55 protein-coding genes (2 of these 55 running past the window's edge) are annotated in these 55756 nt (G+C 59.7%); 30 read left to right on the top strand and 25 right to left on the bottom strand.

Going from position 1 to position 55756, the window contains the following annotated elements; translation table 11 throughout:
- Window positions 1-810: the 5' portion of an SGNH/GDSL hydrolase family protein gene (locus tag ACTG2W_RS16310; RefSeq protein ID WP_069526899.1), read on the bottom strand. It extends 228 nt beyond the left edge of the window; 810 of the gene's 1038 nt are visible here — the first part of the coding sequence; its start codon is at window positions 808-810; the stop codon falls past the left edge of the window.
- 254 nt (window positions 811-1064) lie between these two features.
- Here ACTG2W_RS16310 and ACTG2W_RS16305 point away from each other — a divergent pair, with 254 nt between their 5' ends.
- Window positions 1065-1451, top strand: a complete 387-nt coding sequence (locus ACTG2W_RS16305; RefSeq protein ID WP_005335826.1) for a YgiW/YdeI family stress tolerance OB fold protein — start codon at window positions 1065-1067, stop codon at window positions 1449-1451.
- Window positions 1452-1536: 85 nt separating this feature from the next.
- Here the strand turns inward: ACTG2W_RS16305 and mltC are convergent, their stop codons facing one another.
- The 3 genes from mltC to mutY form a co-directional block, all read right to left on the bottom strand.
- Entirely contained in the window at window positions 1537-2640 is a 1104-nt protein-coding gene (gene mltC / locus ACTG2W_RS16300) for a membrane-bound lytic murein transglycosylase MltC (RefSeq protein WP_106844107.1), read from the bottom strand.
- Between the two features lie 115 nt (window positions 2641-2755).
- A complete protein-coding gene (locus ACTG2W_RS16295) occupies window positions 2756-3028 on the bottom strand; it encodes an oxidative damage protection protein (protein WP_041209221.1) in 273 nt (90 codons plus the stop codon).
- 8 nt (window positions 3029-3036) lie between these two features.
- A complete protein-coding gene (mutY, locus tag ACTG2W_RS16290) occupies window positions 3037-4089 on the bottom strand; it encodes an A/G-specific adenine glycosylase (RefSeq protein ID WP_106844081.1) in 1053 nt (350 codons plus the stop codon).
- Between the two features lie 248 nt (window positions 4090-4337).
- Between mutY and ACTG2W_RS16285 the strand changes: the two genes are divergently transcribed.
- The gene (locus ACTG2W_RS16285; protein WP_106844080.1) at window positions 4338-5576 is read left to right on the top strand and encodes a multifunctional CCA addition/repair protein; all 1239 of its coding nucleotides are present in this window, start codon (window positions 4338-4340) and stop codon (window positions 5574-5576) included.
- A gap of 101 nt (window positions 5577-5677) precedes the next feature.
- Here ACTG2W_RS16285 and ACTG2W_RS16280 read toward each other — a convergent pair whose 3' ends face one another.
- Entirely contained in the window at window positions 5678-7276 is a 1599-nt protein-coding gene (locus tag ACTG2W_RS16280) for a BCCT family transporter (RefSeq protein WP_106844079.1), read from the bottom strand.
- Window positions 7277-7285: 9 nt separating this feature from the next.
- The gene (locus ACTG2W_RS16275; RefSeq protein ID WP_106844078.1) at window positions 7286-7813 is read right to left on the bottom strand and encodes a hypothetical protein; all 528 of its coding nucleotides are present in this window, start codon (window positions 7811-7813) and stop codon (window positions 7286-7288) included.
- A 163-nt stretch (window positions 7814-7976) separates the two neighbouring features.
- On the opposite strand from ACTG2W_RS16275, the gene ACTG2W_RS16270 reads away from it, so the two are divergent.
- The gene (locus ACTG2W_RS16270) at window positions 7977-8456 is read left to right on the top strand and encodes a MarR family winged helix-turn-helix transcriptional regulator (RefSeq protein WP_013723454.1); all 480 of its coding nucleotides are present in this window, start codon (window positions 7977-7979) and stop codon (window positions 8454-8456) included.
- A 71-nt stretch (window positions 8457-8527) separates the two neighbouring features.
- Here ACTG2W_RS16270 and ACTG2W_RS16265 read toward each other — a convergent pair whose 3' ends face one another.
- Complete coding sequence (locus ACTG2W_RS16265) at window positions 8528-9109, bottom strand: YjaG family protein (protein WP_021231718.1); 582 nt, start codon at window positions 9107-9109, stop codon at window positions 8528-8530.
- Window positions 9110-9271: 162 nt separating this feature from the next.
- Between ACTG2W_RS16265 and ACTG2W_RS16260 the strand changes: the two genes are divergently transcribed.
- Window positions 9272-10216, top strand: coding sequence for a D-2-hydroxyacid dehydrogenase (locus tag ACTG2W_RS16260; protein ID WP_005363043.1), 945 nt, complete (start codon window positions 9272-9274; stop codon window positions 10214-10216).
- A gap of 71 nt (window positions 10217-10287) precedes the next feature.
- Here ACTG2W_RS16260 and mepM read toward each other — a convergent pair whose 3' ends face one another.
- Window positions 10288-11625 (bottom strand): murein DD-endopeptidase MepM, encoded by a 1338-nt coding sequence (gene mepM, locus ACTG2W_RS16255; protein ID WP_042081590.1) that lies wholly within the window; start codon window positions 11623-11625, stop codon window positions 10288-10290.
- A gap of 260 nt (window positions 11626-11885) precedes the next feature.
- Here mepM and ACTG2W_RS16250 point away from each other — a divergent pair, with 260 nt between their 5' ends.
- Together ACTG2W_RS16250 and ACTG2W_RS16245 are read left to right on the top strand one after the other, a co-directional pair.
- Entirely contained in the window at window positions 11886-13184 is a 1299-nt protein-coding gene (locus ACTG2W_RS16250; RefSeq protein WP_106844077.1) for a LapD/MoxY N-terminal periplasmic domain-containing protein, read from the top strand.
- Window positions 13181-14122 carry a TAXI family TRAP transporter solute-binding subunit gene (locus tag ACTG2W_RS16245; protein ID WP_106844076.1) on the top strand — a complete coding sequence of 314 codons (942 nt, stop codon included), beginning with the start codon at window positions 13181-13183 and terminating at the stop codon, window positions 14120-14122. The genes ACTG2W_RS16250 and ACTG2W_RS16245 overlap by 4 nt, the downstream gene beginning before the upstream one ends.
- Here ACTG2W_RS16245 and ACTG2W_RS16240 read toward each other — a convergent pair.
- The gene (locus ACTG2W_RS16240) at window positions 14117-14791 is read right to left on the bottom strand and encodes a transglutaminase-like cysteine peptidase (RefSeq protein ID WP_005335848.1); all 675 of its coding nucleotides are present in this window, start codon (window positions 14789-14791) and stop codon (window positions 14117-14119) included. The genes ACTG2W_RS16245 and ACTG2W_RS16240 overlap by 6 nt on opposite strands.
- Window positions 14792-14858: 67 nt before the next feature.
- Window positions 14859-15797: a zinc ABC transporter substrate-binding protein ZnuA gene (znuA, locus tag ACTG2W_RS16235; RefSeq protein WP_106844075.1), complete on the bottom strand. Its 939-nt coding sequence runs from the start codon at window positions 15795-15797 to the stop codon at window positions 14859-14861.
- Between the two features lie 93 nt (window positions 15798-15890).
- On the opposite strand from znuA, the gene znuC reads away from it, so the two are divergent.
- Both znuC and znuB read left to right on the top strand, forming a co-directional pair.
- Window positions 15891-16667 carry a zinc ABC transporter ATP-binding protein ZnuC gene (gene znuC, locus ACTG2W_RS16230; protein ID WP_106844074.1) on the top strand — a complete coding sequence of 259 codons (777 nt, stop codon included), beginning with the start codon at window positions 15891-15893 and terminating at the stop codon, window positions 16665-16667.
- Between the two features lie 21 nt (window positions 16668-16688).
- The gene (znuB, locus tag ACTG2W_RS16225) at window positions 16689-17468 is read left to right on the top strand and encodes a zinc ABC transporter permease subunit ZnuB (protein ID WP_440016388.1); all 780 of its coding nucleotides are present in this window, start codon (window positions 16689-16691) and stop codon (window positions 17466-17468) included.
- A gap of 9 nt (window positions 17469-17477) precedes the next feature.
- Here znuB and ACTG2W_RS16220 read toward each other — a convergent pair whose 3' ends face one another.
- Complete coding sequence (locus tag ACTG2W_RS16220; RefSeq protein ID WP_042052463.1) at window positions 17478-18368, bottom strand: LysR substrate-binding domain-containing protein; 891 nt, start codon at window positions 18366-18368, stop codon at window positions 17478-17480.
- Between the two features lie 91 nt (window positions 18369-18459).
- Here ACTG2W_RS16220 and ACTG2W_RS16215 point away from each other — a divergent pair, with 91 nt between their 5' ends.
- Complete coding sequence (locus ACTG2W_RS16215) at window positions 18460-19317, top strand: DMT family transporter (RefSeq protein ID WP_106844073.1); 858 nt, start codon at window positions 18460-18462, stop codon at window positions 19315-19317.
- 4 nt (window positions 19318-19321) lie between these two features.
- Here ACTG2W_RS16215 and ACTG2W_RS16210 read toward each other — a convergent pair whose 3' ends face one another.
- Entirely contained in the window at window positions 19322-19909 is a 588-nt protein-coding gene (locus tag ACTG2W_RS16210; protein ID WP_106844072.1) for a uracil-DNA glycosylase family protein, read from the bottom strand.
- Between the two features lie 99 nt (window positions 19910-20008).
- Between ACTG2W_RS16210 and rarD the strand changes: the two genes are divergently transcribed.
- Entirely contained in the window at window positions 20009-20899 is an 891-nt protein-coding gene (rarD, locus tag ACTG2W_RS16205; protein ID WP_106844071.1) for an EamA family transporter RarD, read from the top strand.
- Here the strand turns inward: rarD and ACTG2W_RS16200 are convergent.
- A complete protein-coding gene (locus tag ACTG2W_RS16200) occupies window positions 20881-21615 on the bottom strand; it encodes a substrate-binding periplasmic protein (RefSeq protein ID WP_106844070.1) in 735 nt (244 codons plus the stop codon). The two genes, rarD and ACTG2W_RS16200, sit on opposite strands and share 19 nt — an antisense overlap.
- A 44-nt stretch (window positions 21616-21659) precedes the next feature.
- On the opposite strand from ACTG2W_RS16200, the gene ACTG2W_RS16195 reads away from it, so the two are divergent.
- Complete coding sequence (locus tag ACTG2W_RS16195) at window positions 21660-22004, top strand: GIY-YIG nuclease family protein (protein WP_106844069.1); 345 nt, start codon at window positions 21660-21662, stop codon at window positions 22002-22004.
- 90 nt (window positions 22005-22094) lie between these two features.
- Here the strand turns inward: ACTG2W_RS16195 and pspG are convergent, their stop codons facing one another.
- The 4 genes from pspG to ACTG2W_RS16175 form a co-directional block, all read right to left on the bottom strand.
- Complete coding sequence (gene pspG / locus ACTG2W_RS16190; RefSeq protein WP_440016384.1) at window positions 22095-22313, bottom strand: envelope stress response protein PspG; 219 nt, start codon at window positions 22311-22313, stop codon at window positions 22095-22097.
- Window positions 22314-22361: 48 nt separating this feature from the next.
- Window positions 22362-22568: a PspC domain-containing protein gene (locus ACTG2W_RS16185; protein ID WP_005335873.1), complete on the bottom strand. Its 207-nt coding sequence runs from the start codon at window positions 22566-22568 to the stop codon at window positions 22362-22364.
- A gap of 2 nt (window positions 22569-22570) precedes the next feature.
- Window positions 22571-23233, bottom strand: a complete 663-nt coding sequence (pspA, locus tag ACTG2W_RS16180) for a phage shock protein PspA (protein WP_106844068.1) — start codon at window positions 23231-23233, stop codon at window positions 22571-22573.
- A 209-nt stretch (window positions 23234-23442) separates the two neighbouring features.
- Entirely contained in the window at window positions 23443-24171 is a 729-nt protein-coding gene (locus ACTG2W_RS16175; protein WP_106844067.1) for a 1-acylglycerol-3-phosphate O-acyltransferase, read from the bottom strand.
- 185 nt (window positions 24172-24356) lie between these two features.
- On the opposite strand from ACTG2W_RS16175, the gene ACTG2W_RS16170 reads away from it, so the two are divergent.
- Genes ACTG2W_RS16170 through ACTG2W_RS16155 form a run of 4 tightly spaced genes read left to right on the top strand, consistent with a single transcriptional unit; the run spans window position 24357 to window position 28102 of the window.
- Complete coding sequence (locus ACTG2W_RS16170) at window positions 24357-24734, top strand: hypothetical protein (RefSeq protein WP_005354882.1); 378 nt, start codon at window positions 24357-24359, stop codon at window positions 24732-24734.
- A 53-nt stretch (window positions 24735-24787) separates the two neighbouring features.
- Window positions 24788-26830 (top strand): protein-disulfide reductase DsbD family protein, encoded by a 2043-nt coding sequence (locus ACTG2W_RS16165; protein WP_440016382.1) that lies wholly within the window; start codon window positions 24788-24790, stop codon window positions 26828-26830.
- A gap of 9 nt (window positions 26831-26839) precedes the next feature.
- The gene (locus tag ACTG2W_RS16160; protein ID WP_005354886.1) at window positions 26840-27583 is read left to right on the top strand and encodes a DsbA family protein; all 744 of its coding nucleotides are present in this window, start codon (window positions 26840-26842) and stop codon (window positions 27581-27583) included.
- 3 nt (window positions 27584-27586) lie between these two features.
- A complete protein-coding gene (locus ACTG2W_RS16155) occupies window positions 27587-28102 on the top strand; it encodes a protein disulfide oxidoreductase (RefSeq protein WP_106844065.1) in 516 nt (171 codons plus the stop codon).
- Between the two features lie 75 nt (window positions 28103-28177).
- Here the strand turns inward: ACTG2W_RS16155 and ACTG2W_RS16150 are convergent, their stop codons facing one another.
- On the bottom strand, window positions 28178-29002 hold the full coding sequence (locus tag ACTG2W_RS16150) for a LysR family transcriptional regulator (RefSeq protein WP_106844064.1): 825 nt from the start codon (window positions 29000-29002) through the stop codon (window positions 28178-28180).
- A gap of 130 nt (window positions 29003-29132) precedes the next feature.
- Between ACTG2W_RS16150 and ACTG2W_RS16145 the strand changes: the two genes are divergently transcribed.
- From ACTG2W_RS16145 to ACTG2W_RS16110, 8 genes are all read left to right on the top strand, one after another.
- Window positions 29133-30011 carry an NAD(P)-dependent oxidoreductase gene (locus tag ACTG2W_RS16145; protein WP_106844063.1) on the top strand — a complete coding sequence of 293 codons (879 nt, stop codon included), beginning with the start codon at window positions 29133-29135 and terminating at the stop codon, window positions 30009-30011.
- On the top strand, window positions 30008-30760 hold the full coding sequence (locus ACTG2W_RS16140) for an SDR family NAD(P)-dependent oxidoreductase (RefSeq protein WP_106844062.1): 753 nt from the start codon (window positions 30008-30010) through the stop codon (window positions 30758-30760). The genes ACTG2W_RS16145 and ACTG2W_RS16140 overlap by 4 nt, the downstream gene beginning before the upstream one ends.
- A 280-nt stretch (window positions 30761-31040) precedes the next feature.
- The gene (gene atcJ, locus ACTG2W_RS16135) at window positions 31041-31325 is read left to right on the top strand and encodes a cold adaptation protein ActJcold adaptation protein ActJ (RefSeq protein WP_005343121.1); all 285 of its coding nucleotides are present in this window, start codon (window positions 31041-31043) and stop codon (window positions 31323-31325) included.
- A gap of 23 nt (window positions 31326-31348) precedes the next feature.
- The gene (gene atcA, locus ACTG2W_RS16130; RefSeq protein WP_106844061.1) at window positions 31349-31891 is read left to right on the top strand and encodes a cold adaptation protein AtcA; all 543 of its coding nucleotides are present in this window, start codon (window positions 31349-31351) and stop codon (window positions 31889-31891) included.
- Between the two features lie 12 nt (window positions 31892-31903).
- Window positions 31904-32671 (top strand): cold adaptation protein AtcB, encoded by a 768-nt coding sequence (gene atcB, locus ACTG2W_RS16125; RefSeq protein WP_005335887.1) that lies wholly within the window; start codon window positions 31904-31906, stop codon window positions 32669-32671.
- 11 nt (window positions 32672-32682) lie between these two features.
- On the top strand, window positions 32683-33585 hold the full coding sequence (gene atcC / locus ACTG2W_RS16120; protein WP_204382557.1) for a cold adaptation protein AtcC: 903 nt from the start codon (window positions 32683-32685) through the stop codon (window positions 33583-33585).
- 525 nt (window positions 33586-34110) lie between these two features.
- Window positions 34111-35598, top strand: a complete 1488-nt coding sequence (locus ACTG2W_RS16115; RefSeq protein ID WP_440016379.1) for a peptide MFS transporter — start codon at window positions 34111-34113, stop codon at window positions 35596-35598.
- Window positions 35599-36260: 662 nt separating this feature from the next.
- Window positions 36261-37907, top strand: coding sequence for an ATP-dependent nuclease (locus ACTG2W_RS16110; RefSeq protein ID WP_106844058.1), 1647 nt, complete (start codon window positions 36261-36263; stop codon window positions 37905-37907).
- 83 nt (window positions 37908-37990) lie between these two features.
- Here ACTG2W_RS16110 and parC read toward each other — a convergent pair whose 3' ends face one another.
- From parC to nudF, 6 genes are all read right to left on the bottom strand, one after another.
- Entirely contained in the window at window positions 37991-40285 is a 2295-nt protein-coding gene (gene parC / locus ACTG2W_RS16105; RefSeq protein ID WP_368215485.1) for a DNA topoisomerase IV subunit A, read from the bottom strand.
- Between the two features lie 83 nt (window positions 40286-40368).
- The gene (gene parE / locus ACTG2W_RS16100) at window positions 40369-42279 is read right to left on the bottom strand and encodes a DNA topoisomerase IV subunit B (RefSeq protein ID WP_106844056.1); all 1911 of its coding nucleotides are present in this window, start codon (window positions 42277-42279) and stop codon (window positions 40369-40371) included.
- A 132-nt stretch (window positions 42280-42411) separates the two neighbouring features.
- Window positions 42412-42999, bottom strand: a complete 588-nt coding sequence (locus tag ACTG2W_RS16095; protein WP_213389264.1) for a YqiA/YcfP family alpha/beta fold hydrolase — start codon at window positions 42997-42999, stop codon at window positions 42412-42414.
- Between the two features lie 12 nt (window positions 43000-43011).
- Window positions 43012-43830: a 3',5'-cyclic-AMP phosphodiesterase gene (gene cpdA, locus ACTG2W_RS16090; protein ID WP_041202814.1), complete on the bottom strand. Its 819-nt coding sequence runs from the start codon at window positions 43828-43830 to the stop codon at window positions 43012-43014.
- A 22-nt stretch (window positions 43831-43852) separates the two neighbouring features.
- A complete protein-coding gene (locus ACTG2W_RS16085) occupies window positions 43853-44302 on the bottom strand; it encodes a DUF1249 domain-containing protein (protein ID WP_042052480.1) in 450 nt (149 codons plus the stop codon).
- 108 nt (window positions 44303-44410) lie between these two features.
- A complete protein-coding gene (gene nudF / locus ACTG2W_RS16080; RefSeq protein ID WP_005335901.1) occupies window positions 44411-45052 on the bottom strand; it encodes an ADP-ribose diphosphatase in 642 nt (213 codons plus the stop codon).
- 304 nt (window positions 45053-45356) lie between these two features.
- Here nudF and tolC point away from each other — a divergent pair, with 304 nt between their 5' ends.
- Entirely contained in the window at window positions 45357-46676 is a 1320-nt protein-coding gene (gene tolC / locus ACTG2W_RS16075) for an outer membrane channel protein TolC (protein WP_088868419.1), read from the top strand.
- 116 nt (window positions 46677-46792) lie between these two features.
- On the opposite strand, the gene hldE is transcribed toward tolC, so the two are convergent.
- Window positions 46793-48220: a bifunctional D-glycero-beta-D-manno-heptose-7-phosphate kinase/D-glycero-beta-D-manno-heptose 1-phosphate adenylyltransferase HldE gene (gene hldE / locus ACTG2W_RS16070; protein ID WP_005335903.1), complete on the bottom strand. Its 1428-nt coding sequence runs from the start codon at window positions 48218-48220 to the stop codon at window positions 46793-46795.
- A gap of 204 nt (window positions 48221-48424) precedes the next feature.
- Here hldE and lpxL point away from each other — a divergent pair, with 204 nt between their 5' ends.
- The 6 genes from lpxL to ACTG2W_RS16040 all read left to right on the top strand — a co-directional run.
- On the top strand, window positions 48425-49348 hold the full coding sequence (gene lpxL, locus ACTG2W_RS16065) for an LpxL/LpxP family Kdo(2)-lipid IV(A) lauroyl/palmitoleoyl acyltransferase (RefSeq protein ID WP_106844054.1): 924 nt from the start codon (window positions 48425-48427) through the stop codon (window positions 49346-49348).
- A gap of 627 nt (window positions 49349-49975) precedes the next feature.
- Window positions 49976-51898, top strand: coding sequence for a PTS mannitol transporter subunit IICBA (locus tag ACTG2W_RS16060; protein WP_236289862.1), 1923 nt, complete (start codon window positions 49976-49978; stop codon window positions 51896-51898).
- A gap of 37 nt (window positions 51899-51935) precedes the next feature.
- A complete protein-coding gene (locus ACTG2W_RS16055) occupies window positions 51936-53081 on the top strand; it encodes a mannitol-1-phosphate 5-dehydrogenase (protein ID WP_005363105.1) in 1146 nt (381 codons plus the stop codon).
- Between the two features lie 133 nt (window positions 53082-53214).
- Window positions 53215-53736: an MltR family transcriptional regulator gene (locus tag ACTG2W_RS16050; protein ID WP_005335907.1), complete on the top strand. Its 522-nt coding sequence runs from the start codon at window positions 53215-53217 to the stop codon at window positions 53734-53736.
- A gap of 190 nt (window positions 53737-53926) precedes the next feature.
- Complete coding sequence (locus ACTG2W_RS16045; RefSeq protein ID WP_106844051.1) at window positions 53927-55714, top strand: cation:proton antiporter; 1788 nt, start codon at window positions 53927-53929, stop codon at window positions 55712-55714.
- Window positions 55711-55756, top strand: partial view of a DNA-J related domain-containing protein gene (locus ACTG2W_RS16040; protein WP_106844050.1) — the beginning only. The gene runs 527 nt beyond the window's last position; only the first 46 of its 573 coding nucleotides appear in the window; the start codon lies at window positions 55711-55713; its stop codon lies beyond the right edge, outside the window. Before ACTG2W_RS16045 ends, ACTG2W_RS16040 begins: the two co-directional genes overlap by 4 nt.

The following is a 55756-nucleotide window of genomic DNA, read 5'->3' as shown; positions in this document are numbered from 1 at the left end:
CTCGGCGGCGCTGCCGGAGAATGGCTTCCACGTATAGCCGCCACCGTAGCAGGCGTGTTCTGTGTCACTCAGCCCGAACTGCTGAGGATCGCGCATCATCTCGTCAAACTGCTTGTCCACTTCGAATAGCTTCACGATGCCAAGGGGAGCCAGCTCGCGAGTGAGGTTCTGCAACTTCTGGTTGTGGTAGCTGGCCACATGGCGCACCTTCTCCACCACCTTCATGCTGCGGGCTGACGGGGTCTGCCCCAGATCAGGAATGTTGAACAGCAGGATCTGCTGCGCGCCGTTGAGCACCAACCGGTTGGATGCCAGCCGGATGGTATCGATCACCCGATCCGCATCCCGCTCGGTGTTCCAGCCATAGGCCAGATAGTCGTTGGCACCGACCCAGATCACCACCAGATCATCGGGGCGGAACTTGTCCTTTTTCAGGAACTGATCGATCTCGTAATCGAGATTGTTGATCACCTGATATTTGGGATCCCAGGACCAGAAACCGAGCCAGCCGTTCAGGGCGCCCAGATGGTTATAGGCCACCGCGGTTGCACCGCCTTCCGCCTCGTTGGCCACGACCAGACCGGGGAAACGCTCGTCACCCAACTGCTCCAGCCACACCGGGCCGTTGCTGAAGCGCCCGTTGAAGTAGGGTGGGCTGGAGGGGAGATACCCCCGCATCTTCTTGTACATCTTGCCGGTGTCGGAGAGGCTGTCACCAAACATCACAACCCGGGAAAAAGGTTGGCGTCCCTCTGCCGCTTGCGCGGTCAATGCCATTAACCCCAATAAACAAACAAGCCATTTTTTCATATTGTTATGCTCTTCGATTAAGCAGGTGAGACCTGCGGACTTCTCCTCGAGTGGCGACAGGCATGGGAAGAGTCTGCTGCCACTGACTTCTGGTGAAGGCGACAGATTACAGTTCCAGATGAAATCACACATGTTCCGCCACCGATGAAATCGCTTGCGCTCACAAAACAGACAATCACACCAGCCTATTTCTTTCACGCTTGTTTCACATCCCCCCCGGCACAATGCCCCCATACCAACGACAGGAGTATGAAATGAACAAGGCAAGCGCAAGCGTAATCGGACTGTTGACCCTGATGTCTGTCTCCTCTTTTGCCATGGCGGCCTACACAGGCCCGCAAGAGCAGAACAAGGTTTCCGTTGCTCAGCTGAAAGATCTGGCCGATGACAGCTGGGCCACCCTGGAAGGGAAACTGGTCAAGCACCTGGGCGGCGAGAACTATCTGTTCCGCGACGCCAGCGGTGAAGTGGAGGTCGAAGTGGATCAGGATGTGTGGCGTGGCACCGAAGTGGGCCCGGATGATCAGATCCGTATCCGTGGTGAAGTGGACCACAGCTGGAACAAGACCGAAGTGGAAGTGAAAACCCTGGAGAAAGTGGGCGCGGCCCCGCAGACCAAGGGCGGCTTTATTGCCAAATAAGGCCACTTCAACGACGAACTGGCCAGACGTTAAAAGGGCGCTTGAGATCAAGCGCCCTTTTGCATGGTTAACCCAGCGTCACCGCTTAACCGGCCCGACTGGCAAAGGCTCTCTTGAACCCCTTCTCGGCCTGATTGACCTTGTAGAGGTAACGGCGCGCCTCCTCTTTGGGATGCTGCTCGGTCAACACCTGATAGACCGCCTCGGGGGAGAGCCGGTTGATCCGGCCCGGCGCCGCCTTGCGATCGCTGGAGAAGGTATTGAGCACCCCGCCCGCACCACCGTTATAGGCGGAGATCACCGCATAGCGACGGGAGCGCGGATCCTCGATATCCGCCAGATAGACGGTCTGCAACAGGTGCAGATAAGCGGTACCGACATCGATGTTGTAGGCCGGGTTGAACAGCTCCTCCCGGGTCGGCTGGCCGTTCTTTCCCTTGACCCGCACATAGACGTCACGACCGGCAGTGGCCGGGATCACCTGCATCAGGCCATAAGCGTTGGCATGGCTCACCGCATAGGGGTTGAAGCTGCTCTCGGTCTTGATCACCGCATAGATCAGGCTTTCAGAGACCCCGTATTTGCGGGAGGCTTCACGGATCAGGCTGGCGTACTTGTAGCCCCGTCTGTCTTCGTGGTTGGCCACCATGGGGATATCGACGAAGAAGATGGTGCGAATACCAAGGGTACGCTTCTTCATCGCCGTGTTGAGCAGGTAGTCGGCGTAACGTTCGGCACGCCAGGATGCCCGAATGGGCTGACGCTGATTGTCCACCACCTGACCATAGAGGAAAGGCTCGCCGCCGGGCATGATCTCCCGGTCGGAGTAAAGATCCACTTCGGCCGGATCGTCTGGTGTCAGCAGGGTCTCGACAATGGCACGACGCAGGTGAGCGCGGGGATCTATGCCAGATACCGTCTCGACCATGATATGGCCGCTGGAGAAATCGATGTGGGCACGGCTCTTGTACTGATCCGTGTATTTGACGTAGTCATACTTGCCCGCAAACAGCGCCTCTCGCCCCCATATTTCGTTCACGTTATGGGAGAGCGCACTGATCATGTGTTCAAAGCCGCGGATGTCCTTGCCGTTGACGAGATCATCATCCTCATTCCCGCTGGGCTTGGGAGAAGATGAACAGGCAGAGAGAAACAGCAGGGTGCACAGCAGCCAGAAAATTCGGCCCATAGGATCCTCAAACAGGGCGGCAGTGCCGCCCATCATTCATATGCCGCGAGTAAACAAGGGGAGACTGACCACCTTTGGCTCCACTCCCCGCTCACAGGTACTACAGCTCGATTGCTTACTGGCTGGGAGGGGTATAACCCTCGATCTGCACTTCACCCGCTTCAAACAGGTAGCTGACCATCTCTTTTTCCAGCAACTGACGATGCTCAAGATTCATCATATTGAGCTTTTTTTCGTTGATCAGCATCACCTGCTTCTTCTGCCACTCGGCCCAGGCTTCCTTGCTGATGTTGTCAAAAATCCGCTTGCCGAGTTCGCCCGGGTAGAGTTGAAAATCCAGGCCCGGGCCCTCTTTTTTCAGGCGTTGGCAAAATACAGTACGGCTCATGTTGACCTCTATGGTTGTAGCTCCGGATAGGCGAGCAGACGGGCCGTGGCGGCCGCCAGCCCCACCTCGGCAGGATGGCGTAAGTTATACCAGAGTCGGTTATCTGCTTCCATGAGGCGCAGCGCTGGCGCTGCCTCAATCTCGATCAGCAGCGGCTGGATATCGAGGTGGAAGTGACTGAATGTATGGCGAAAACCAGCCAGCTCCCGATAACCGTGATGACTCAGGCCAAGGGACGCCAGCAGACCATCCACCTCCGCCGGCGAGGCGACCTGCGGGAAGCAGTAGAGCCCACCCCAGATCCCCTGCGGCGGCCGCTTCTCCAGCAGCAGTTCGTCGCCATGGCGGATCAGCAGCATGATGCCATCCCGCGCCGGAATGCTCTTCTTCGGCTTGCTGTTGGGGTAGGCAGTCGGGTTGCCTTGCGACAGCCCCTGGCAATCGGCCCGCACCGGGCAACGTTCACAGGCAGGCTTGCTGCGGGTGCAGATCGTTGCCCCGATATCCATCATCGCCTGATTGTATTGCGCCACACCCAGCTTGGGAGTGAGCCGGATGGCGATCTCCCACAGCTCGTTCTCAACCAGCTTCTGGCCGGGCCAGCCCGGCAGCGCCAGCCAGCGGGTGAGTACCCGCTTCACATTGCCGTCAAGGATGGCGTGAGGCTGACCGAGGGAGAGCGACAACACGGCCCCGGCGGTTGAGCGACCAATGCCCGGCAGCGCCATCACCTCGTCAAAGCGCTCGGGAAAGAGGCCGTGGTGATGATCGCGGATCTGCTGGGCCGCCTTGTGCAGATTGCGGGCCCGGGCGTAGTAGCCAAGCCCGGTCCAGTGGTGCAGCACTTCGTCCACTGGGGCATCGGCCAGCGCCACCACATCGGGGAAGCGCGCCATAAAACGCTGGTAATAGGGGATCACGGTAGCGACCTGGGTCTGCTGCAGCATGATCTCCGAGACCCATACCCGGTAAGGAGTCTTCTCCTGTTGCCAGGGCAGGCTCTTGCGGCCATGAAGCTCATACCACTCCAGAACCCGGCTTGCGAAGGTTGATTGATTCACGTTGTTCTCATGTCGTTGATATATAGGGAACTCTGCGGTTCCTTCGGCTTATTTTGGCTGTTCGGTAGTAAAGCCATTGCGCAATACAGAGCCAGCCGTCTGGTGCGGCAGGGTACGGCCTCGTCACGCCCAAGTCAAAGCCCTGCTGACACACTCGATTACCCCACATTTTCCCGGTCACGGTCGGGCAGCAATGCAGTAACAAAGACGATATACTCGGCCCCACGATTGTTGACGGGAGAGATGGTTTGCAGACTTATCTGGTTGGGGGCGCAGTGCGGGATCGCCTGCTGGGATTGCCGCAGGGCGACAGGGATTATCTGGTGGTCGGCGCCACCGTGGAGCAGATGCTGGCGCTGGGCTTTACCCAGGTCGGTCGCGATTTTCCCGTGTTTCTTCACCCCAAAACCCAGCAGGAGTATGCCCTCGCCCGTACCGAACGCAAGCAGGGTCAGGGCTACACCGGCTTTGTCTGCCACGCCGCCCCCGATGTGACGCTGGAGCAGGATCTGCTGCGCCGGGATATCACCATCAACGCCATCGCCGAAGATGAACAGGGAGAGCTCCATGATCCCTACGGCGGCATCAAGGATTTGGAGAAACGGCTGCTGCGCCACGTCTCCCCCGCCTTTGCCGAAGACCCACTGCGCATCCTGCGGGTCGCCCGCTTCGCCGCCCGCTTCCACGCTCAGGGCTTTACCATAGCGCCGGAAACTCTGGCCCTGATGAGCGAGATGACGGCCGCTGGCGAGCTGTCCCACCTCACGCCGGAGCGAGTCTGGAAGGAGTTGGAGAAGGTGCTGCAGGGGCCAACCCCGCAGATCTTTATCGAGGTGCTGCGCCAATGCGGCGCCCTCAAGGCGCTCTTCCCCGAGATCGATGCCCTGTTCGGCGTGCCCGCCCCGGCCAAGTGGCATCCGGAGATCGACACCGGCATCCACACCCTGATGGTGCTGGAGCAGGCGTGCCGGATCTCCCCCGAGCTGACCGTCCGCTTTGCCGCCCTCTGCCACGACCTTGGCAAGGGAGTGACCCCCAAGGAGTTCTGGCCCAGCCATCATGGTCACGGCCAGAAGGGGCTGCCGCTTATTCGCGCCCTGTGCGAGCGGTTCCGGGTACCCAACGAGTGCCGGGATCTGGCGCTGCTGGTGAGCGATCTGCACACCCACATCCACATCGCCTTTGAGCTCAAGCCCGCTACCCTGCTCAAGGTGTTCGACAAGGCTGATGCCTGGCGCCGCCCCGAGCGCTTTGTCCAGCTGCTGGATGCCTGCCGCGCCGACTTCCACGGCCGCACCGGCTTCGAGGAGCGGGTCTACGCCGAGCCAGACTACGTGGCCGAAGCGTTGGCAGCCGCCCAGGCGGTGCCGGTCAAAGAGATAGTGGCGGCCGGTTACAAGGGGGAAGAGATCAAGGAGCAGCTCGCCAAGAAGCGGACCGATGCCATCAGCCGTATCAAGGATGAGTGGACCTTTATCGAGGAGTAACCGTCCCCCGCACAAGAACAGACGGCCGTACTGGCGAGGCTCCCGCAGGAGACCTCACCAGTACGGCCGTTTTGTCATTTAGCAGAGTTCAGACTGGCGGTTTACGCCGGGCCGATGCGCTCCAGTAAGCTCATATGGGATGAGCCATCGTGGCGCTTGAGGTTCTGACGATACTCGAACTGGCGCTGGCTCTCCTGTTTGAGCCCCAGCATCAGCGAATAGCACATCGCCAGCATGATCACCGAGAAGGGCAGCGCGGCTATGATGCTGGCCGCCTGCAGGGCGGCAAGACCGCCGGAGACCAGTAAAATCGCAGCGACCAGCCCCTGACCCAGCCCCCAGACCGCGCGGTGCGGCACCGGAGGGTCCTGATCACCGATGGAGAGCAGGGTCGTAATCACCAGCGTGCCCGAGTCACTGGAGGTAATGAAGTAGGTGCAGATAAGCAGGGTCAGCACACCCTTGGCAATCCAGCCGAAGGTCTCCCAGTGCAGCAGCTCGACCGTCTTGTAGAGCGCCAGCGTCACATCCTGATTGACCGCCTCGACCACACCGCCGCCGCCAAACAGTTCCAGATTCATCGCCGTACCGCCAAACACGGTGAGCCAAAACATGCCGAGCAGCGAAGGCACCAGCAGCACGCCGAGCACAAATTCACGGATGGTACGCCCCTTGGAGATGCGGGCGATAAACATGCCGACAAACGGCGCCCAGGCAATCCACCAGCCCCAGTAAAACGCTGTCCAGCTCGACTGCCAAGCCGAGGTGCCATTGGCTTCGGTGTTGGTCCAGAAGCTCAGTTTGACGATGTTCTGCAGGTAATCACCGATGTTCTGCACATAGGCGTTGAGGATATAGGTGGTCGGCCCCAGCACCAGAAAGAGCACGAGCACGAAGACGCTCAGCCAGATATTGAGTTCGGAGAGGATCTTCACCCCGCGCCCGACCCCGGAGACCGCCGAGAGGGTGGCGATCAGGCTGATGCCACCAATCAGCCAGAGCTGATTCGTTTGCGATACTTCCATGCCAAACATCTGGTTGAGGCCGGTATTCATCTGGGAGACACCTAGGCCAAGGGAGGTCGCCACCCCGAACACGGTACCGAACACCGCCAGCACGTCAGCGGCGTGGCCCCAGAAGCCGTAGATACGATCGCCGAGCAGCGGATAGAGCACGGAACGAATGGCCAGTGGCAGCTTGCGCCGGTAGCTGAAGAAGGCAAGCGACAGGCCGACGATCACATAGATTGCCCATGGATGGAGGCCCCAGTGGAAAAAGGTGAGGCGCATGGCGATCTGGGCCGCCTCCGGGGTCATCCCTTCGGTAATAAAAGGGTTGCCCTGCAGGTGGTTCATCGGCTCGGCAATGCTCCAGAACACCAGCCCGATCCCCATGCCCGCGCTAAACAGCATGGAGAACCAGGCGAAGTAGCCGAACTCCGGTACCTGGTCGTCGTCGCCCAGCCGGATGTTGCCGAAACGGCTGAACATCAGGTAGACGGCGAAGAACAGGAACAGGGCGACCACCAGAATGTAGTACCACTTGAACCCGGCAATAATCTGATCCTTGGCCCCGACAAACCAGCTGGCGGCCGTCTCGGGGACAAAGACCCCGAACAGCAGAAACAGGGTGATGACGGTCAACGCCGTCATGGCCATGGTGGGGTTGAGGCCTTTCAATAGCCCTTTGCTTGCTCGCATCCAGCCTCCTTAGTCGTTGTTGAAAAAGTCTTCGCCCACATGATCACCGGCACCGCCGATGGCGCGATAGACCAGCTTGCCGGCTGCCTGTTCGCGGTGATCCACCAGCGACACCGAGGGCTGGCCATTCACGGCGTGACGCTTGCCAAGGAAGATGGCCATGGGGACGCCCAGATTGGAGACACCGCTGGTGATCCAGAGGCGATTGAAGTCGTAAGAGCCACCGATGAACTCCAGCTGGGCCAGGCCGGTATCGAGGCCGGTCAGATAGAACTGCATGGCACTTTCGTCAGGAAAGAGGTGCACCAGCACATAGGCGTAGCGCAATTCATTCACCAACTCCTTTAGGTTGAAAGTACCTGTCTCACTGCAAGAGAGGGGTAACTCACCATCATAGTGGTGTACCTTGAGGTTGTTCGGGTCTTCATCATAGGCAGGCTGATAGCGCACAAAAGCCGAGGTATCCGGCAGTTCATAGCGCACTCTGACCACACGTAACTCGGCCACCAGAGACTTGATATCCAGCTCGTCATTCATCATTTAGCTCCTCAAATGTCAGGGTGAATTCCGTGAAATGCCCGTCAACCTAACATAAAATTAATTAGAGCAGAAATTATTACAGCAAAAACTATATTGACCTTGTGACGAATTAGGCGGAAAATTTTGCGCCTCTCCATAGCCCTCCAATGACGCACACCCCATGGAAAAACATGATGAAGTGCTGGTCGCCCTGCGCCAGATTATTCGTGCCATCGACATGCACTCCAGGCGCTTGATCAAAGAAGCCGGGCTCACCTCCCCGCAACTCTTGCTGCTCAAAGGGATCGATGAGCTGGGACAGATCTCCATGCGTCAGCTGGCCGATCACACCAACATGAGCCAGGCCACCGCCACCACCATCATGGACCGATTGGAGAGCCGTCAACTGGTGCAGCGCGTTCGCAGCAATACCGACAAGCGCAAGGTTCACGCGACACTGACTGACGCAGGCCGCGCCCTGCTGGCCCAGGCCCCCACCCCGCTGCAAGAGCGCTTCATCCAGCGTTTTCAGGCGCTGGAAGCGTGGGAACAGACCCTGCTGCTCTCCTCCCTGCAACGCATCTCCTCCATGATGAATGCAGACGAAATCGACGCAGCCCCGGTGCTGAGCGTCAGACCCCTCACCGAAGAGCAGGCATAAGCTGCTGAACAATTTCAGGCATAAAAAAAGCTCCCGAAAGGGAGCTTTGTTCTATCAGGGGTCGTAGAGGATTACTCTTCCAGGCTGATCCCGATATTGGAGACGCCATCCTGAGAGGCGAATGCTCTGATGGCCAGGATACGATCGCTGTCGCGCTCATGAGCAACCCGCTTGAGCAGCTCGACCTGGAACTCCAGCTCGGCTTCCATGTACTCGTGCTCGTAGAGCTCTTCTTCGGTCAGATCCCGCTCTTCCAGCAGCTCGATAAAACCGGCCACGGTACCGACTGAGGCATGACTGGCATCGTTGGCCTCTTCACCAACCCGGCAGATCACCGAGTTATAGGCACAGCCCAGCGCAACACAGGCATCCAGCGCGGGATAGGCTCCGTAGGATTCAAACTTGCGGGGATCCGGAATGTGAGACTCAAACTCTTCGAGAATGGCACCCAGATTGACCCGGGATCCCTTGACGGTGAGGTAGACCCACATCTGATCCAGCGCATGCCGGAAAGCGCCAGCATTGCCAAAGCCGGAAGCCTGACAGAACAGGGCATAGTTGGGGTACATGCGCTCTGCCAGCGCCAGGGTGTAGACGGTCTGTTGCCAAGGCTGTAGCTCGGCCAGTCGCTTATAAAACTTGTCACCAAACACTGGAGTCGGATCCTTTGCAAAATGTGGGGCAGATTGTAGCCCACGAGGGGCGCGGCGAAAACGAAAAAGCGCCCTGGTCGGCTATGTTGCGATATGAAGTCAGGTAAGATGGGTCGAGAGCGGCATCTTGTTGCGCCGCAAATTCTGATAAGGAACAAGAGTATGAGCCAACGTACCCTTCTTTTGCTCAGCCAGGATAATGCTCACTACGAACGGCTGCTCAAGGCCGCCAATCTCCCCCATCTGCGCATTCTACGAGCCGATAACCAGAGCGATGCCGAGAAGCTGATCGGCGAAGCCCATATTCTGATGGCCGAACCGGCCCGCGCCAAACCGCTGCTGCCCAAAGCCAACAAGCTGAGCTGGTTCCAGTCCACCTATGCGGGAGTCGATGTGCTGCTCGACCCTGATAGTCGCCGCGACTATCAGCTCACCAATGTGCGCGGCATCTTCGGCCCGCTGATGAGCGAGTATGTCTTTGGTCATCTGCTCAGCCTGATGCGCCAAATTCCCCTTTATCGGGAACAGCAGAAACAGCGACTGTGGCAAAGCCACCCCTATCAGGGCCTCAAGGGGCGCACCATGCTGATCCTGGGGACCGGCAGCATTGGTCAGCATATTGCCCACACCGGCAAACATTTTGGCATGAAGGTGCTGGGCATCAGCCGCAGCGGTCGGGAGCGGGCCGGGTTTGATCAGGTTTATCAACTGCCTGCGCTCAACAAGATGCTGGCGCAGGCCGATGTCATCGTCAGCGTGCTGCCAGCCACCCGCGATACCCGTCATCTGTTCAATGCCGCCCGCTTCGAACACTGCAAACCGGGCGCCATCCTGTTCAACGTTGGCCGTGGCAGCGCCGTGCACTCTGGCGATCTGCTCACCGCACTGCGTACCGGCAAGCTGGCGATGGCGGTGCTGGATGTGTTCGAGCAGGAGCCGCTGCCCGCCGACAGTCCGCTGTGGGGCCAACCCAACCTCATCGTCACCCCCCACAACAGCGCCTACAGCTTCCCGGATGATGTGGCCCAGATCTTTGTGCGCAACTACATCCGCTTTATCGATGGCCAGCCACTGGATGGCAAAATCGACTTCGACAAGGGTTATTGACCCTCACTGCGCATGTAAAAAGGCCCCGCCAATCTGGCGGGGCCTTTCATTTCAGGCTGTGACGACAGGAATCAACCCGCGGCCAGCTCCTTGCGATAGCTCTTCACCTTGGCAAGGAACTGACGACGCTCCTTGCCGCTCAGGGGTTCAGCCATAGGCAGCTTGGCAGTCATGGCATTGACCGGGCGGTTGTTGATCCGCAGCTCGTAGTGCAGGTGAGCACCGGTCGAGCGACCTGTGTTGCCGGAGAGGCCGATCTTGTCGCCCATCTTCACTCGCTGACCGGTTTTAACCAACAGCTTGCTCAGGTGCAGATAACGGGTAGAGAGAGTGCGACCATGTTTAATGACGATATAGGTGCCCGCCAGCGGGTGGCTGGTTGCCTTCTGGACGACACCATCGCCGGTCGCCAGCACTGGCGTGCCCACCGGCACCGCGAAGTCGGTGCCCTCGTGAGGACGCACCATACCGGTTACCGGATGTTTGCGCGCCGGGTTGAAGTTGGAGCTGATGCGGTAGCGGCTGTGGGTCGGGTAGCGGCGGAATCCGCGCTCCAGACTGTTGCCCTGACCGTCGTAGTAGTTGCCGTCATCGGAGAGCCAGGCCGACACCGTCTTGCCCTGGCTGGTCACTTCCACACCCAGCAGCTGGCTGTTGCCAGTGCTCTTGCCTTCCACCGTCTCCTGGCGTACCAGCACTTTGAACTTGTCGCCCTTCTGCAGATCCTTGGCGAAATTCATTCGCCACTGGAACAGGTTGGCAATTTTCTGGATATGGTTGGCTGGAATCCCCGCATTGCGGGCACTGACATAGAAGCTGCCGTTGATCACGCCGTTGTAACGCTGCGGTTGCCACTCGACCTTCTCATTGATCATGGAGGCGGTATAGGCATCATCGCTGCGTGCCATCACCAGCGTCTGCTTGATGTTCAGGCGGATTTTGAGTTGCTGCAGGATGTTGTCCTGATCGATCAGCAGCTCGATATTCTGGCCCGGCTTGAGGCGCGCCAGATAGTTCTTGTTGTCCGCGTCCAGCACCTTGTAGAGGGTAGTGGTGGAGAGACCGAGATTGTTAAAAATGGCGGTCAGGTTTTCGCCGTTGCGAACCCGGTAATCCTGCCACTGGGGGGTGGTGTCGACCGGGATGTCGTCATCCGGCGCACTCTGATCAACCAGTTCGTGATCGGGAATTTCGTTAAAGTCGGTGTTGTTTTCGTTAGTTGCCGTACCTGCGGTATCAATGGGCAACTCAAGACGCAGCGGCCGCTCGAGGATGTCACCCGGAGCTGGCAATAATGCCACTGCTGACAAGGTCATGGCCGTCAGCATCAGCATGGCGTAAAAGTGTTTGCGGGGAACCGGTGGTTCCCAATTGGCAGCCTGTACTACCAAGGGACGGAGACGTTTCATCCGCTATCCTGTATTTAGATCTAAAGAGTGTGAGTTGCGATGTCAGTTGTGACAAAACCGTATAAAACTGTTTGTTGGACACAAATAGTTACAAATAGTTCATCACAATCTGCATGAACCTCACATTTTATGCATAACCCGCCCGGATGGGCAGAAATGATCGTCTTTTTTAACCATTTTTTCCTATTTTTAAGAACCGGGTCGGATTCGATACTGAATAGAAACCTAAAATGTTGCGATAACTTTTCCATGGAGTGGATATGTCGTTAGCAAAACTGTTAATCAGAATAATTGTCGTCCTGTTCCTGATCGGTGCAGCGCTGCTGTTTGCACTGGAAGTCACGACGGTCCGCCAATCCATCCTCGACCAGATGTCAGCCAACTTGGAAACCGCCATCACCGCTCTCGGGCTGGTGCTGCAAGGAACCCTGCTTAATGACGACAATGTGCTGGCCGAGACCATCGTTAATGCCATGTTTGATGGCGGTTTCGTCAGCTCGGTCATTCTGGTGGATCCGGATGGTCAGGTACTGTTTCAGAAGGCATTCCACTCTACCCAACAAAATGTCCCCGGCTGGCTTCCCTCGGTTATCGGCATGCCCCCCGTCAAAATTGAGCAAGAGTTGACCGATGGCTGGCGCATGCTGGGCACTCTGACCCTTGAGGGGCATAGCGGCTACGCCTATCTGCATCTGTGGAATGCCATCAGTCGCACCGGTCTGGCGCTGCTGGCGGGCCTAGTCGTATTTACCCTGATCATCTCTCTGGTCTGCAAACGCCTGCTGCAGCCCCTGGAGCAGATCAACCTGCAGCTGATCCGTATCCGCAAACACCAGTTCAACAGCACCCTGCCCACTCCCTGGTTGCAAGACCTCAGAGAAGTGGCACTTTCCATCAACCAATTGGTTTCCGAACGCAAACGGGATCTGCTGCAACAACGACTCAAAATCACCCAGCTGGGAAAACAGCTGCCACTGACGACCCCACAGCCGCTGCAAGGAGTGAGCCCGCTGCCGGAAGGCGGGCAACTGCAAAAATTTGTCTCCACACAAGGGGAAATCGCGCTCTATCAGCGTTTCTTGCCCAGTCAGCCCCTCGGTGCCGACAGCGATCTCGCAACCATCCAGAGCGCCCTGCAACAGTGGCAGCACTCTCATATAGAAGGGGTCTTGCTGCCCCTCTCCCTGCTCAATCACCCGCAATGGTCCGAGATCGCCCCTCTGCTAAGCCAGGGTCGCGGCAAAACACTGGATTGGCGCTGGGATGTAGCCACATTCCCCGCCCACGGCCAAGCCACATTGGCTGCGTTGCAGGAACAGGGGTGTGAGCTCGCCTTCAGCGCCATTCCCCTCAATGCGGATACCTTCAATCAACTTGACCCACTCAATCCCATTTTTATCAGCTGTCAGCTGACCGATGCACCGCTCTACTGGAATCTGCTCTCCCAAACCATGCATGCCGCCGGTTATACCCTGCTGGCAGAATCGGGAGAGTGCCGTGACATCGACAAACTGCGGACCTGGGGTATCGATGGTTATGCCAAGGAGGCGCAATCATGAAGAAGCTCGCCATGCTGTTGCCCCTGCTGTGGCAACCCGGCCTGATGGCTGAAACCGTCACTATCACCACCGGGGGTGAGCAGGGGATTTATCACCAGATAACCAAAGAGTTTTGCCGTCTGGCCCATGAGGTCGATGAGCAACTTGCGTGCACATTGCAGAGCTCATCGGGTTCAATAGAAAACCTGAAGCGGCTGAAGAGTGGCGAGACCTCCTACGCCATGGTGCAGTCAGACTGGCTATATCAGGCAAACCAGGGCTTGGGCCCTTTTGCCACGCAGCCGCAACCTGAGCTGCGCGCCCTGTTTGCCACCCATGCCGAGCCCTTCACCATAGTGATCCGTGCCGATGGCGATATCACGTCACTGGAACAGCTCAAGCTCGCCCCCATCGACATGGGGTTGAAGAGTTCGGGTACCCGCCAGACGGCGCTGACCCTGTTCAACATCTTGGGAGCAAAAGAGCAGGATCTCGATCTGAAGAGCATGGCCAACCTGCCGGATGCGCTCTGCAGCAAGCAGATCGACGCATTTGCACTGGTGATGGGACACCCTAACCGGATTGTGCTCGACACCGCCAAACGTTGCGCGGTCAGTTTCCTCCCCATCGATGGGGTCACTCGGGATCAGCTACTCAAAGGGGTCAAATATTACCAACGCAGTCAGGTGCCCGCCCGCATCTACCCCGGCAATCTGAAGGCGACGCCCACCTTTGCCATTGCCGCCACTCTGGTTACCAATGCCACCATGTCGGAAGAGTCTGTCTATCGCCTGACCAAGGCCATGCTGGCCCAGCAGACCAAGTTCAATGAGCAGACTTATGGCTACGCCAATATGTTTCACCGGGCACGCAATAAAACCGGCCCGGTGCTGAGTATTGAGCAGCATCCGGGCGCAGCGAAATATTTCGATGAGTTGAAGGCGGCGGGCAAGCTATAGCTGACGACGGGGAGAGCGCAGTTGCTCGCTGGAGAAGCGGGTCTTCATAGATGTCCACTGCGCCAACCGATCGGCACTCCCCGCCAGCGTCCCTTCCCGCCGTGACTTCATGATCCAGATGCTTTTGGCATCGAAACTGTAAACGGGAATGAGGTCGGTACGCTTACTGCCCGGCAGGATCCGGCTGTTGATGTTGTCGAGCACCAGTGGGTCAGCCTTGGGTGTCGGGAAGTAGAGCGTCACCATGTGGAACTGGTTGTAACGCACAGCCTTGACGTAGGCCAGCCGCAGCTTCTTCTCATCCACCCCCAGCTCCATCAGGGTATAGTACTTGGAAATGCTGTAATCCTCGCAATCCCCACCCCGGGCACCGATGAACTCCAGCGGATTGGCCCAGTAATCCTCATCCCCCCACAGCTTGGGATCCTCGCTGTAGGTCAGATTGTTGAAGTAGTTGTTCACCAGCTCGATCTTCTGCTGGTCGGTTGTACCCGCTCTGGGGGTGAGCAGGCGAGAGAATGCCTCGGCCCGTTGAATGGCGCGGCCACCATACACTTCCTGCAGCTTGGCCCGCAGATCCGGACTGGCAATATATTCGGAAAGACGCGAAGCCTGCACGTTGGCGCAACATAGCGCCAACGTGCAAGCCGGGATCAACAACCATTTCATACCGGACACTCCATGTCAGATGCTGGAGGTCAGTATAGCCCCTCCGGATGAGAGGCTCAGCCGCTGATCAGCGACACTGGGCGAATGCGTCTGCCAGTTGCTGCATGAATTGGGGATAACCATCCGGGCCGAGCGGTACCTGCTCACCCACCTCATCAAGCAACAGCACCTTGGCGCCAGTATTGCGTGCCACCGATTCGATCACAGCCGGTGAGAATTGCGGCTCGGCATAAATGCAGCTCGCCTGCTTCTCTTCCAGCGCCTTGCGAATATCCACTAGCGTCTTGGCGCCAGGGCGACGCTCAGGGCTCACGGTAAAGTGACCCTTTGAACTCATGCCGTAGTGGCGCTCCCAGTAGCCATACGCCTCGTGGAAGACAAAGTACCCCTTCTCATTCACCGCCTTCATCTGGCCAGCAATCACCTTGTCTTTGGCATCCACCTTGGTAACAAATGCCGCGAGGTTGGCGTCATAACGAGCCTGATTGGCCGGATCCAGCTTGCCCAATTCACTTGCGATCGCCTTGGCAATCACCTTGGCCTGCGTCGGGCCAAGCCAGATATGGGGATCGACCCCTTCGTGATGATGTCCCTCATGCCCTTCATCATGATCATGGTTACCGTGCTCGTGGGCGGCATGATCGTGATCATCATGGTCATGGGAGTCATGACTATCCTGAGTCGCGTAGTTGAACAGCGGCATTCCCTCAACCTGAGTCAGGGCCAAAGCATGGGGATGATTGGCCAGCGGCTTGGCCATAAACCCTTCCAGCTCGGGGCCAACCCACACCACCAGATCGGCACTGTTGATGCTGCGAATATCGGACGGACGCAGGGAGAAATCGTGGGGAGAGGCACCGGTCGGCAGCAATACCTTGGGCTCGCTCACGCCGTCAGTGATCGCCGCTGCGATGAAGCTAAGGGGCTTGATGGTGGTCAGTACCTCAATGGCACGAACAGGCAAACTCACCGCCAGCAGGGCAGTGAAAAGCGCAATAATTCTCATTGGTGAATCTCGTCAGGGGGTGAGTATGTGATAATATAACAGCTGCTTTTTGTTATATTATAACTCTCACTGGCTGTAAACCCCGGAGTTGTCATGAGCCAACTGGTAGAGCTGAAAGAGGTCTCTCTCTCGTTTGATGGACGCTCTGTGCTCGACAAGGTCTCCTTTACCCTCAATAAAGGCAAAATCACCACGCTCGTCGGCCCCAACGGGGCGGGCAAGAGCACCCTGAGCAAGCTGGTGCTGGGTCTGCTCACCCCGGACTCGGGCAAGATCACCCGCAGCCGCGATCTGAGAGTCGGCTATGTGCCCCAGCGCCTCTATCTGGATCCCACCCTGCCGCTGACGGTACGCCGCTTCCTGCAACTGGGCAAAAATAGCCGCCTCTCCATCGAGGAAGCACTGGCCCGGGTGGGCGCAGAGGGATTGCTGGAAAACCGGATGCAAAAACTCTCCGGCGGCGAGATGCAGCGGGTGCTGCTGGCCCGCGCTCTGTTGATCAAACCCGAACTACTAGTGCTGGATGAGCCCGTACAAGGGGTAGATATCAATGGCCAGATCGAGCTCTACGCCCTCATCGGCAAACTGGCCGCCGAGTTCAACTGCGCCGTGCTGATGGTCTCCCACGATCTGCATCTGGTGATGGCCAGCACCCACGAGGTGATCTGCCTCAATCGCCACGTCTGCTGCCATGGCGAACCGGAGAGCGTGGCCCGCCATCCCGAATTTGCCCGTCTGTTCGGGCGACCGGAGCAGGAGGTGCTGGCGGTCTATACCCACCATCACCACTGCGACGGCGAACACCATCATCATGAACCGCAGGCCCCCGTCATCCGCCTGCCTTCTCGCAACAACGCTCACAGCAAATAGCGCAAGCAACAGGACATTCAAGTGGACAGCTTTCTGTTATACGCCCTCGCGGCCGGCCTCGGCATCGCCCTGCTGGCTGGCCCCCTCGGCAGCTTCGTGGTATGGCGAAAAATGGCCTATTTTGGCGACACCCTCTCCCATGCCTGTCTGTTCGGCATCGCGCTGGGCATCCTGCTGCAGGTCGATCTCACCCTGGCGGTGGTGGTCTGCAGCCTCGCCATGGCGATGCTGCTGGTGATAATGAGCCGCAACCAGCAGGTGGCAACCGATACCCTGCTCGGCATTCTGGCCCACAGCGCCCTGTCGCTCGGTCTGGTTACCTTGAGTTTTATGGATAACGTGCGGGTGGATCTGATGGCCTACCTGTTCGGCGACCTGCTCTCGGTACAACCGATGGACCTGCTCTGGATCTATGGCGGTGGCGCGCTTGTGCTGCTCACCCTGTGGCGGTTGTGGGATCCCCTGCTCTCCATGACCATCTCGGAAGAGCTGGCACGGGTAGAAGGGATCCGGGTCGATGTGCTGCGCTGCGTATTGATGCTGCTGATCGGGCTGGTGATTGCCGTGGCGATGAAGTTTGTCGGCGCGCTGATCATCACCTCCCTGCTGATCATCCCTGCCGCCACCGCCCGCCGTTTCAGCCAGACGCCGGAGCAGATGGCTGGCTTTGCCGCGCTGATCGGCTGTCTCGCCGTGCTGGGGGGGCTGACCCTCTCCTGGTATCAGGACACCCCGGCAGGCCCTTCGGTCGTCGTCTGTGCCACCAGCCTGTTTGTACTGAGCCAGTTCAAGAGAGCGTAACGGTGCAGGCTAGAGCGGCATGCTCTGGCGTGTCTCCATCATCAGCCACTGGCGCAACCGGCTGATGGCGGGCTCATGGGCCCGCGAGCGCTTGCAGGTAAAGTAGAAGGCATCCCCCGTCTCCAGCTGGTGTACCGGCAAGGCCACCAGTTGGGGATCATCGGGGCGCAGCATGTAATCATTCACGAATGCCACCCCCTGATCCCAGGCCGCCGCCTCCATCGCCAACAGCACATGGCTGAAATGGTGCATCCGCGCCTCGTCCGGGATCACCAGCCCGCCCGCCTTGGCCCAGCGCTGCCAATCCTCGCCCCGCGCCTTGTAAATGGACTGCACCGAAAGCAGCGGCAGCTGCCAGATGGCCTCGGGCCACTCCCCGCTGATCTGCTGCAACAGGCGGCGACTACAGACCGGAAAGAGCCGCTCCTGATAGATAAGATCGTGGCAATAGCCACGCCCGTGGGGTGAGACTGTGATAAAGCAGTCCGCCACTCTATCGGAGAGTTCGGGGTCTTCCGCCACCATCTCCAGACTCAAATCCAGCTCGGGGTAGAGCTGGCGCAATCCAGCCAACCGCGGGATCAGCCACTTCACCGCAAACGAGCTGTAGACCGCGAGCCGGACTCGCATCTCGCCACCACCACGCAGCTGTTCGCTGCTTTGGGCAATCTGGCTGAGCCCGGCGGCAATCCCTTCGAAGTAGCTCTCCCCCTGCGGCGTCAGCGAGAGCAGCCGACCCTGACGCAGCAGCAAGCGCTCACCCAGAAAATCCTCCAGCAGGCGGATCTGGTGGCTGACCGCACTCTGGCTGACGTTCAGTTCAAGGGCGGCACGGGAGAAGCTGAGCAGCCGGGCCACTACCTCGAAATATTGCACCGCACGCAGAGGAGGAAGCTTCATTATCTAAATATCTCATGGTTGGTCATTTTTTATCATTTTACTGGATAACGGCCCCCGCGCTACCCTCCCCTCATCTGAAGTGGGAGGTGGTATGAATGCAGTAGGGATCGGCATCCTTTATCTGGTGCTGGGCAACATGGTAGCGGTCTTTTCCGATGCACTGGTCAAGGTACTGGAGCCGGATCAGCCCATCTTCCAGTTTGTCTTTTTTCGCCAGCTCTCGGCCGCCCTCCTGCTGATGCCCTGGCTGCTCTGGTCATGGCGCCGCAACCCGCCAGTGGCCATCAAGTGGCACCTGCTGCGGGCCCATATCTGGGCGGTTGGCGTCTGCCTGATGGTGGTCGCCCTCACCCGCTTGCCACTCGCTACCGCCAATGCCCTCTTCTATGCCGCCCCCCTGATGATGGTGCCGCTGGCGGTGTGGATGGCGGGGGAAGCGATCTCGCGCCAGAAGGTGCTGACCGCGCTGATCGGCTTTATCGGGGTACTGATCGTGCTGCGCCCGACCGAAGTGAACTGGGCCGCGCTGGCGGCGCTCGGGGTGGCGCTGTCGATGGCACTTAACAATCTGCTGATCAAACGGATCCCGCTCAAGCAGCCCATCGCCCAGACCCTGTTTTTCACCAACGTGCTGAGCATGCCCTTTATCCTGGCGCTGGCATTGTGGGAAGGGGGCGACTGGCAGTGGCAGATGTGGTGGCCCGCCTTCGGATCTTCGGCGCTGATCATGGTCTATGCAGGATTGTGCGTGGTGGCCTATCGCAAGGCGGAGGCGAGCAAGATCGCCTCGGCGGAATATACCGGTCTGCTGATGGCGGTGGCCATCGGGGTGTGGCTGTTTGACGAGCAACCGGGCCTGCCGCTGCTGCTGGGCTGTATCTGCATCGTCCTGCCGCTCATCGCCATGGCCCGCAGCAAACCAAAACCGCTGGCCGAACCGGCGCTTTAAGCGCTCAGGGTCGTGCCAGCAAAGGGGCGACCCTTTGCTGCAGATGGGGGACGATCTCATCCTCGAACCAGGGATTCTTTTTGAGCCAGAGGGTATTGCGTGGGGAGGGATGCGGCAACGGCAGCCAGCCGGGGCCATAGTCGGCCCAGCTGCGCACCGTTTCGGTGAGCGATCCCTTGGCCGCCCCCCGCAGGTAATGGGCTTGTGCATATTGGCCGATCAGCAGGGTCAGTTCGATATTGGGCAACAGCATCAATACCTTGTCGTGCCAGGTGGGCGCGCACTCGGGTCTAGGTGGCAGATCGCCGGATTTTCCCCTGCCGGGATAGCAGAACCCCATCGGCATGATGGCGATGCGGGATTCGTCGTAAAAGGTGGCCTTATCGACACCAAGCCACTGGCGCAGCCTGTCACCGGAGGGGTCATCCCACGGGATACCGCTGGCATGCACCCGGGTGCCGGGCGCCTGACCGATGATCAGCAGGCGGGTACTCTCGGCCCCGCGGATCACCGGACGAGGACCCAGCGGCAGATGAGCCTCGCACAGACGGCAGGCCCTGATTTGCTCAAACAACTTATCGATTCGCTGCATGACGTTGATAGTACCAGCATTTCCCTGTTTTCCCTCTTGTGGAAACAGGGCGCGCCCCCTACTATCGCCATGGATGTTTAATTTAATAAACGGACAATAATGAAAAACTGGCTAGGTACCGGCACCGCGACCCTCTCCTTCATCCTGTGGGGGATGCTGCCGCTCTATTATCAATTCATGCCCGAGGTCAACATGTGGGAGCTGATCTCCCACCGGGTGCTCTGGTCTGTGGTGCTGCTGGGTGCCCTGTTTTTGCTGCTTGGCCACCAGGTGCCCTGGGCACAACTGCGCAGCGAACCGCGCCAGCTCGGCCTCATTCTGCTGGCGGGCCCCGTGATGTCCATCAGCTGGTGCATGTTCACCTGGTGCCTCACTACCGGGCAGGTGCTGACCACCAGCCTTGCCTTCTTTATGACCCCGCTGTTCAATATCGTATTCGCCGTCATCTTCCTCAAAGAGCGACTCACCCCGCAAAAGCATCTGGCGGTCGCCCTGGCGCTGGCGGGTCTCGCCTACATGCTGTTCTGCTACGGCCAGCTCCCCTGGTTCTCCCTCATCATGGGGGCCAACTTCGCCTGCTATGGCCTTATCAAGAAGAAGATCCACTACGACACCGGCACCAGCCTCTATCTGGAAGCCATGGTGCAACTGCCCGTCGCGCTGATCATCATCGGCACGCTGGCATGGCACGGGGAAGGGGCATTCGTGAACGGAGATCTGGCCGACAAGCTGCTGCTGATGGGCAGTGCGCCCGCCACCCTGCTGCCGGTGGGACTGTTCTGCTACGCGGTGGCGAGAACCCGGATGAGCACTGTGGGACTACTGCAATATATCGAGCCCAGCCTCGCCTTCCTGCTCGCCATCTACTGGTTTGGTGAGGCGCCGGATCCCATCAAGGCTGTCGGTTTCGCCTTCGTCTGGGCAGGTCTGCTGGTGAGCCTGTTGCCACTGCATCGGCTCAAGCGCCGCCCTCAGGGCGTACCGCGATAGGACTCCAACACCTTGTGCCAACGGGGATCCCTGTCCATCTGCTCGGCGATGTCGTTGAGGGTGGCATGCAGCTCTGGGCGAGATTTTGGCAGCAGGATATGGCGGGTATAGCTGGATTGGGGGAAGGGCGAGATAAACAACTTGCCCTGATAGTGCTGTGAGTCGATGAAAAAGCCCAGCGATGAACCACTCACCAGCGTCACATCAATGCGGCCGCGCACCAGCAGCTCGAGGTTGGTCTTCACCTTCTTGGCATCCTGACGCACCAGCTCCCCGCGGCCAGCTGCATCATCGATCCCCTGATAGCGGTAGCCCTCCACCCCGCCAAACACCAACCCCTTGAGGGAGTCTGGCCCGCGATAGGTGACCGGGTTGTCGATGTTCGAGACCAGCTCGTTGGTGTCGCGCATCACCGGGAAAGTCCAGAGATAGCGCTCGCGATGGGGATCCCCCACCCAGGCGGGATTGACCCAGACCACCAGACCGTCAAAGTCTGGATCTGCCATCTCCAGCGCCAGCCGGGCGCGATTGACCAGCCAAAGCTCGATTCTGGGTTCACCCCCCAGCTTTTCATTGAGATACTCGACCAGCTCGCGGCTCAGCCCTGCATCCACTCCGGTGTTGAAGGGGGGATGCTGATGGTAATCGTAGAGACGGATCGTCTCCCCCAGAGCCGGGACCGACAACAGTAACCACAACCAAAACCAGACTCTCATCGCACCTCCTTGAGCTGCCTCTGAGTTTGGCACAGAGAATTTGAATGAGAGAACCCGCGACCACCACTCCAGCGCAGCAACCATCCGCCCCTTCCCGCTGGTCTGTCTATATGGTGCGCACCGCCACCGGCCTGCTCTATACCGGGATTAGCACGGACCCGCTGCGCCGCCTGCGCCAGCACCAGAGTGGCAAGGGCGCTCGCACCCTGCGCGGCAAGGGGCCACTGACGCTGGCGTGGCAACAGGAAGTCGGCGAGAAGGGGGCGGCCCTGCGCATCGAATATCGCCTCAAGCAGCAGCCAAAATCCTTCAAGGAACAGCTGATAAAAAGCCCGGCACTCTGGCAGAGCTGGAGCCCCCAGTGGTTACCCGCAGCCACCCAGCCTTGAGGACGACAGGCAAAAAAAGGCCACTCGATGAGTGGCCGGAAAGGGGAAATCAGGGAGCATCACACAACGTCTTGCACAACCTCAGGCGGGTTAGAGGTAGGTATTGGAACGCTTGCTGCGGTTACTGATCAGCCAGCAAACCGCCAGCACCAGCAACAACCAGGGGGCCAGCTTGATGATCAGAGCAAGCATGCCGCCCAGCACCCCAAGCAGCACGAACAGGCCGCTCACCAGCAACATGGCTACCAGGGTAAAACCGGTCAGTGCCATGACCAGCAGCACCACCAGCAATATGAAAAATTCCAGCATAACTTGCTCCTTATCAGTACCTTGTCTGCCGGCTTGGCAACCCTTCGGTCAATCCAGCCAGCGCTTCAATTCATAACGGGGCGGCATCACCAGCACCGCCAGCAGATAGGCGGCCAGAGCCAGCGGCGGCATCAGGATCAGGGCGAGCAGTGCCACCACCCGCACCGTGACTCTGGAGACCCCCAACCGCCTGGCAATACCGGCGCAGACCCCGGTCAGCTTGCGATGCACCAGATCCTTGGGCCAGGGGCTCATGATTACACCTCCGCCTTCTGGCCTTTGAGGCGAGCCAGCTCGCGCTCGATCTCGTCATTGAGCTCCAGCTCGCGGAACTGGGCCTCCAGCGAGGGATTCTGCCCCAAGGTGGCCGCCTCCAGCTGGGCTTCCAGCTGATCGACCCGGCCCTGAAAACCGTCAAAACGCGCCATCAGCTCATGCATGCGCTGGTTGTCCACCTGGGTGCGGGCACGAATGCGACTGTGGGCTGTCTGCTCGCGCAGGGTCAGCAGTTTCTGCTTCTCGCGGGCCTCGGTCAGCTTGGCTGCCAGCCGCTCGCTGTCGGCGGTGAGCTGGGCCAGCACCTCGGCCACCCGGGCCTTGTCCTGCTCCAGCTGTTCACATTTTTTGACCTCCGCCAGCTTCTCGGTAAGGGCGGCGCGGGCCAGATCCTCACGTCCCTTCTGGATGGCGAGCTCGGCCTTGGCCGACCACTCCAGGATCTGCGCCTGCAACGCCTGCTGGTGACGCTCCAGCTGCTTCTGTTCGGCAATCACGCGGGCGGCCTGGGTACGCATCTCGACCTGCACCTGCTCCATCTCTTCGATCATCAGGCGCAGCATCTTCTCCGGCTCTTCACTCTTGTCGAGCAGGCTGTGCAGGTTGGCATTTATCACGTCAGTCAGGCGGCTGAATACGCTCATGGTCTGGCTCCTTGTTGATGGGATGGCTATCTCTCCCCATAGCATTACAAGAGCCGTGCCAAGAAAAATTATTGTTGTTTTACATATAGATGGGAATTTACCGAGGAAATTCAATAAGAGATTGTTGGTGAGAATAGCCAACCAAGTGGTGATTTTCACCAATAAAAAGGGAGCCTCTGGCTCCCTTGTCAATTCGTCTGCGATATCCGTCAGGCGGCGTGGTTGTGGCCCAGCTTGCTGTCCAGTTCGGCCAGCTTGGCCTCCATCCGGGCGCGGCAGGTGTCGGAGAGATCGCGAATGCCGCTGGCACCATGCTCCTTGCTGCAGACCGGCGCCATCACTTCCACCAGCACTTCGCCGTTGTCCCAGCGATTGAGGTCGACCTGACCGAAGTAGCTGGAGCAGACGATGGGCACCACGGGCACTTCAGCCTGTACCGCAGTGTGGAAAGCGCCCGCCTTGAACGGCAGCAGGCCACGTCCCTGGGAGCGGGTCCCTTCCGGGAACATCCAGATGGAGGTGCCACGGTTCTTGATGCGATCCACCACCTGCCCTATGGTGCCGATGGCACGGGAGCGGTTGGAGCGGTCGATCAACACGTTGCCGGAGAGCCAGAAGATAAGGCCGAACAGCGGCAGCCAGAGCAGACTCTTTTTGCCCACTGCCACCACGCCAGGCTGCACAGCACCGGTCACGGTGAAGATGTCGAAGTTGCTCTGGTGGTTGCAGACGTAGACCGCCGGGCCGACCGATTTGACCTCGTCGGCCACCGTCACCTTGACTCGCAGCCCGATCAGCGGGCAGACCGCGTGATACATGCGGGCGAAGACATAGACGTTGTTGGGATGGCGCGGACGAACCAGACAGAGCAGCAGGCCGAACAGGAACCAGAAAATGAGCAGCAGACCAAGCAGCAGCACACGGGCAATTTTGAGCATCGAACACCTCGAGTTTTAACTCGGCGCAGTATACTGATCCCCCTTTTAGCGAACAAGCGTTCGCCAAACAGAACCGACCACCCTCCCCGTCGCGCCACCCACATTGCTGCTCATCAATACGCCGCCGACTTGCCCCACCCGCCATTGGTCGTTAGGATGGCCCCATCTTGATGGACGGGGCGAACATGATGTTGCAACAACGGGTAGCGAAACATCTCCTGCTGCTGGTCTGCCTGCTGGTGCTCAATTGTGCGGCCCAGCCGCTGGCACGGCTTGCCCTGCTCGATCACGCCCTCAGCTGTCAGGCACTGCCCGTTCCAGGCTCGGCAACGGATCAAGAGGATGCCAAACCGGCCAGCCCGCAACCCACCAGCTGCCAGCTCAACGGCAAGTGGCTAAGTGCCGCCACCCTGCTCTGCGTCGAACAGCTCTTCTTTGCCGTGGCGGTGCTGATCGCCCTGCTGGCCCCCCTTTGGCGCTACACACCGCCACTGCCCCCTCCCAGAGTCATCTCGCCGCCCGAGCGGCGTCTGCACCTCACCCTGTGCGTCTGGCGGGAATGAGTTCGGCAGCGTTCTTTCGTTAGCTGTCACTCAATTTTTGCGAGACCAAAAAGATGTCGAATCTCTTCAAGGCGGCCCTGCTACTGGGCGGTCTGCTGTGGCAATCCATGGGATTGGCCAGCGACACGGGCTGGCTAACCAGCCCACAGAATGATCACGCCAGGGTACGGCTGCAGGCCGACCGCAGCACGGCAGATCAGACCCGCATCCTGCTCGATGTCGAGCTGGAGTCAGGCTGGAAAACCTACTGGCACAGTCCGGGAGAAGGGGGCATTGCCCCCCAGATCCTGTGGGATGAGCCGGTCGGAGACTTTCAGTGGCGCTGGCCGGTGCCACGTCACTTCGAGGTAGCCGGGCTCAGCACCCAGGGTTATCAGGGGGAGGTGCGTTTCCCCCTGAGCCTCAACTACCCAGCCGGCCAATCGCTCAATGGCACCTTGCGCCTCTCCACCTGCAGCAACGTCTGCATCCTGACCGACTTTCCCTTCACCCTCGCGGTGGATGGGCGAGCGCCAGCCGACTTCGATTTTGCCTGGGCGAAGGCGATGAGTACCCTGCCCCAGCCGCTGCCTGCCGAGACCCGGGTCGAGCTCGGTTATCAGCACAACCAGCTGCAACTGCGCGCCGAGCGGGCAGAGGGCTGGCAATCACCAGCGCTCTTCATCGACGCTCTGGAGGGGGCCGAGTTTGGCAAACCGGCGCTTGAGGTCGAGGGCAACACCCTGATCGCCCGGGTGCCGGTGAGCGATGGCTGGCAGGGGGATGCGCCGGATCTGCGCGGCCAATCCCTCGGCCTGCTGCTCACCAGCGGCGAGCAGGCCTGGCAGACCAAAGGCTCGATTGGCGAAGCGCTCGTATTGCCAGCGCCGAGCCAGCCCCTCTTCTGGTTGCTGGGGGCGGCGCTGCTCGGCGGCCTGATCCTCAACCTGATGCCCTGCGTGCTGCCGGTGCTGGCGCTCAAGCTGGGAACTGTGTTGCAACATCAGGAGCGTGAACAGGGAGCGGTGCGCAAGCAGTTCCTCGCCGCCAGCGCCGGGATCATCGCCTCCTTCTGGGTGCTGGCGGCCATGAGCAGCCTGCTACGCGCCACGCAAGGGGCCGTCGGCTGGGGCATCCAGTTCCAGAGCGCCAGTTTTATCGGCTTTATGGTGCTGGTCACCCTGCTGTTTTGCGCCAACCTGCTGGGGCTGTTCGAGATCCGCCTGCCCAGCGCCCTCAGCACCCGCCTCGCCACCAGCGGCGGCAATGGCCTCGGCGGTCACTTCCTGCAGGGGAGCTTCGCCACTCTGCTGGCGACCCCCTGCTCGGCCCCCTTCCTCGGTACCGCGGTGGCCTTTGCGCTGGCGGCGCCACTTGGCCAGCTCTGGCTGATCTTCACGGCATTGGGAATTGGCATGAGCCTGCCCTGGCTGCTGGTGGCAGCCCTACCACGGCTCGCCCTCTGGTTACCGAAACCAGGGCGCTGGATGAACCATCTGCGCATCTTGCTCGGCTTGATGATGCTGGGCTCCAGCCTCTGGCTCACCAGCCTGCTCGACAACCACCTCGGTAGCTATGCCACCGGCTGGCTGATGGTTGCCATGCTGCTGGCACTGCTGGCTGGCATCATCTGGCGTTACGGCATGCGCGGCTTCACGCTGGCGATCGCCCTCGCCGCCCTGATTGGCAGCCCCCTGCTGCTGAGCGGCGCCTTTAGCGCGCAGGGCTCGGCCAGCGTTGACAAGGTGGTCTGGCAGCCGCTCTCCGAACGCGCCATCACAGATGCGCTGGCCCAGAACAAGCGGGTCTTTATCGATGTCACCGCAGACTGGTGCGTCACCTGCAAGGCCAACAAATACAACGTGTTGCTACGCGATGAGGTGCAACAGGCCCTCTCGGCCCCCGATGTGGTGGCCCTGCGCGGCGACTGGAGCAAACCAAGCGACACCATCGCCGCCTTCCTGCGTAAGCAGGGCGCGGCGGCCGTCCCCTTCAACCAGATTTACAGCCCGGAGTTGCCGCAGGGGGTCACGCTGTCACCCCTGCTCGACAAGGACGATCTGCTGACCACATTGCACAAGGCTGGCCTGCTTCAGGCTGGCACCACCCGATTTTAAGGAGCAACCATGAAACCGACTCTTAGCGCCCTGACCCTGCTGGCCTCCCTTTCCGCAACCCTGCTGGCTCCGGCCCTGCACGCAGCCCCCTTCACCCCGGAGCAGGAGGCGCGCATCAAGGAGCTGATCCGCGAGACCCTAATCGCCAACCCCAAGATCCTCGATGAGGCCGCCGAATCCTGGGAGAAGCAGAACGCGGCAGCCCAGGAGGCGCAGCTTGGCAACTTCATCAAGGGCAACAAGGATGTGCTGTTCAACAGCGCCACCAGCCCGCGTCTGGGAGCCAAAAACCCCAAGCTGACGCTGGTGCTGTTCACCGACTACAACTGCCCCTACTGCAAGCAGTTCGATCCCCAGCTGACCAAGCTACTCAAGGCTTATCCGGACGATCTGGGGCTGGTGATCAAACTGCTGCCGTTCAAGGGGCAGACCTCCGCCAAGGCGGCCCAATACAGCCTGACCCTGTGGCAGCAGGATCCCGCCCGCTTCCTCACCCTGCACGACAAGCTGATGAGCAAGCAGGGGATGCTGACCGAGGCGGACATCAACAAGGCGCTGGCCGCCACCGGCAACACCGCGCTCAAACCGGCCGCCAAGGCGACCGAAGAGCTGCGCAACAGCCTGCGCATCGGCACCATCCTCGGGGTACAGGGCACACCGGCGACCCTGATTGGCAACCAGCTGGTACCGGGCGCCATCCCCTATGAGGAGCTGGAGCAGCTGGTGAAGGCCGAACTGGCCAAGCAGGGGTAAAGAATGACCACCAACCCTCAACCCCGCTGGCGCCGCTGGGGCAAGGAGGCGCTCTGGCTGCTGCTGATTGCGCTGATCATCTCGACCCTGCTGGATCTGTGGCGCAGCCCGACCCTGCCAGAGGGGGCGATGAGCGCCCCCGTCACCCTGCAGGATGGCACCAGTACGGATCTCGCCACCCTGAGCCGCGGTAAGCCGCTGCTGGTTTACTACTGGGCCAGCTGGTGCGGCGTCTGCCGTTTCACCACCCCGGCCGTGCAACAGCTCTGGCAGGAAGGGGAAAACGTGCTGACGGTGGCGCTGCGCTCCGGCAACGCAGAGCAGCTTGGCAAGGGGATGAGCAAGAAGGGGCTCACCTTCCCGACCCACAACGACGAGTCGGGAGCGCTGGCCGCCCAGTGGCAGGTAGGGGTCACCCCGACGTTCCTCGTTATCAAGGATGGGACGCTGGTGAGCAGCACCACCGGCTGGAGCTCGAAGTGGGGCTTGAAGCTGCGGCTCTGGTGGGCGTCGCTCTAGCCACGCAACAACGTTGCCTCAACAGGGCCATCCCACCGGATGGCCCTTTTTTATGCCGACATTTTTATCCCGACATCAGACGGGGAGCTGCATCCCGCGTACCTGCTCCAGCAGGGCGGTCACCGCCGCCGAGCGCAACGCATCCGGGGCGTAGCAGAGCCCCACCCGCCGCTTGAAAGAAGAGGCCGCCAGCTCGGCGACCGTACAACCGGGCGGACAAAGCGAACGGGGCAACCAGGCGATCCCCGCCCCGGCGGCCACCATAGTCGCCGCCAGTCGCAGCGACCCCGCTCGCCGTGGATAGAGCGGCGCCTGATTGCCAAGGATGGCGATCAGCCGCAGGTGGGAGTCGTGGCGCGGGCAAGTGACCCAGGGTTCATCCGCCAACGCTGCCGGGGTGAGCGATCCCTTACCCGCCAGCGGATGATCCGGCGGCAGCACCAGCACAAACTCCTCCTCCAGCAGGGGGATAAAGAGCTCGTCGCCACAGCGCAGGGATTCACAGCCCAGCCGCACATCGCCACAACAGCCCTCCTCCAGGGTCAGCAGGATCTCCTCGTGGGCGAGCGCCCCTTGCACAAGCGCCCCCACCACGCCATCGCCAAGGTCTGCCTCAATCCCCACCGTCACCTTGAGGCAGGGGGAGGTTTCACGAAACTCGCGGGCGAGGGAGTCGGTGTCGGCGATCAGCCGCTTGGCGCGGGGATAGAGCCGGTGCGCCGCTTCAGTCCCCTCCACCCCGCGCGCCTGCCGCACAAACAGGGTCACCCCCAGCTCATCCTCCAGCGTCTTGATGGTGGTGGAGAGGGTGGGCTGGGTAATGAAGAGGCGGGTGGCGGCCGCCGTGATGTTGCGCTCCTCGAAGACAGCCACAAACGCACGCAGGGTTCGCACATCCATAGAATTCACCTATACCAGACAGTCATAAAAGCCATTTTTCACGGCGACAAGGGGCAAATATAGTGGCTTACCTGCCACAAGGCATCCCAATTTTCTATATCAGCGTCTATCAACACCGTCAGGAGCCATCATGCGCCATCTCTCTGTCATCGGCCTCGGGGCCATGGGCTCCGCCCTTGCCACCACCCTGATCAAGGCGGGCCATCCGGTCACCGTCTGGAATCGCAGCGCCGCCAAGGCAGCCCCGCTGCAAGCGCTGGGTGCAACACTCGCCCCCTCGGTTGGCGCAGCCATCGCCGCAAGTGATATCACTCTTGTCTGCGTCGATAACTACGCCGTCAGCCAGCAGTTGCTGGACGAAGCCCGCGATGCGGTGGCGGGCAAACTGCTGGTGCAGCTCTCCACCGGCAGCCCTCAGGGGGCCCGAGCGCTCGAGAGCTGGAGCCACGCCCGCGACGCCCGTTATCTCGATGGCGCTATCCTCTGCTTCCCGGATCAGATCGGCACCAGCGATGCCAGCATCATCTGCTCGGGGGCCAGCACCGCCTTTAGCGACGCCGAACCGGTGCTGCGCCTGCTGGCACCTACCCTCGACCATGTAGCCGAGGCGGTGGGCGCCGCCGCGGCGCAAGATTGTGCCGTCGCAGCCTACTTTGCCGGTGGCCTGCTCGGTGCCCTGCACGGCGCGCTGATCTGCGAGGCGGAAGGGTTGCCGGTGGCCAAGGTGTGCGCCCAGTTCAGCGAGCTGTCGCCGATTTTGGGGGGCGATGTGGCCCACCTTGGCAAGACGCTGGCGAGCGGCGATTTCTATCACCCCTACGCCAGCCTGAAAACCTGGAGCGCCGCCATCAGCCGCCTCGCCGGTCATGCCAGCGATGCCGGGATCGACAGCCGCTTCCCGCGCTTTGCCGCCGATCTGTTTGAGGAAGGGGTGGCGCAAGGGTTTGGTCAGCAGGAGGTGTCAGCCCTCATCAAGGTGCTGCGGGCACGCAATGGAGCGGCACAATGAACGAGCTGACCAACCAACCCCAAATTGCGCTGGTCACCGGCGCCGCTGGCGGGATTGGTCGCCAGCTCTGTATCGGGCTGGCCGAGGCGGGTTATCGGGTGATCGCCACCGATCTGGCCCCTCACGCTTTTGACCATCCCGAGATCCACTTTCATCCGCTCGATTTGCGGGATGAGCAGGCTATCACGCGGCTCTTTGCCGAGGTACGCGAGCAGCATGGCGGCGTCCATCTGCTTATCAACAACGGCGCCATCAGCAAGTTCCACACCCGCTTCGAGGAGCTGAGCGCAGCCCAGTTTGATCAGGTGATGACGGTCAATGTGCGCGGTGCCATGCTCTGCGCCCGCGCCTTTGTGCAGGCCAACCGCGGGTTGCCCTATGGCCGCATCATCAATATTGCCTCCACCCGCTGGCAGCAGAACGAACCGGGTTGGGATGCCTATGGCGCCTCCAAGGGGGCGCTGGTCGCCCTCACCCAGTCCCTCGCCAACTCGCTGGCCGACCATCCCATCACGGTCAATGCCATCAGTCCGGGCTGGATCCAGGCAGAGGATTACCACACCCTGACCGAGGCGGATCACCGCCAGCACCCGAGCGGCAGGGTCGGGCGCCCGGATGACATCACCCGCGCCTGCCTCTTTCTGGCGGATCCTCGCAACGACTTTATCAACGGTGCCAATCTGGTGGTCGATGGCGGGATGAGCAAGAAGATGATCTACCACACCTCCGCCTCCTTCTGGGAGGAGTAACCCCTGCGGCGGCAGCCTCGCCCCGGCCTGCCGCCCGCCCCTTTTCTGCCCGTTTTTTCATCGCTTTTGCCCCGCCGCCCTTGCACTGGCCAGACCGACTGGCAACAATAGGCACTCAACTGACCCCTCTTCATCTAGCCCGTTAATTGATCGCCCAACTCATCGCGTTGGCGGGCTGTTTCCGTTAAAATGACGGGTTTTTGCCGTGCCTGGTTTGCCAATCCCCACCATCAGGCACTCGCAGCGTGAATCCTATGATGCCAGTGATGCAGGATCTGCCATGAACAACTACTTTCGGGTGCTGGGCGTCAAGTCCAACGCCAGCGAAAACGACATCAAGAAAGCCTATCGTCGGCTGTCGAACCAGTACCACCCCGACAAGCTGCACGGGGCCAGTGAAGAAGAGAAAGAGCAGGCAGCCATAAAGCTGCACCAGGTAAAGCAGGCCTATGAAGTGCTGTCCGATCCGAAACAGCGGGCCGCCTTTATCAAGGATTTCAACAACGTCATCGTGACCGACCCCGCCTCCGCCATGCAGGAGATGTGGGATCAGTTCTACCCCTGAAACAGCAGGCAGAAAGAGCAACTATGCAAAAGAGATGGGACCAGGCGCGGCTCAAGTCGCTGCAAAGCGATGCCAGCGAAAACATCGAATCCTACCGGGATCAGGACGACCCCAAGGGGCTGGAACAGTTCACCGACCAGATGAAGAGCCTGCTGCTGGCCGATATGAGCATGCTGGAGTTTATGCCCGAGTATCTGCCGCTGGCCCTCTATGGCCGGGTGCAGTTCCCGGCCAAGGCCAAGTCGCAGTGGAACAAGTGGCTCGCCAGCGGCGAGCAGCCAAGCTGGGACGAGTTCAAGGTGAGCGTCGGCTTCAACAACGCCGCCCTGCCGCTGGTCAAGGCGGTGCGGGCCCAGAGCGAAGATCAGCTGATGGAAGCCTGCGCCGTGCTGTTCCTGCTCGACAACCCGCTACCGCGCGGTAGCCAGCGCAGCGATGACGACTATGAGCTGCGCGACGAAGAAGATGAAGACGGGGAAGATGCCGACGCCGACTACCACGGCGGCAGTGACCGCTATGGTGATGACGACGGCGATCAGGATATGTACGACGAAGTCCGTTTCTAATTGGGGCAAGGCATGAGCAACAGTCTGATAGAAATTACCGCCATCGAGATCAAAGAGCTGGCCGTTATCGAGCCGAAGCAGGCCAGCGAGAAGTTCGAGCTGATCGCCAAGACCATGTCTGACGACCAGCTGGCAGAAGTGATTGAAAACATTGATATCGTTACCCTGACCCAGATTAACGGCCAGCACGATATCTCCTTCCCCTCCATCATCTCCGAGCTGATGACCCCGGAGCGGATCCGCGACATCGTCTGCCAGCAGCCGCTCTACTGGGAAGAGGCGATCAAGAACAACGCCGACGAGCTGCAACAGCACACCTTCGACTTCCTCAACTACCTGATCCGCACCCAGGATAGCGAAGCCAAGCAGCGCGAGATCCTCGAGTGCGTGGCCGAAGATCCGGCCGGTCTCTTCTACCTCGCCATCCCCTTTATCGAGTTCTATCGCGGCGATCGCTATGAAGAGGACGAAGGCTATCGCGACGTGCTGCACGCCGAAGAGGAAGATCTCGAAGAGTCCCTGCGCTACAGCGAGCGCCAGCAGAGCGAGGATGTCCACGACTACGCGCTGGATGACCCGCGCAGCCTCTTGATGCTTATTCGCGAGCTGGCCCCCGAGGTGGAGAAAGCCATCAAGGCGCTGCTGCGCAATGAGCACTCCACCTGGGACGGCATCATCAACAAGTTTGCCGCCGAGCTGGTGATGCAGGCCAAAGAGAAGAACAAGGTCGAGGAAGACGAGTACGGCGACGTCGACGACATGTTCAGCTTTCTGGATTAAGGAGCCCATTCATGCAGTTAGTCATTCGCGATGCCAACCAGGGCCCCTTTCTGACCCAGGTGCTGCGCTTTGGCCGCGACAACGAACTCTTGAGTCAGCAACAGCTCGCCGCCATCAAGGGCAAGGCGGTGCTGATGAGCCTCAAATTCGCCGACAAGTACTACAACAAGTACAAGATGCACCTGCTGGAGCAGGCGGCCCACGACGTCATCGGCGTGGTGAGCCTCGGTCTGCAGGAGCTCTCGGCGCGTGATCCGGCCAAGGCGCTGGCGCTGCTGCAGGCGCCGGAAGGCCCCATCAAACCGTTCCAGAAGGGCTGGTCAATGCTCATCACCGTCAGCCCCAAGCAGGCTGGCAACAGCCTCTACGGTGATGTGGATGCCCGCCTGCTGGACAAGATCTCGAGCCCGCCCGATGTGGAGGAGTGGCAAGGGTGGCAGGAGTACGAGAAGGCGCTGACCGAGCACAACAAGAGCCGCCTGATGGAACTCATCGACCAGCACTTCTTCGCCTGCGAGAGCGACCACCCCACCATGGAGGACAAGCTGGCCGAAGCGCTGCTCTACCGCATTCTCTGCGGCAAGGGCAGTGGCGCCGCCCCGCTCAAGGTGAAGCAGGATCTCAAGCGCAAACTGGCGCGGGAGATTGAGCTCGACGAGGGCTGGTACGACACCGACTACCTCGCCGCCCAACTCGCCCTGATGCTGAGCGCGCTGCCCGCCGACATGGCCGCCGCCCTGCGGCAGGAGCTGAGCCCGGGCTTTGTGCCCAATCTGCTCCACACCCTCGGCTTTGTGCGCCAGTACCAGCTGCTGCAAAAAGAGAACGCCTCGCCGGAGAAGCTCGACAACATCGAGATGCGCGCCGGTCTCAAGCACCCGCTGCTTGGCTGGCCGCTCTACCACGACTTCTAAGGCCGCTTTCGCCGCCCATCAGTCGCACCACAACGCCCGGCCCGCCGGGCGTTGTTTTATCCTCCCCTCACCCTCTCCCAAGCAAAGAGAGAACACGCGCAAGTCACCCCGGGGCTGGCTCTTCTCTTACCGATATTTATTCACTCAATACCCAAGGATGAATAAACAACCTGCAATACAACAACTTGGCGCCAGCTGCGCTTCGGGGCAACAAAGCGGGACGCAGATCCCGCTACAGCGCCAGAATCAGCACAAAATAGCCGACTGGATCACATCAACCGTGTCGCAACCGCGTGGTAAGTCGAGCAAAAACCACGGCTCAATCACGCATAAAAAGGCGAAATAGATCAATAAAAAGCAATTAATCGCGCCAGATTAAATTTCAGGTATGGCTATTTGCACCGCTTGGCCGCTAAATGACAGACCGGCCTTCAGACCAGCATGGAAGCGCACAAGGCTAGCCGGCAGCAGACCGGTACGCTCTCAGGACGAGTAATGACTTTCTTCTCTCACAGGAGACAGACCGTGAGCGCTTCGAATCAACACCCCACCATTCCCCCCGGCTCCGGGGCGCTGTTCTTTATCCAGACCTTCTCGACCCTGGGGTTTGCCGTGCTCTACTCCACGCTGGTGCTCTACGCCACCAAGCGGCTCGGCTTTAGCGAATCCCAGGCCAACGCCATGATGGGGGTCTTCGGGGCCTTCAACTATGGCCTGCACCTGTTTGGCGGTTATCTCGGCGGGCGCTACCTCAGCAACCGCAACCTGTTCGTGATGGGGATGGTACTGCAGGTGATCGGCTGCTACTTCATCGCCGAGATGGGGATCACCGGCCTCTACTGGGGGCTCGCCATGTTCCTCACCGGCAGCGGCCTCAACGTTACCTGCCTCAACATGATGCTGACCCAGCGCTTCGCCCCGGATGATCACCGCCGCGAGAGCGCCTTCCTGTGGAACTACGCCGGGATGAATCTGGGCTTCTTTATCGGCTTCACGGTGGCGGGCTACTTCCAGCTCACCGAGGATTACCGCACCCTGTTCCTGTTTGCGACGCTGGGCAACATCATCGCCATCATCGCCACCTTCGCCTGCTGGCCGATTCTGGCGGATATCAGCACCCCGCTGCGCCATGTCAAAGGGAGCGGCTTCTACCGCCGCATGCTGGCCGGGATCGCCATTCTGGCCATGCTGGTGCCGGCGCTGCGGCTGCTGCTGACCCACGCCAGCTTCAGCGGCAGCTTCGTGCTGATCCTGGGGGCCGTGGTGCTGATACTGCTCTGCGTGATGACCGCCCGCCACCCGGACGCCGCCGAGCGCAGCCGCATGGTTGCCTACCTGATCCTCGCCCTCGGCTCCCTCATCTTCTGGTCGCTCTACCAGCTGGCGCCCATGGGGCTGATGCTCTTCTCCGAGCACAACATCAACCTCAACGTGTTCGGGCTGCGGGTCGCCCCCCAGTGGATCCAGAACATCAACACCCTCGTCATCGTTATCGGTGGCCCCCTGATGGCGCTGCTATTCAAGCGACTGCGCGAACAGGGGTGGAATATCGATATCCCCTCCCAGTTTGCCGCCTCCCTGTTCTGCATGGGGCTCGGCATGCTGGTGCTGCCGATCGGCATTCATCTGGCGGGGGCAGACGGACTGGTCGCCTTCAAGTGGATCGCCATCAGCTATGTGCTGCAGAGCTTTGGCGAGCTGCTGATCTCCCCCATCGGCTACGCCATGATTGGCAAGCTGGCCCCCGCCAGCCTGCAAGGCTTGATGATGGGCTGCTGGATGATGGTGACCGGCGTTGCCTCCGTGCTGGCGGGCTATGTCTCCGGCGCCATGCCGCAGAATATCGGCAGCACCCCGGTCGCCACCAACCCGGGTTACAGCTCGGTATTCAATATGCTCGGCTGGGGTTCGCTGGCAGGCGGCGTCGTGTTGCTCCTGCTGGTGCCCCGCCTGCGCCAGCTGATCGCCTCCAAGCTCACCCCGCCTCCGGCGGCGACAGCCATTCCTGTCTAATCGGGCTAGGGCCAGCCATTTTATTGGCCCCTGCCAGCGCGAACGATTGAATCAGCAACGCGGCTGATAATGCACAGGGCCCCGCCATCATGGATGGCGGGGCCCTCTCTTTTGGCGGGATGGATGACTCTTTTTCAGGTTGGCAACCTGGTGCCTGTTGCGGCGTTTGCACGATTGTCAGCTTCCCCTCACCCTAACCCTCTCCCAAAGGGAGAGGGGATCAGCACCTGCCACTCTGTAGCCGTAGCTGTCACCCTTAGCTATCACGCCATACCACGGTCACTATCAATGGCTGCGATCTCCACTCCCTTCTCCCACTCTTTGCCATAGATAAGGGGAGAAAGGTCGGGGATGAGGGGGCAAACCATTGACAAGCAGCAGAGCGTTAAATCAAGCAGGAGCGCGTAGGGTCGATTAGCGAAGCGTAATCGTCCGCACTGCAATCCCGGTGGCGATGAACATAGAGAAGAGATCAACTGGCGCACCTGCAGAATTGCAGTAACAGGTTTTCGCGAACGTCTGATTACGCTTCGCTAATCAGACCTACATCCCTATTTCCACTTACATCAGGTAAAAATAGACCTAGATCACGACAAGGAACCATTTGATCCTGTTACTGTCGCCACATACAGATTTATCAATAAGCACCACAAGGAAAAACAATGAAGCTTTCAGCCTTACTTATTTCAAATTTCAAAGGTATTAGCGAAGAGATTAAAATACTCATTGATAATATAGTTGTACTGGTTGGCCCCAATAATAGTTGTAAGTCTACAATTCTTGATGCTTATGAAGCTTACGTATCAATGGGAAGTTCGCTAACCCTTGATTTTTTCCATTGTCGTGATACTACAAGGCCAATCGTAATTACAGGTATATTCAATGATGTTACTCAAGACGATATCAATACGCTAGGTCAAGAATGGTATATAGAAAATGACCCTGAATTTGGTAACTGCGCTAAGTTCCAGATCAGATGGGAAACACCTGATGAAAATGGAATTAAATTCAGCTTTAGTAATAAAACTAATGATTGGAAAAAAGGTGGGGCAGGTGGTTGGAATACTTTGCTTCAAAGTAGACTGCCAGTACCTATTCGATTAAACCCAAATGATGACTACGATGCCCTTGAAAAGGTAGTTAAAGATTTAGCATCAAAAAATGCAGCCAAACAGCTAAAAGATGACAAAAGCAAAGTTGCTGGTATCATTTCTGAAATTGAAAAATTAGCAAAGGAGGTAGACAAAGAAATATCGGGAAGCATTGGACAACTAAGCCTTAAGATTGAAACCGAACTAAATAAACTTTTCCAAGGTGCTACAGTATCCTTCGAAACAGGCGTAGGTAAATTTAAAGCTGAGGAGGCGATCAAGGATGGTAGCAAATTTTTTATTAGAACAAGCAATCATCCGGCATCACTTGAACATCAAGGAACAGGAATAAAAAGAGCTTTTCTTTGGTCAGCTATAAATGCTCTTTGTAGTGAGGGCATGTATAAAAAAGGTACAAAAATAGTACAAAATGAAGTTCCGAAAGTATTATTAATTGATGAGCCAGAAATAAATCTACACCCATCTATCATTCGGGCAGCGAGGAAAGCTATTTACGCATTGGCCGATATAGCTGGATGGCAAGTTATCTGTACTACACACTCTCCTGTATTTATTGACCTGACACAGAATCATACAACATTAATAAAAGTATCTAACACTCAAAAAGGCGTTTTTTATTTCCAAACCGACAAAGCGCAATTTAATAAGGATGAACGAGACAATCTAAAGATGTTGAATCGTTGCTGCCCAACAGTTAACGAATTCTTCTTCTATGAAAACTCTATTCTTGTTGAAGGTGATACAGAATATTTAGCCTATCAATACATTATTGAAAAAAGTGGGTTGGAGGGTAATTACTGCGTAATAAACTGTAGAGGGAAAGCCAACATCCCCACATTTATTAAGATCTTCAACCAGTTTAATGCAAATGCTATAGCTGTACATGATCTAGATACCAAGCTTAGAAAGGACAATAGAGCCAATGCCATGTGGACAATCAACTTAAACATTAGAACATTGGCTGATACAACTAATGGCAGAGTTAAAACTGTTGTGCACAATCCTGACTTTGAGGGTTTTTACTTAAACGAATCCCCATCAAAAGACAAACCATACAACTTATTTACTCATCTTACATCCGATGATTTTGAAACAGATGAAAAATATAAAAAACTAAGAGAATCCCTTGCCGACATAATTAATGGGACTCATGAGGGAATATATGAAACTCATGAGGAACTGGATGCTATGGCATGAGGAATTTAAAATCAGTAAATTATTAACTCACAACAAAATCTAATTGTGAATAGAAAGGGCGCTTTCGCGCCCTTCTATATTAATTATCCTTCCTGATTTTCCCCGGCTACCGGCTCGGCACCGGCGGCGGGTTCAATCTCGATGCGATCGACTCGCTGCAAACCGCGGGGCAGCTTGGCGCCGCGGCGGCCGCGCTCGCCGCGATAGTAGTCGAGATCAGAGGGTTTGAGGGTGAGCTTGCGCTTGCCGGCAAACAGGGTGACCGACTGACCCTGCGGGATCACGGCAGCCATCACCACAAACTCTTCCCGTGCTTTCACCCGAGCCGACGGAATGCTGATGAGCTTGTTGCCCTTGCCCTTGCCGAGCACCGGCAGGGTGTTGAGCGGGAACAGCAGCATGCGCCCTTCGTTGGAGATGGCCATGCAGAGATCGGTCTCTGGCGAGCCGATCTTCTGGGGTGCCATCACCTGACCCCCTTCCGGCACGGTGAGCAGCGCCTTGCCGTTCTTGTTCTTGCCGATCAGGTCGTCATAGGTGCAGACAAAGCCGTAACCGGCATCACTGGCGATCAGATACGGCTCACCCTCGTTGCCCATCACCAGATGGCGCACCTCTTCCCCTGCCCCCAGCGCAAAGCGGCCGGTGAGCGGCTCACCCTGACTGCGCGCGGATGGCAAGGTGTGAGATTCGAGGGCGTAGGTTCTTCCCAACGTGGAGAGGAACACCGCCTGCTGGTTGCTGCGGCCACAGGCGTGGGCCAGATAGCTGTCCCCCGCCTTGTAGGAGAGCCCCTCGACATCCACGTCGTGGCCCTTGGCGGCGCGCACCCACCCCTTGTCGGAGAGGATGACGGTGACCGGTTCGCTGGGAATAAGCTCTTTCTCGGTCAGCGCCACGGCGGTGGCACGCTCCACCAGCGGGGTGCGGCGATCGTCGCCGTACTTCTCGGCATCGGCCAGCAGCTCTTTCTTGAGCAGGGTGTTGAGACGACGCTCGGAGCCCAGGATCAGCTCCAGCTTGTCGCGCTCTTCGGCCAGTTCGTTCTGTTCGGCGCGCAGCTTGAACTCTTCGAGCTTGGCCAGATGGCGCAGTTTCAGCTCGAGGATAGCTTCGGCCTGGGTCTCGGTAATGTTGAAGCGCTCCACCATCACCTTGCCCGGCTCATCCTCGGTACGGATGATCTCGATCACCTCGTCGATGTTGAGGTAGGCGATCAGCAAGCCTTCGAGGATGTGCAGGCGAGCCAGCACCTTGTCGAGGCGGAACTGCAGGCGGCGACGCACGGTCTCGCGGCGGAACTGGATCCACTCGCTGAGGATGGTCTTGAGGCACTTCACCTGCGGCCGGTTGTCGAGGCCGAGGATGTTGAGGTTGACCCGGTAGTTCTTCTCCAGATCCGTGGTGGCGAACAGGTGGGCCATCAGCCCCTCAACATCCACCCGGTTGGAGCGCGGCACGATCACCAGACGGGTCGGGTTCTCGTGGTCCGATTCATCGCGCAGGTCGGTGACCATCGGCAGCTTTTTCGCCACCATCTGGGCGGCGATCTGCTCCATGATCTTGGCGCCGGAGGCCTGATGGGGCAGCGCTGTGATGACGATGTCGCCATCCTCCTCGCTCCAGACCGCCCGCTGCTTGATGGAGCCCTTGCCGGTCTCGTAGATTTTGCGGATATCGTCGCGCGGGGTGATGATCTCGGCGTTGGTCGGGTAGTCCGGCCCCTGAATGTGCTGCATCAATGCATCCAGCCCCGCATTGGGGTTGTCGAGCAGCTCGGCACAGGCGTAGGCTACTTCCCGCGCGTTGTGGGGCGGGATGTCGGTCGCCATCCCCACCGCGATACCGGTCACCCCGTTGAGCAGGATGTGCGGCAGGCGGGCGGGCAGCACCACCGGCTCTTTCATGGTGCCGTCGAAGTTCGGCGTCCACTCCACCGTGCCTTGCCCCAGCTCGGAGAGCAGCAGCTCGGAGAAGCGCGACAGCCGCGCCTCGGTATAACGCATGGCGGCGAAGGATTTGGGATCGTCCGGCGCACCCCAGTTACCCTGACCGTCCACCAGCGGGTAGCGGTAGGAGAAGGGCTGGGCCATCAGCACCATGGCTTCATAACAGGCGATGTCGCCGTGGGGGTGGTACTTACCCAGCACGTCACCCACGGTACGGGCGGACTTCTTGTGCTTGGAGAGGGCCGACAACCCCAACTCGCTCATGGCGTAGATGATGCGCCGCTGCACCGGTTTGAGGCCGTCGCCGATATGCGGTAAGGCCCGATCCATGATGACGTACATGGAGTAGTTCAAGTAAGCCTGTTCGGTAAAGGTGCGCATTGGCTGGCGCTCTACCCCGTCCAGACTGAGCTCGATAGCATCACTCATGTGATTTTCTCTTTCGGTTCGGGAGCCGCCACAGGGCGACTCCGGCTAAATGCTTGCCGGCCCCGACAGGGCCAGCCGACAGCTTAAATGATGGCGAGGTTGCCCTTCTCTTCCAGCCACTCGCGGCGATCACCCGCCCGCTTCTTGGCCAGCAGCATGTCCATCAGCTGCAGGGTCTCGTCAGCCGCATCCCCTTCGCTCTCCCCTGCCGGCTCCATAGTGAGCTGCACCAGACGGCGGGTGTTGGGATCCATGGTGGTTTCCCGCAGCTGTTTCGGGTTCATTTCGCCCAAGCCCTTGAATCGGGTCACCATCACCTTGCCTTTCTTCTTCTCGGCTTCGACCCGCTGCAGCACCCCGTTCTTCTCGTCCTCGTCGAGGGCGTAGTAGACCTCTTTACCGATATCGATCCGGTAGAGGGGCGGCATGGCCACATAGACGTGGCCCTTCTCCACCAGCGTGCGGAAGTGCTTCACAAACAGGGCGCAGAGCAGGGTGGCGATGTGCAGACCGTCCGAGTCCGCATCCGCGAGGATGCACACCTTGCCGTAGCGCAGGCCACTGAGGTCGTTGGAGTCGGGGTCGAGACCGATGGCCACCGAGATGTCGTGAACTTCTTGCGAGGCGAGCACCTGACCGGCCTCCACCTCCCAGGTGTTCAGGATCTTGCCGCGCAGCGGCATGATGGCCTGAAACTCGCGATCCCGCGCCTGCTTGGCACTGCCGCCCGCGGAGTCACCCTCCACCAGGAACAGTTCGCCCTGCATGGGGTCGGCGCAGTTACAGTCGGTCAGCTTGCCGGGCAGCGCCGGGCCCTGGGTAATCTTCTTGCGCACCACCGTCTTGGCGGCGCGCATCCGGCGCTGGGCGCTGCTGATACAGATCTCGGCGATCTGCTCCGCCAGCTCGGTGTTGCTGTTGAGGTAGAGGCTGAAGGCATCCTTCACCACGCCGGAGACAAACGCAGAGCTCTGGCGGGAGGAGAGGCGCTCCTTGGTCTGACCGGCAAACTGCGGATCCTGCATCTTGATGGAGAGGATATAGGCGCAGCGATCCCAGATATCTTCCGGCGTCAGCTTGACCCCGCGCGGCAACAGGTTGCGGAACTCGCAGAACTCGCGCATGGCGTCGAGCAGGCCCTGACGCAGGCCGTTGACGTGAGTACCGCCCTGCGCGGTGGGAATGAGGTTCACATAGGATTCGGCAAGGCATTCGCCCCCTTCCGGCAACCAGCAGAGCGCCCAGTCCACCGCCGACTGTTCGGAGCTGAACGAGCCGATAAATGGCTGCTCCGGCAGGCAGGTGAACTGCTTGACCGCGTCGACCAGATAATCCTTGAGGCCATCTTCATAGCACCACTCCAGCTTGATGCCGGTGTTCTTGTCGAGGAACTTGATGGTGAGGCCGGGGCAGAGCACGGCCTTGGCTTTGAGCAGGTGCTCCAGCTTGGTGACCGAGAATTTGGGCGAATCGAAGTAGCTCGCCTGCGGCCAGAAGCGCACCCGGGTGCCGGTATTGCGACGACCGCAGGTGCCGGTGATGGTCAGCTCCTGCACCTTCTCGCCACGCTCGAAGGCGATGTCGTAGACCTGACCGTCCCGACGTACCGTCACCTCGACCCTATCGGAGAGGGCGTTTACGACCGAAATACCCACCCCGTGCAGACCGCCGGAGAACTGGTAGTTCTTGTTGGAGAACTTGCCGCCCGCGTGCAGCTTGCAGAGGATCAGCTCCACCCCGCTGACACCCTCTTCCGGGTGGATATCGACCGGCATGCCGCGGCCGTCGTCGATCACTTCGAGGGACTGGTCTTCATGCAGGATCACCTCCAGATTGCGGGCGTGACCTGCCAGCGCTTCATCGACGCTGTTGTCGATGACCTCCTGGCCGAGGTGGTTGGGCCGGGTGGTGTCGGTATACATGCCGGGGCGGCGACGCACCGGCTCAAGGCCATTGAGGACCTCAATGGCATCCGCATTGTATTGAGTAGACATGGAGGGCCTTGCGAATTGACGTTTGGAGGGAATCTTAACTGCTAGGCGGGGGTAGAACAAACTCCCCGCACCGAAAGCTTGATCTGGAGAAGAACAAGCAGGGCGAGACCGCCCTTATTGACTCAAACCTGACTATAACCCGAGGAAACGGATGATCTGGGCGGGGTAGCGCTCGAACGCCACGAAGGCGTGGTTGCCGCCGCACTCTAGCGAGAGGCGGGCAAAGCGGTATTCATCCAGTGCCTTGCGGTAGTCGAGCACCTCATCCCCCTGCTGTTGCAGGATCCAGAGTCGCTCCGGCGCCGCCACCGGTACCGCCAGTGCCCGCAGCTCATCCATATGTTCAGGCAGCAGTTCATACTGCTCACCGGTATAGGGATTGGTCTGGGGGCCGAGGTAGTCGCAAAGGAGCTCGTGCGGGCGCACCGCCGGATTGATCAGCGCCGCGCGGCAGCCGTACTGTTCGCTCACCCGGGTCGCCATAAAGCCGCCGAGGGAGCTGCCCACGGCGCCGAGCTTGAATTCACTACCATAACGACGCAGCAGATCGGCAATGGTCTGTTCGATAGCCGCCCAAGCCGCCGCCGGCGTATTGGGCTGAGCCGGAATGATCACCTCGATGTCGGGCCGGTTGGCGGCCACCCAGGCAGCCATCTGCTGCGCCTTGGCGGAGCCCGGTGAGGAGTTGAAACCGTGCAGATAAAGGAGAACCGACTTCATGCAATGCGCTCCTCAATAACCGGTGGCGTTGGGGTCGGGCACAAACTGCCCCACCGGCAGGCGCCACACCTCGCTGGCCACCCGCCCATCCGGATAGAGGGTGAGATAGCGCCAGCCCGGGCCGGACTCGTCCAGCGCGAAGCCGTCGGATAGCGGTTTGAACTGAATGCAGGTGGAGGGGCTGGCAATCAGCCGCACCCCGCGGTGCACCTCGTCAAACTCCTGATGGACGTGGCCAAACAGGATGGTCTTCTGCTGCGGATGACGAGCCAGCACGGCGAACAGGTCATCGGCATTCTTGAGATTGTGCTGATCCAGCCAGGCGCAGCCCACCGGTACCGCCTGATGGTGCAGGGTGATAAGAGCGTGGCGATCAGGATATTGGCGCAGGGCGCGGTCGAGGGCGGCCAGCTGGTGATCGCCAATCATGCCGTGGGGTTTGCCGCGCACCTGGGTGTCGAGCAGGATCACCTGCCAGTGGTCGCCCACCAGCTGCTTGGATTCGCTGATCCCGGCGGCATGGAGATATTCGGTCATCAGCGGGCTGTCATCGTGATTGCCCGGCAGCCAGTAGATGGGGCGGCCCAGGGGCGCCATCATGGAGGCGAAACGCTGATAGGATTCCGGGCTGTGATCCTGCGACAGATCGCCGGTCGCCAGAATCACCTCGTAGGGGTGTTCATTGGCCTGCACCTGTTCCAGCACGGCGGCCAGACTCTCTGCGGTGCGCACAGCCAACAGCCGCCCTTCGGCACTCGCGAAGAGGTGGGTGTCGGTAATTTGCAACAGGCGCACACTGCCGTCCTGCGCCTGGGGGAGCTCTGTTTCCAAAATCACGCTTCTTTTTATTTGTTCAACTGGAGATATTGATCGGGCTGGTACCATGTCTGAGACAAAATTTTAGCCATTCGGCCAGAAACAGATTTACCTGCTCCTTTTCGTCCCGCTGGTGCATCTTTTTATTGGGATAATCATAACGTGGTTGCAAACGGGAAATCTGTTGCGCTGCACACACTTCCGCCATCCGCACATCATGATACAAACGAATCTCTATCTGAGCTTGTAAATATTCGGGCAATTCGGGGTTGTGCTGGCTCAGGATCACCTGATTGGTGAAGCGACTCTCGCCAATGATGGTGAGCTGGAACTGCAGATCGTTGCCGACCCGATAGCGGCGCTCGGCCCCGACTTCCCCATCTGGCGGCAGAAGTTTCATCAATGCCATGTAGTTGACCTCGCAAGTTCTCTGCAAAGACATCAAATCCGGCACATAACGTTTGGTCCGGGATTGAACTAACGGCATCGCAAAGCTCCATCAATCAACACCCGTGAGTAGTTGACCTCGCAGGTTCGCTGCAAGGACATCAGATCAGGCACATAGCGCCTGCTCTGTTGCAGGGTCAGCGCCACCTCAGCGATCCGCCAGCCAGCGGGCGCGCAGCTCGCCATGGTTGAGAGCAAGCCACTGCAGGGCGATGACCGAGGCCGCATTGTCGATGCGCCCCTCTTTGAGCCAGGCATAGGCCTGCTCGCGGCTCACCACGTGGACCCGGATATCTTCGCCCTCATCCGCCAGCCCGTGCAGTCCCTCGGCCTTGCTGGCATCCACCTCGCCCACAAAGACCTCGATCCGCTCGGTGCTACCGCCCGGGCTCACCAGATAGCTGATGGCATGCTCGCAGCGGGCAACCTCGATACCGGCCTCTTCCACCGCTTCGCGACGCACCACCGCCTCGGCGGTCTCACCTTCGTCGATGATGCCGGCCACCAGCTCCAGCAGCCAGGGGGTCGGACTGGTCTCCATGGCGCCGATGCGGAACTGCTCCACCAGCACGATCTGGTCGCGCACCGGATCATAGGGCAGCAGCGCGGCAGCATGGCCCCGCTCGAACAGCTCGCGCACGATGGGCTGGTTCCAGCCACCTGCAAATAACCGATGCTGCAGACGATAGACATTCACCTTGAAGAAGCCGTTATATCCAGCTGATTTTTCAATGATTTTCACATCATCGGCGGCGTAATGCCGATCTTGCGGCAAGGGTTGCTGCGACATCCGGGGCTCCCGTCAGCTTGACTTGTATCAGTTTGACCATAAAATCCGAGGAACATGAATGAACGTTCATTCACTCGGCGTGCCATGGTAATGAGGGGTGGATTTTAGCAGCCACAGACCATTTGGCTAGGCGCGCGGGGAGAAAACTGCGTCCGGTTCTTGACGTTCCCGTCACCGGACCTGAGACTCTTAGCATTAAATTTTGCTTATAGTAGAGTGATTAAGCTGCAATCAAGCTTGGTCGGTGACAATATTTGCCTCTCCAGCAACCAGTTTGGGTTACTACATAAGGTTAAAACGATCTATGAAAAGAACACTTTTGTCAGTCATGGTGTTGCTGGGCGTCAGTGCCGGTGCCCATGCCGAAAACCTGCTCGACATCTACCAGCAAGCCCAGATCAAAGACCCGCAGTTGCTGCAGTCCAAAGCCGTTCGCGACCAGGCCTTCGAGAAGATCAACGAATCCCGTGCCCCTCTGCTGCCCCAGATCGATCTGGGTGCCGGGCTCAATTATCTGCAAAACAAGAACGATACCCAGAGCAATACCAACGCCAAGGGTGAAGTGACGCTGTCGCAATCCCTCTATCGTCGCAGTAACTGGGTCAATCTGGATATCAGCGAGAAGCAGGCCACCCAGTCAGATGTCGCCTACAACCTCGAGATCCAGAACCTGATGGTGCGCACCGCCAAAGCCTACTTTGATGTGCTCAAGGCGATGGATACCCTGGAGTTCGTCCGTGCCAACAAGGTTGCGGTAGAGCGTCAGCTGGAGCAAACCCAGCAGCGTTTCGAAGTGGGCCTGACCGCCATCACCGACGTTCATGAAGCCGAAGCCTCCCGCGACCAGGCGCTGGCTGACGAGATCAATGCCGAAAACTCGCTGGACAACAGCTACGAGACCCTGCGCGAGCTGACCGGTATCGATCACCGCAATCTGGACGTGCTGAACACCGATCGTTTCAGCCCGCAAAAGACCGCCTTCGGCTCCGACAAGTGGCTGGAGCTGGCGCTGGACAAGAACCTGCAACTGCACAGTGCCCGCATCAGCAAGGACATTGCCAAGGAGCAGATCGATCTGGCCAAAACCGGCCATGAGCCGACGCTGGATCTGGGTGCCGGACTGCAAACCAGTAATACCGATTACAAGCTTGATAACATTCCGGGCGGCAATGACAATCAGGCCAATATCGGTCTGACCTTCAAGCTGCCCATCTACAGCGGTGGCGCCACCAGCTCCAAGGTGAAACAGGCTCAATACAACTACGTAGCGGCCAGTGAACTGCTGGAGAAGAACTTCCGCTCGGTGCAGAGCACAGTGCGCTCCTCCTACAACAACGTGAACGCCAGCATCGGCTCGGTGCGCGCCTACAGCCAGTCTGTGGTCTCCGCCGACAGCGCCCTGAAGGCGACCGAAGCCGGTTACGAAGTGGGTACCCGTACCATCGTCGACGTGCTGGACTCTACTCGCAAGCTGTACGAGGCCAAGCAGAAGCTCTCCGAAGCCCGTTACAACTACATTCTCAATATCCTGAGCCTGAAACAGGCTGCCGGTATTCTGGAAGCGCAGGATCTGGTGGAAGTGAACCAGGGCCTGATGCCTGCCACGGCAAAAGCCAAGGGCTGATAGCCGCTATCGGGAATGAAAAAGGCGACCGCAAGGTCGCCTTTTTGTTATCCGTATTTCTGTCGGCTTGCAGCCGCCGATAGCGAGCCCCGCCAGATTGCGGGGCCAGCAGAACGTTAGCCGCGCTCGCGGATCGTCTTGATGATGTCGGTGGTAGAGCAGCCATCCTCGAAGTTGAGGACGCGTACCTCACCGCCATTGGCGGTCACCTCGGCGTAACCGGCGATATCTTCCGGCTTGTAGTCGCCACCCTTGACCAACAGGTCGGGCAGGATTTCGGCGATCAGGCGCTGCGGGGTATCTTCACCAAATGGCACAACCCAATCCACCGCGCCCAGCGCAGCAAGCACCGCCATGCGGCGCTCGGTCGGGTTGACCGGACGACCCGGCCCTTTCAGACGGCGAACCGACTCGTCGGTATTGACCGCCACGATCAGGCGATCCCCCAGCTTGCCAGCGTTGGCCAGATAGGAGACATGGCCAGCATGCAGGATATCGAAGCAACCGTTGGTCATCACTACCTTCTCGCCGCGCAGACGGGCGGCACGAACCGCTACTTTCAGCTGGGCTTCGGACATCACGCCGAAGCCGGTCTCCTGCTCGGTATAGAGGGCGTTGGCCAGCTCGACCGGGCTAACGGTAGAGGTACCCAGCTTGCCGACCACAATACCGGCAGCGGTATTGGCCAGCGCACAGGCTTCGTCCAGGCTCTTGCCTGCCGCCAGTGAGGTAGCCAGAGTGGAGATGACGGTATCACCGGCACCGGTCACATCATAAACCTCGTGAGCCTGAGCTGGCAGATGCAGCTCCGGCTGACCTTCGCGGATCAGGGTCATGCCGTTCTCGGAACGGGTGACCAGCAGGGCATCCAGCTCGAAACGCTTGACCAGATCCAGCCCCTTGGCGACCAGCTCCTCTTCGCTCTTCACCTTGCCCACCACGGCCTCGAACTCGGACATGTTGGGGGTCAGCAGGGTGGCACCGCGATACTTCTCGAAGTCGGTCCCCTTGGGATCGACCAGCACCGGAATACCGGCGGCACGGGCGCGCTGGATCATACCGGGCACATCGTTGAGAGCACCCTTGCCATAGTCGGAAAGGATCATCACGTCGCTGTTTGGCAGCGCCTGCTCAACCTTGCTCATCAGCAGGGTGGCATCGACGGAGTGGAAGGGCTCTTCAAAGTCCAGACGCAGCAGCTGCTGGTTGCGTGACAGCACCCGCAGCTTGGTGATAGTAGGGAAGTCGGCCAGACGAACGAAGTCACAGGCCACCTTGACGCCAGCCATCTGGCCAGCCAGCGCATCGGCCGCTTCATCCTGACCGGTCAGGCCAAGCAGCACAGCGTGGGCGCCAAGGGCAGCGGAGTTGAGGGCCACGTTGGCTGCGCCACCGGGACGCTCCTCAATGTGTTCAACCTTGACCACGGGCACCGGCGCCTCGGGGGAGATCCGACCGGTAGGGCCATGCCAGTAACGGTCCAACATGACATCGCCAACGACCAGAACGCGGGCTTTTTCAAAATCGGGCAGGGTGATCTTCATCTGTATCGACTCTCAAAACCTGAAAAATCAGCGGGCGATTTTATCACACTCTTTTATCCGGTGTAGAAAAAGCCGACCGCAGTTGCCGCCGCTGTCACGCTAACCGGACGCAGGCTACCCCTCTGACCAGCACACAGCCATTCGCCCCTGCCCCCCCTTTTCGGCTAGAATCCCCCGATTGTGTTTACGAACAAGAGATTAGCCATGGCCCATGACAACGCTCCCCGCCTGGAGCCCCGCCTGTTTCATCCCCGTTACTGGGCCAGCTGGTTCGGCCTAGGCCTGCTCTGGCTGCTGACCCTGCTGCCGTGGCGTAGCCAGATGTGGCTGGGCCGTCAGCTCGGTCGTCTCGCCGCCAGGATATTGAAGTCCCGGGTCAAGATTGCCCGTCGCAATCTGGAGCTGGCGATACCCGAGCTGCCCCGGGATGAGCGGGAGAAACTGCTTAAGGCCAACTTCGAGAGCGTGGGCTGCGCCGTGTTCGAGGTGGGGATCGCCTGGTTCTGGCCAGACTGGCGGATGCGCAACCTGATGAAGGTGGAAGGGGAAGAGCACGTCATCGCCGCCATGGAAAAAGGTCAGGGCATGCTGCTGCTCTCCTGCCACTTCCTGACGCTGGAACTCAACGCCCGCTGTTTCGGGCTGGTTCGCCCAGGGGTCGGGGTCTATCGCCCCAACACCAACCCGGTACTGGAGTATGCCCAGTACCACGGCCGCTGCGCCTCCAACAAATATCTGGTGGACCGGATGGATGTGAAGGGGATGATCAAGGCGCTGCGCAACGGCGACGCCCTATGGTATGCACCGGATCACGACTACGGCTCCCACGCCAGCGTGTTCGTGCCTTACTTCGCGGTAGAGCAGGCCGCCACCATCACCGGCACCGCCACCCTGGCGCGGGTGAAGAACACCGTCACTCTGCCCTGCTACAACATCCGCACCAGCGAGGGTTACACCCTGCATATCGGCGCGCCGCTCGCCGACTACCCGAGCGGGGATGACATGGTCGATGCGGCTCGCGCCAACCGAGAGATTGAAGCAGCCGTGCGCAAGGCGCCAGAGCAGTACATGTGGCTCCATCGCCGCTTCAAGACCCGCCCCTCCCCCGAGGATGCCGGTTTCTACTAAACCGCAGCCACCGACATGGGATAGCTCGTAAAAACCGACAAACCGCCTGCTGGCGGTTTGTTTTTATCTGCAATCTGGCCTGCGCGGCAAACAAGCGCCCCGAACATCTGCCGCTCGATAGCATCCTGCATGTTGGCGCCCATTCCCATCAATCAGCCGCAAAAGAGCCCTCATCACCGACCGTAAAAACTGAAAGCGGGTTACAAATTTATTGATTCATTGGTAAGCAATGGAGTATTTCGATAGATCCATCGCCACTACCCACTGATGAGTAATTGAGTAATTTGTCCCATTCGAATACAAAAATTAAATTTGTGACGAAAGTCACTATTCAACAAGAGAGCTACAAAACAACTTTAGTGATTTGAGTCACAAAAAATGACCATACAAAACAGAAAAGATCGAAATGTAGCCGAATTACAGCATGGGAATGTGATGTGGGTCACTGGTTATGGAGGGGGTATCGCTGGGTATCCGAGATCTGGATCACAAGACACCCCGTTTTCAGCCTAATTTGATATCAAGCTGGTAGATTGAAGTTGCTTAGACGACCGGGATGGAGGTTCGGCAAAACCGGCCATCCCGACTACCACTTTTAATCAAACAGGCTTAAAACGGGGTCCCGACATGTTATCACCGGATACCAAAGTCAAGATACAGAATTTTGGACGCTTCCTGTCCAATATGGTCATGCCCAACATAGGCGCCTTTATCGCCTGGGGCTTTATCACCGCCCTCTTTATCCCCACCGGCTGGCTACCCAATGAAACCTTGGCCAAGCTGGTCGGCCCCATGATCACCTACCTGCTGCCGCTGCTGATCGGCTACACCGGCGGCAAGCTGATGGGCGGTGAGCGCGGCGGCGTGGTTGGTGCCATCACCACCATGGGTGTCATCGTGGGCACCGATATCCCCATGTTCATGGGCGCCATGATGGTCGGCCCGCTCGGTGGCTGGGCCATCAAGCGCTTCGACAAGGCGATGGACGGTCGCGTCAAGAGCGGCTTCGAGATGCTGGTCAACAACTTCTCCGCCGGCCTTATCGGCATGCTGCTGGCCATCCTCGCCTTCTTCGTGATTGGCCCCTTCGTCAAGGTGCTCTCCGGCCTGCTGGCCGGTGGCGTCGGCTTCCTGGTGGAAAACCACATGCTGCCGCTCACCTCCATCTTCGTCGAACCGGCCAAGATCCTGTTCCTCAACAACGCCATCAACCACGGCATCTTCTCGCCGCTGGGGATCCAGCAGGCGACCGAGCACGGCAGCTCTATCTTCTTCCTGATTGAAGCGAACCCGGGCCCGGGCATGGGCGTGCTGCTGGCCTACATGGTGTTCGGCCGCGGCGCCGCCAAGCAGTCCGCTGCAGGTGCCTCCATCATTCACTTCTTCGGCGGCATCCACGAGATCTACTTCCCGTATGTGCTGATGAACCCGCGCCTCATTCTGGCGGTGATCGCCGGCGGCATGACCGGGGTCTTTACCCTGACCCTGTTCAATGCAGGTCTGGTCTCCCCTGCCTCACCGGGTTCCATCTTCGCAGTGTTGTTGATGACGCCGAAAGCTTCCCTGATCGGGGTCGCCCTCTCCATCATCAGCGCCGCTCTGGTCTCCTTCCTGGTCGCCGCCGTGTTCGTTCGCGCCCAGCAGCCGGAAGCGGACGAGGCCGATGCCCTCGGTGAAGCCACTCGCAAGATGAAAGCCATGAAGGGCGGCAAACCCGAAACCGCAGCGGCCAAGAAGCCGGGTGGCGAACTGATGGCGGTACGCAATATCGTGGTCGCCTGCGATGCGGGCATGGGCTCCAGCGCCATGGGCGCCGGCATGCTGCGCAAGCGGGTGCAGGCCGCAGGGCTCGATATCAGCGTCACCAACCGCGCCATCGATCAGCTCGACGATCAGGTGGACTGGGTCATCACCCACAAGGATCTGACCGAGCGGGCCCGTCGCCATGCGCCGAACGCTCACCATATCTCGCTCACCAACTTCCTCGACAACGGCCTCTATCAGGAGCTGGTACAGAGCCTGAGCCGCGCCGCCAACGATGACGTCGCCAACCCGCAACTGCTGGTGGCCGCCAACGACGACAGCTATGAGCCGCAAGCTGCCGAAGTCTTTACCCTGAGCCGTCATGACGTGCATCTGGGACTGAAAGCGGACAACAAGGAGGCCGCCATCCTGACCGCAGGCCGACTGCTGGCCGAGCGCGGCTACGTGGCCCCCGACTACGTCAACGCCATGCTGGAGCGCGAACAACTGGTCTCCACCTACCTCGGCGAATCCATCGCCGTGCCGCACGGCACCATCGCCGCCAAGGAGTTTGTGAAGCGTACCGGCATCGTCATCTGCCAGTACCCGGCCGGGGTCGCCTTTGGCGAGGCTGCCGATGAGGTAGCGCGGCTGGTGATCGGCATCGCCGCCCGCAACGACGAACACATGCAGGTGATAACCCGCCTGACCAATGCACTGGATGAACCCGGTCTCATCGACCGGCTGGCCAGCACCACGGATCCCCAGGCCTTCCTGGATCTGCTGGGCGCCGAACAGGCTGCGTAATCATCTTTCATCGTCTTTGGTTCAAGAGGTTAATATCATGAAAACATTGCATTTTGGTGCTGGTAACATCGGTCGTGGCTTTATCGGTAAAGTGCTGGCGGATGCCAGCCATCAGGTCACCTTCGCCGACGTCAACGACACCCTGATCGACCAGCTCAACCACCGCCAGGAGTACAAGGTCCATGTGGTGGGAGCGGATCAGAAGCTGGACGTGGTGCGCAACGTGGCGGCGGTGAGCTCCGCCGGTCACGAGGTGATCGCCCGTATCATCACTGCCGATCTGGTCACCACGGCAGTGGGCCCCAACATTCTGGACAAGATTGCCAGTACCCTTGCCAAGGGGCTGCAGGCCCGTTTCGATGCTGGCAACCTGACTCCGCTCAACGTCATCGCCTGCGAAAACATGGTGCGCGGCACCAGCCACCTCAAGCGGGAGGTACTCAAGTACCTGCCGGTCGCGTATCATGCCACGCTCGAATCCTGTATCGGCTTCGTCGACTCGGCGGTGGATCGCATCGTGCCGCCCGCCGCGGCTGCCAACGATGATCCACTGGAAGTGACGGTAGAGAGCTTCAGCGAGTGGATCGTCGACCAGACCCAGTTCAAGGGGGAACTGCCACAGGTGGCGGGCATGGAGCCCACCGATAACCTGATGGCCTTCGTCGAGCGCAAGCTGTTCACCCTCAACACCGGCCACATCGTCACCGCCTACCTAGGTAAACTGCGGGGCTACCGCACCGTGCGCGAGGCGATCGAGGATCCGGTGATCCGCAGCAAGGTACGCCGCGCCATGGAGGAGAGTGGTGCCGTGCTGGTGAAACGCTACGGCTTCGACCCGCGCCTGCACGCCGCCTACATCGAGAAGATCCTGGCCCGCTTCGCCAACCCCTATCTGGTGGACGAGATTGACCGGGTCGGTCGTCAGCCACTGCGCAAGCTGGCGGCGGGGGATCGACTGGTGAAGCCGCTGCTGGGCACCCTGGAGTACGGCCTGCCCAACGAGCAGTTGCAGGAAGGGATCGCCGCGGCGCTCCACTATCGCAATGCCGATGATCCGCAGGCGGTGGAGTTGCAAGCCCTGCTGGCGGAGCTGGGCCCGGCGAAAGCGTTGGCCCGCGTCACCGGACTGGATGAAGAGAGCGAAGTGGTTCGCGCCATTGTCGCCCGTTACGAAACCCTGTAATAACCCTGCTTGCGGCGCATTCAGCCACCACTGATAGCGCGCCAAGCGCTTGAATGGCAAGGGAATGTGCCCCATATGATAAAAACCGGGAGAGAGGCCCACTCTCTCCCTGTCAGCTGGACCCAATGCACCTATGACCACACACCAGGAAGATGAAGTACTGGAACGACTGAACGAGCAGGATGGCCCCCGCGGCTTCTTTCTCGAAGCCGTGACCATCCTGGAAGAGGCGGTCGACTCCCTGATGCGACGCGCGTTCCGTCAGGAGGAGTATGCCGTCAAATACGCCATCGAACCCCTGCTCAACCAGAGCGGCCCCCTCGGCCAGCTGGAGGTGCGCCTCAAGCTCATCTTCGCCCTCGGCCTCATCTCACTCGAGCGCTATCAGGATATCGAAGCCTATATCAAGATCCGCGACTTTCTGGTGCGCGACCCCAAGGATTACCGCTTCAGCGACAAGCCGATCCGCGATCTGCTCGACCGCCTGCACGGGGTCAATCAGGGCGGCATGATGAAGCTGGAGCCCCCCGCCAGCGAAGAGGATTGGGCCTTCTACCAGATGCAGCTCAACCGGCTCGATCAGATGGTGCGCTCCGCACTGGTACTGGCGCTGGCCGACTGTGTCGGCGAGCTCCACAAGGAGAGCCCCATCTAATCCGGCTCCGAGGCCACACCATCACCACGGTTGGCGTCTGGCTGGCGCCCTTCACACCACCGCCAGCCACCATGACGCCGACTGTCGCACATCTCCCCATCCCGGCCATGATGCACGCTCCTTCAGGTGTCAATCTGACCAACTTAGCCACTACACTAGCTCCATACTCACTGCCTGAATCGAGGTCTGCATGATTGCCCTCTCTCTGGCCGGGATCGCCCTGGTCTCCGTGCTGGCCCAATGGCTTGCCTGGTCGCTGCGGGTACCCGCCATCCTGTTTCTGCTGCTCACTGGCCTGACTCTGGGCCCGGTCAGCGGCCTGCTCGACCCCGATGCCCTGCTCGGGGATCTGCTGTTTCCGCTGGTCTCCCTGTCGGTAGCCATCATCCTGTTCGAGGGGGCGTTGACCCTTCATCTGGCCGAGCTCAAAGGGATCGGCAAGGTGGTGCGCAATCTCTGCTCCACCGGCATGCTGGTCAGTTTCGCCGTCATCGGCAGCGCCGGTTACTTCCTGCTGGGGCTGGACTGGCGGGTAGCCACCATGCTCGGCGCGGTACTGGTGGTAACGGGCCCGACGGTGATCGCCCCCATGCTCAACGTGATCCGCCCCACCCGGGAGGTGGACCGTATCCTGCGCTGGGAGGGGATCGTCATCGACCCTATCGGCGCCCTGTTTGCGGTGCTGGTGTTCGAGGCGGTACGCCTCGGCAGTCAGGGAGATCTCATCAGCCATACCCTGCTGGCGCTGGGCAAGACAGTGCTGGTCGGTTCCCTGATCGGGGTGGTGGCAGGCTGGCTCACCACCCTGCTCATTCGCAAGGACTGGCTACCGGTCAGCCTGCACAAGTTCGGCGTGCTGGCGCTGGTGCTTGTCACCTTCAGCCTCTCCAACTGGCTCAGCCACGAGTCCGGTCTGCTGGCGGTGACCGTGTTCGGCATCTGGCTCGCCAATCAGGAGGGGCTGGATCTGGAGGAGGTGCTGGCGTTCAAGGAGGATCTCGCGGTCATCCTTATCTCCAGCCTGTTTATCCTGCTGGCGGCACGCCTCGATCTGGCACAGCTCTGGCAGCTCGGCCCCATGGTGCTGGCGCTGCTGTGCGTGGTGCAGTTTGTGGCGCGCCCGCTCTGTATTCTGGTCTCGACCTGGGGCTCGGATCTCTCCTGGCGAGCTCGCGCCCTGCTGAGCTGGATCGCCCCGCGCGGCATAGTCGCGGCGGCGGTCAGTGCCTCGTTCGCCATCAGCCTGCATCAGGCCGAGATCCCCGATGCCGACAAGCTGGTGCCGCTGGTATTTGCAGTGATCATCTCCACCGTGGTGTTGCAGAGCCTCACTTCGGCACCGCTGGCCAGCCTGCTCAAGATGCGCCAGAGCGCCCCCAACACCTGGCTCATCATAGGGGCCAACTCGGTGGCGCGGGCCATTGGCAAGGCGCTGGCGGATCAGGGGGTGCCGGTACAGCTCTGTGATCCCGCCTGGGAGTTCTGCAAACAGGCACGGATGAGCAACCTCCCCTGCTACTTCGGCAACCCCCAGTCGGAACATGCCGAGCTGCACCTGCCGCTCACCAGTATCAGTACCGTGCTGGCGCTCTCCCCCAACCGCCACAACAACGCCCTCGGGGTGCTGCACTTTGCCCACCTCTACGGCGAGGAGCAGGTCTACTCCCTGCGCTCCAGCGAGCAGCACGGCAAAGCCAACCGGGAGAGTGCCACCTTCCGCGCTCGCCAGAACCTGTTCGGCCCCGACATCAACTATGCCCGGCTGAGCGGCCTGTTGAGCCGGGGTGGCCAGATCAAGGCGACCCGCCTGAGCGAGGCGTTCGACTGGGCCCAGTATCAGACCGCCAATCCCGGCGCCATCCCGCTCTTCATCATGGATGGCAAGGGCAAGCCCCAGATCGTTACCGGCCCCGTCACCCCGCAGGCGGGTGAGCTGCTGATCGCCCTGCAGCCACCCAGGGAGCAGGGCGCCGAATGAACGAAGCCAACCATAATCCGCTGATCGCCCCTCTGCTGGTGC

The organism is Aeromonas sp. 96A, assembly GCF_051919165.1.
Classification (GTDB): domain Bacteria; phylum Pseudomonadota; class Gammaproteobacteria; order Enterobacterales; family Aeromonadaceae; genus Aeromonas; species Aeromonas veronii.
Note: the sequence above shows the minus strand (reverse complement) of the source record. Positions and strands in the feature narration are given on the sequence as shown.

What these genes read in the sequence shown, in the direction of transcription:
- mltC (WP_106844107.1), bottom strand. Translation starts at nt 2,640, where the DNA reads ATGGGCCGAATTTTCTGGCTGCTGTGCACCCTGCTGTTTCTCTCTGCC.
- mepM (WP_042081590.1), bottom strand. Translation starts at nt 11,625, where the DNA reads ATGAAACGTCTCCGTCCCTTGGTAGTACAGGCTGCCAATTGGGAACCA.
- ACTG2W_RS16110 (WP_106844058.1), top strand. Translation starts at nt 36,261, where the DNA reads ATGAAGCTTTCAGCCTTACTTATTTCAAATTTCAAAGGTATTAGCGAA.
- ACTG2W_RS16060 (WP_236289862.1), top strand. Translation starts at nt 49,976, where the DNA reads ATGTTATCACCGGATACCAAAGTCAAGATACAGAATTTTGGACGCTTC.
- ACTG2W_RS16260 (WP_005363043.1), top strand. Translation starts at nt 9,272, where the DNA reads ATGAGCCAACGTACCCTTCTTTTGCTCAGCCAGGATAATGCTCACTAC.
- ACTG2W_RS16170 (WP_005354882.1), top strand. Translation starts at nt 24,357, where the DNA reads ATGATGTTGCAACAACGGGTAGCGAAACATCTCCTGCTGCTGGTCTGC.
- ACTG2W_RS16295 (WP_041209221.1), bottom strand. Translation starts at nt 3,028, where the DNA reads ATGAGCCGTACTGTATTTTGCCAACGCCTGAAAAAAGAGGGCCCGGGC.
- ACTG2W_RS16250 (WP_106844077.1), top strand. Translation starts at nt 11,886, where the DNA reads ATGTCGTTAGCAAAACTGTTAATCAGAATAATTGTCGTCCTGTTCCTG.
- tolC (WP_088868419.1), top strand. Translation starts at nt 45,357, where the DNA reads ATGAAAAGAACACTTTTGTCAGTCATGGTGTTGCTGGGCGTCAGTGCC.
- atcB (WP_005335887.1), top strand. Translation starts at nt 31,904, where the DNA reads ATGAGCAACAGTCTGATAGAAATTACCGCCATCGAGATCAAAGAGCTG.
- znuC (WP_106844074.1), top strand. Translation starts at nt 15,891, where the DNA reads ATGAGCCAACTGGTAGAGCTGAAAGAGGTCTCTCTCTCGTTTGATGGA.
- ACTG2W_RS16210 (WP_106844072.1), bottom strand. Translation starts at nt 19,909, where the DNA reads ATGCAGCGAATCGATAAGTTGTTTGAGCAAATCAGGGCCTGCCGTCTG.
- znuA (WP_106844075.1), bottom strand. Translation starts at nt 15,797, where the DNA reads ATGAGAATTATTGCGCTTTTCACTGCCCTGCTGGCGGTGAGTTTGCCT.
- ACTG2W_RS16095 (WP_213389264.1), bottom strand. Translation starts at nt 42,999, where the DNA reads ATGAAGTCGGTTCTCCTTTATCTGCACGGTTTCAACTCCTCACCGGGC.
- hldE (WP_005335903.1), bottom strand. Translation starts at nt 48,220, where the DNA reads ATGAAGATCACCCTGCCCGATTTTGAAAAAGCCCGCGTTCTGGTCGTT.
- ACTG2W_RS16150 (WP_106844064.1), bottom strand. Translation starts at nt 29,002, where the DNA reads ATGGATGTGCGAACCCTGCGTGCGTTTGTGGCTGTCTTCGAGGAGCGC.
- ACTG2W_RS16155 (WP_106844065.1), top strand. Translation starts at nt 27,587, where the DNA reads ATGACCACCAACCCTCAACCCCGCTGGCGCCGCTGGGGCAAGGAGGCG.
- ACTG2W_RS16160 (WP_005354886.1), top strand. Translation starts at nt 26,840, where the DNA reads ATGAAACCGACTCTTAGCGCCCTGACCCTGCTGGCCTCCCTTTCCGCA.
- ACTG2W_RS16175 (WP_106844067.1), bottom strand. Translation starts at nt 24,171, where the DNA reads ATGCTCAAAATTGCCCGTGTGCTGCTGCTTGGTCTGCTGCTCATTTTC.
- ACTG2W_RS16145 (WP_106844063.1), top strand. Translation starts at nt 29,133, where the DNA reads ATGCGCCATCTCTCTGTCATCGGCCTCGGGGCCATGGGCTCCGCCCTT.
- ACTG2W_RS16185 (WP_005335873.1), bottom strand. Translation starts at nt 22,568, where the DNA reads ATGAGCCCCTGGCCCAAGGATCTGGTGCATCGCAAGCTGACCGGGGTC.
- rarD (WP_106844071.1), top strand. Translation starts at nt 20,009, where the DNA reads ATGAAAAACTGGCTAGGTACCGGCACCGCGACCCTCTCCTTCATCCTG.
- lpxL (WP_106844054.1), top strand. Translation starts at nt 48,425, where the DNA reads ATGGCCCATGACAACGCTCCCCGCCTGGAGCCCCGCCTGTTTCATCCC.
- ACTG2W_RS16280 (WP_106844079.1), bottom strand. Translation starts at nt 7,276, where the DNA reads ATGCGAGCAAGCAAAGGGCTATTGAAAGGCCTCAACCCCACCATGGCC.
- pspG (WP_440016384.1), bottom strand. Translation starts at nt 22,313, where the DNA reads ATGCTGGAATTTTTCATATTGCTGGTGGTGCTGCTGGTCATGGCACTG.
- ACTG2W_RS16050 (WP_005335907.1), top strand. Translation starts at nt 53,215, where the DNA reads ATGACCACACACCAGGAAGATGAAGTACTGGAACGACTGAACGAGCAG.
- pspA (WP_106844068.1), bottom strand. Translation starts at nt 23,233, where the DNA reads ATGAGCGTATTCAGCCGCCTGACTGACGTGATAAATGCCAACCTGCAC.
- ACTG2W_RS16245 (WP_106844076.1), top strand. Translation starts at nt 13,181, where the DNA reads ATGAAGAAGCTCGCCATGCTGTTGCCCCTGCTGTGGCAACCCGGCCTG.
- ACTG2W_RS16045 (WP_106844051.1), top strand. Translation starts at nt 53,927, where the DNA reads ATGATTGCCCTCTCTCTGGCCGGGATCGCCCTGGTCTCCGTGCTGGCC.
- ACTG2W_RS16200 (WP_106844070.1), bottom strand. Translation starts at nt 21,615, where the DNA reads ATGAGAGTCTGGTTTTGGTTGTGGTTACTGTTGTCGGTCCCGGCTCTG.
- nudF (WP_005335901.1), bottom strand. Translation starts at nt 45,052, where the DNA reads ATGTCGCAGCAACCCTTGCCGCAAGATCGGCATTACGCCGCCGATGAT.
- atcJ (WP_005343121.1), top strand. Translation starts at nt 31,041, where the DNA reads ATGAACAACTACTTTCGGGTGCTGGGCGTCAAGTCCAACGCCAGCGAA.
- ACTG2W_RS16195 (WP_106844069.1), top strand. Translation starts at nt 21,660, where the DNA reads ATGAGAGAACCCGCGACCACCACTCCAGCGCAGCAACCATCCGCCCCT.
- parE (WP_106844056.1), bottom strand. Translation starts at nt 42,279, where the DNA reads ATGTCTACTCAATACAATGCGGATGCCATTGAGGTCCTCAATGGCCTT.
- ACTG2W_RS16055 (WP_005363105.1), top strand. Translation starts at nt 51,936, where the DNA reads ATGAAAACATTGCATTTTGGTGCTGGTAACATCGGTCGTGGCTTTATC.
- ACTG2W_RS16215 (WP_106844073.1), top strand. Translation starts at nt 18,460, where the DNA reads ATGAATGCAGTAGGGATCGGCATCCTTTATCTGGTGCTGGGCAACATG.
- ACTG2W_RS16305 (WP_005335826.1), top strand. Translation starts at nt 1,065, where the DNA reads ATGAACAAGGCAAGCGCAAGCGTAATCGGACTGTTGACCCTGATGTCT.
- ACTG2W_RS16165 (WP_440016382.1), top strand. Translation starts at nt 24,788, where the DNA reads ATGTCGAATCTCTTCAAGGCGGCCCTGCTACTGGGCGGTCTGCTGTGG.
- ACTG2W_RS16240 (WP_005335848.1), bottom strand. Translation starts at nt 14,791, where the DNA reads ATGAAATGGTTGTTGATCCCGGCTTGCACGTTGGCGCTATGTTGCGCC.
- ACTG2W_RS16140 (WP_106844062.1), top strand. Translation starts at nt 30,008, where the DNA reads ATGAACGAGCTGACCAACCAACCCCAAATTGCGCTGGTCACCGGCGCC.
- ACTG2W_RS16085 (WP_042052480.1), bottom strand. Translation starts at nt 44,302, where the DNA reads ATGCCGTTAGTTCAATCCCGGACCAAACGTTATGTGCCGGATTTGATG.
- ACTG2W_RS16220 (WP_042052463.1), bottom strand. Translation starts at nt 18,368, where the DNA reads ATGAAGCTTCCTCCTCTGCGTGCGGTGCAATATTTCGAGGTAGTGGCC.
- ACTG2W_RS16270 (WP_013723454.1), top strand. Translation starts at nt 7,977, where the DNA reads ATGGAAAAACATGATGAAGTGCTGGTCGCCCTGCGCCAGATTATTCGT.
- ACTG2W_RS16275 (WP_106844078.1), bottom strand. Translation starts at nt 7,813, where the DNA reads ATGAATGACGAGCTGGATATCAAGTCTCTGGTGGCCGAGTTACGTGTG.
- atcC (WP_204382557.1), top strand. Translation starts at nt 32,683, where the DNA reads ATGCAGTTAGTCATTCGCGATGCCAACCAGGGCCCCTTTCTGACCCAG.
- parC (WP_368215485.1), bottom strand. Translation starts at nt 40,285, where the DNA reads ATGAGTGATGCTATCGAGCTCAGTCTGGACGGGGTAGAGCGCCAGCCA.
- atcA (WP_106844061.1), top strand. Translation starts at nt 31,349, where the DNA reads ATGCAAAAGAGATGGGACCAGGCGCGGCTCAAGTCGCTGCAAAGCGAT.